Source organism: Bradyrhizobium sp. I1.14.4, assembly GCF_050435825.1.
Lineage (GTDB): Bacteria > Pseudomonadota > Alphaproteobacteria > Rhizobiales > Xanthobacteraceae > Bradyrhizobium.
On sequence record NZ_JBNDLA010000001.1, the window covers coordinates 209,527 to 266,367 of the forward strand.

52 protein-coding genes (2 of these 52 cut by a window edge) are annotated in these 56,841 nt (G+C 64.8%); 33 read left to right on the forward strand and 19 right to left on the reverse strand.

The features are described from left to right. The 5 genes from ybgF to ABIB78_RS00965 all read left to right on the forward strand — a co-directional run. Positions 1–301: the final stretch of a tol-pal system protein YbgF gene (gene ybgF / locus ABIB78_RS00945; RefSeq protein ID WP_429020391.1), read on the forward strand. 725 nt of this gene lie to the left of the window's left edge; only the last 301 of its 1,026 coding nucleotides appear in the window; the start codon falls outside the window, past its left edge; its stop codon occupies positions 299–301. 51 nt (positions 302–352) lie between these two features. Then, the gene (tilS, locus tag ABIB78_RS00950; RefSeq protein WP_429020393.1) at positions 353–1,387 is read left to right on the forward strand and encodes a tRNA lysidine(34) synthetase TilS; all 1,035 of its coding nucleotides are present in this window, start codon (positions 353–355) and stop codon (positions 1,385–1,387) included. Between the two features lie 260 nt (positions 1,388–1,647). Further along, a complete protein-coding gene (ftsH, locus tag ABIB78_RS00955; protein ID WP_076861218.1) occupies positions 1,648–3,570 on the forward strand; it encodes an ATP-dependent zinc metalloprotease FtsH in 1,923 nt (640 codons plus the stop codon). A gap of 12 nt (positions 3,571–3,582) precedes the next feature. Next, on the forward strand, positions 3,583–3,996 hold the full coding sequence (locus ABIB78_RS00960; RefSeq protein ID WP_429020395.1) for a DUF3052 domain-containing protein: 414 nt from the start codon (positions 3,583–3,585) through the stop codon (positions 3,994–3,996). A 117-nt stretch (positions 3,997–4,113) separates the two neighbouring features. Next, positions 4,114–5,310 carry an ABC transporter substrate-binding protein gene (locus ABIB78_RS00965; protein WP_429020397.1) on the forward strand — a complete coding sequence of 399 codons (1,197 nt, stop codon included), beginning with the start codon at positions 4,114–4,116 and terminating at the stop codon, positions 5,308–5,310. Positions 5,311–5,421: 111 nt separating this feature from the next. Here ABIB78_RS00965 and ABIB78_RS00970 read toward each other — a convergent pair whose 3' ends face one another. Beyond that, on the reverse strand, positions 5,422–6,924 hold the full coding sequence (locus ABIB78_RS00970) for a hypothetical protein (RefSeq protein WP_429020399.1): 1,503 nt from the start codon (positions 6,922–6,924) through the stop codon (positions 5,422–5,424). A 444-nt stretch (positions 6,925–7,368) separates the two neighbouring features. Between ABIB78_RS00970 and ABIB78_RS00975 the strand changes: the two genes are divergently transcribed. After that, positions 7,369–8,043 carry a TetR/AcrR family transcriptional regulator gene (locus ABIB78_RS00975; protein WP_429020401.1) on the forward strand — a complete coding sequence of 225 codons (675 nt, stop codon included), beginning with the start codon at positions 7,369–7,371 and terminating at the stop codon, positions 8,041–8,043. Positions 8,044–8,232: 189 nt separating this feature from the next. Next, complete coding sequence (locus ABIB78_RS00980; RefSeq protein ID WP_429020403.1) at positions 8,233–8,661, forward strand: OsmC family protein; 429 nt, start codon at positions 8,233–8,235, stop codon at positions 8,659–8,661. Between the two features lie 53 nt (positions 8,662–8,714). Here ABIB78_RS00980 and pyk read toward each other — a convergent pair whose 3' ends face one another. Both pyk and ABIB78_RS00990 read right to left on the reverse strand, forming a co-directional pair. Continuing rightward, positions 8,715–10,151 carry a pyruvate kinase gene (gene pyk / locus ABIB78_RS00985; protein ID WP_429020405.1) on the reverse strand — a complete coding sequence of 479 codons (1,437 nt, stop codon included), beginning with the start codon at positions 10,149–10,151 and terminating at the stop codon, positions 8,715–8,717. Next, positions 10,148–10,756 carry a DUF1036 domain-containing protein gene (locus ABIB78_RS00990; RefSeq protein ID WP_429020407.1) on the reverse strand — a complete coding sequence of 203 codons (609 nt, stop codon included), beginning with the start codon at positions 10,754–10,756 and terminating at the stop codon, positions 10,148–10,150. The genes pyk and ABIB78_RS00990 overlap by 4 nt, the downstream gene beginning before the upstream one ends. 197 nt (positions 10,757–10,953) lie before the next feature. On the opposite strand from ABIB78_RS00990, the gene ABIB78_RS00995 reads away from it, so the two are divergent. From ABIB78_RS00995 to ABIB78_RS01005, 3 genes are all read left to right on the forward strand, one after another. Then, positions 10,954–11,256, forward strand: coding sequence for a DUF1244 domain-containing protein (locus ABIB78_RS00995; RefSeq protein ID WP_429020409.1), 303 nt, complete (start codon positions 10,954–10,956; stop codon positions 11,254–11,256). A 174-nt stretch (positions 11,257–11,430) separates the two neighbouring features. After that, entirely contained in the window at positions 11,431–11,703 is a 273-nt protein-coding gene (locus ABIB78_RS01000) for a DUF2312 domain-containing protein (protein WP_029085502.1), read from the forward strand. A gap of 135 nt (positions 11,704–11,838) precedes the next feature. Further along, positions 11,839–13,605 carry an adenylate/guanylate cyclase domain-containing protein gene (locus tag ABIB78_RS01005; protein WP_429020411.1) on the forward strand — a complete coding sequence of 589 codons (1,767 nt, stop codon included), beginning with the start codon at positions 11,839–11,841 and terminating at the stop codon, positions 13,603–13,605. A 32-nt stretch (positions 13,606–13,637) separates the two neighbouring features. Here the strand turns inward: ABIB78_RS01005 and ABIB78_RS01010 are convergent, their stop codons facing one another. From ABIB78_RS01010 to ABIB78_RS01020, 3 genes are all read right to left on the reverse strand, one after another. Continuing rightward, the gene (locus ABIB78_RS01010; RefSeq protein WP_429020413.1) at positions 13,638–15,227 is read right to left on the reverse strand and encodes a DUF882 domain-containing protein; all 1,590 of its coding nucleotides are present in this window, start codon (positions 15,225–15,227) and stop codon (positions 13,638–13,640) included. Positions 15,228–15,492: 265 nt separating this feature from the next. Then, positions 15,493–17,781, reverse strand: a complete 2,289-nt coding sequence (locus ABIB78_RS01015; RefSeq protein WP_429020415.1) for a L,D-transpeptidase family protein — start codon at positions 17,779–17,781, stop codon at positions 15,493–15,495. Between the two features lie 306 nt (positions 17,782–18,087). Next, positions 18,088–19,578 (reverse strand): sigma-54-dependent transcriptional regulator, encoded by a 1,491-nt coding sequence (locus tag ABIB78_RS01020; RefSeq protein WP_429020417.1) that lies wholly within the window; start codon positions 19,576–19,578, stop codon positions 18,088–18,090. Positions 19,579–19,720: 142 nt separating this feature from the next. On the opposite strand from ABIB78_RS01020, the gene ABIB78_RS01025 reads away from it, so the two are divergent. The 10 genes from ABIB78_RS01025 to ABIB78_RS01070 all read left to right on the forward strand — a co-directional run bounded on the left by ABIB78_RS01025 (position 19,721) and on the right by ABIB78_RS01070 (position 28,862). Continuing rightward, on the forward strand, positions 19,721–21,637 hold the full coding sequence (locus tag ABIB78_RS01025; RefSeq protein WP_429020419.1) for a M3 family oligoendopeptidase: 1,917 nt from the start codon (positions 19,721–19,723) through the stop codon (positions 21,635–21,637). A 273-nt stretch (positions 21,638–21,910) separates the two neighbouring features. Then, complete coding sequence (locus ABIB78_RS01030; RefSeq protein WP_229167891.1) at positions 21,911–22,063, forward strand: aa3-type cytochrome c oxidase subunit IV; 153 nt, start codon at positions 21,911–21,913, stop codon at positions 22,061–22,063. A gap of 141 nt (positions 22,064–22,204) precedes the next feature. Further along, entirely contained in the window at positions 22,205–23,329 is a 1,125-nt protein-coding gene (locus ABIB78_RS01035; RefSeq protein ID WP_429020421.1) for a Re/Si-specific NAD(P)(+) transhydrogenase subunit alpha, read from the forward strand. A gap of 11 nt (positions 23,330–23,340) precedes the next feature. Further along, entirely contained in the window at positions 23,341–23,658 is a 318-nt protein-coding gene (locus ABIB78_RS01040; RefSeq protein WP_016841609.1) for a proton-translocating transhydrogenase family protein, read from the forward strand. A 43-nt stretch (positions 23,659–23,701) separates the two neighbouring features. Continuing rightward, entirely contained in the window at positions 23,702–25,099 is a 1,398-nt protein-coding gene (locus tag ABIB78_RS01045; RefSeq protein WP_429020425.1) for an NAD(P)(+) transhydrogenase (Re/Si-specific) subunit beta, read from the forward strand. A gap of 11 nt (positions 25,100–25,110) precedes the next feature. Beyond that, positions 25,111–25,275 carry a hypothetical protein gene (locus ABIB78_RS01050; RefSeq protein ID WP_429020427.1) on the forward strand — a complete coding sequence of 55 codons (165 nt, stop codon included), beginning with the start codon at positions 25,111–25,113 and terminating at the stop codon, positions 25,273–25,275. A 15-nt stretch (positions 25,276–25,290) separates the two neighbouring features. Further along, complete coding sequence (locus ABIB78_RS01055; protein WP_429020429.1) at positions 25,291–26,109, forward strand: alpha/beta hydrolase; 819 nt, start codon at positions 25,291–25,293, stop codon at positions 26,107–26,109. 55 nt (positions 26,110–26,164) lie between these two features. Continuing rightward, positions 26,165–27,262 carry a calcium:proton antiporter gene (locus ABIB78_RS01060; protein ID WP_429020431.1) on the forward strand — a complete coding sequence of 366 codons (1,098 nt, stop codon included), beginning with the start codon at positions 26,165–26,167 and terminating at the stop codon, positions 27,260–27,262. A 101-nt stretch (positions 27,263–27,363) separates the two neighbouring features. Beyond that, the gene (locus tag ABIB78_RS01065; protein WP_429021496.1) at positions 27,364–27,648 is read left to right on the forward strand and encodes a cupin domain-containing protein; all 285 of its coding nucleotides are present in this window, start codon (positions 27,364–27,366) and stop codon (positions 27,646–27,648) included. Positions 27,649–27,938: 290 nt separating this feature from the next. Then, positions 27,939–28,862, forward strand: a complete 924-nt coding sequence (locus tag ABIB78_RS01070; RefSeq protein ID WP_429020433.1) for a hypothetical protein — start codon at positions 27,939–27,941, stop codon at positions 28,860–28,862. A 39-nt stretch (positions 28,863–28,901) separates the two neighbouring features. On the opposite strand, the gene ABIB78_RS01075 is transcribed toward ABIB78_RS01070, so the two are convergent. Both ABIB78_RS01075 and rpsU read right to left on the reverse strand, forming a co-directional pair. Next, on the reverse strand, positions 28,902–29,561 hold the full coding sequence (locus tag ABIB78_RS01075; RefSeq protein WP_429020435.1) for a tetratricopeptide repeat protein: 660 nt from the start codon (positions 29,559–29,561) through the stop codon (positions 28,902–28,904). 113 nt (positions 29,562–29,674) lie between these two features. Beyond that, positions 29,675–29,971 (reverse strand): 30S ribosomal protein S21, encoded by a 297-nt coding sequence (gene rpsU / locus ABIB78_RS01080; protein WP_021078544.1) that lies wholly within the window; start codon positions 29,969–29,971, stop codon positions 29,675–29,677. 263 nt (positions 29,972–30,234) lie between these two features. On the opposite strand from rpsU, the gene aqpZ reads away from it, so the two are divergent. Continuing rightward, complete coding sequence (gene aqpZ, locus ABIB78_RS01085; RefSeq protein WP_429020437.1) at positions 30,235–30,957, forward strand: aquaporin Z; 723 nt, start codon at positions 30,235–30,237, stop codon at positions 30,955–30,957. 78 nt (positions 30,958–31,035) lie between these two features. On the opposite strand, the gene ABIB78_RS01090 is transcribed toward aqpZ, so the two are convergent. After that, a complete protein-coding gene (locus tag ABIB78_RS01090; RefSeq protein WP_429020439.1) occupies positions 31,036–32,139 on the reverse strand; it encodes a 5-(carboxyamino)imidazole ribonucleotide synthase in 1,104 nt (367 codons plus the stop codon). Then, on the reverse strand, positions 32,136–32,624 hold the full coding sequence (purE, locus tag ABIB78_RS01095; protein WP_429020441.1) for a 5-(carboxyamino)imidazole ribonucleotide mutase: 489 nt from the start codon (positions 32,622–32,624) through the stop codon (positions 32,136–32,138). The genes ABIB78_RS01090 and purE overlap by 4 nt, the downstream gene beginning before the upstream one ends. Before the next feature lie 317 nt (positions 32,625–32,941). On the opposite strand from purE, the gene ABIB78_RS01100 reads away from it, so the two are divergent. Beyond that, positions 32,942–33,472 (forward strand): GGDEF domain-containing protein, encoded by a 531-nt coding sequence (locus ABIB78_RS01100; RefSeq protein ID WP_429020443.1) that lies wholly within the window; start codon positions 32,942–32,944, stop codon positions 33,470–33,472. A 111-nt stretch (positions 33,473–33,583) separates the two neighbouring features. Here the strand turns inward: ABIB78_RS01100 and ABIB78_RS01105 are convergent, their stop codons facing one another. From ABIB78_RS01105 to ABIB78_RS01115, 3 genes are all read right to left on the reverse strand, one after another. Continuing rightward, positions 33,584–33,835: a hypothetical protein gene (locus ABIB78_RS01105; RefSeq protein ID WP_050422668.1), complete on the reverse strand. Its 252-nt coding sequence runs from the start codon at positions 33,833–33,835 to the stop codon at positions 33,584–33,586. Between the two features lie 18 nt (positions 33,836–33,853). Further along, positions 33,854–34,063, reverse strand: coding sequence for a hypothetical protein (locus ABIB78_RS01110; protein WP_429020445.1), 210 nt, complete (start codon positions 34,061–34,063; stop codon positions 33,854–33,856). 187 nt (positions 34,064–34,250) lie between these two features. Further along, positions 34,251–34,457: a YdcH family protein gene (locus ABIB78_RS01115; protein WP_024583705.1), complete on the reverse strand. Its 207-nt coding sequence runs from the start codon at positions 34,455–34,457 to the stop codon at positions 34,251–34,253. A gap of 241 nt (positions 34,458–34,698) precedes the next feature. On the opposite strand from ABIB78_RS01115, the gene ABIB78_RS01120 reads away from it, so the two are divergent. Beyond that, positions 34,699–34,884 (forward strand): YdcH family protein, encoded by a 186-nt coding sequence (locus tag ABIB78_RS01120; protein ID WP_050422666.1) that lies wholly within the window; start codon positions 34,699–34,701, stop codon positions 34,882–34,884. A gap of 91 nt (positions 34,885–34,975) precedes the next feature. On the opposite strand, the gene ABIB78_RS01125 is transcribed toward ABIB78_RS01120, so the two are convergent. Then, positions 34,976–36,079, reverse strand: a complete 1,104-nt coding sequence (locus ABIB78_RS01125; RefSeq protein WP_429020448.1) for an NAD(P)/FAD-dependent oxidoreductase — start codon at positions 36,077–36,079, stop codon at positions 34,976–34,978. A gap of 286 nt (positions 36,080–36,365) precedes the next feature. Between ABIB78_RS01125 and ABIB78_RS01130 the strand changes: the two genes are divergently transcribed. The 3 genes from ABIB78_RS01130 (at position 36,366) to ABIB78_RS01140 (ending at position 42,463) form a co-directional block, all read left to right on the forward strand. Next, positions 36,366–39,053, forward strand: coding sequence for a sensor domain-containing protein (locus tag ABIB78_RS01130; RefSeq protein ID WP_429020450.1), 2,688 nt, complete (start codon positions 36,366–36,368; stop codon positions 39,051–39,053). Between the two features lie 354 nt (positions 39,054–39,407). Continuing rightward, positions 39,408–40,931, forward strand: a complete 1,524-nt coding sequence (locus tag ABIB78_RS01135; protein WP_429020452.1) for an ABC-F family ATP-binding cassette domain-containing protein — start codon at positions 39,408–39,410, stop codon at positions 40,929–40,931. A gap of 65 nt (positions 40,932–40,996) precedes the next feature. Next, on the forward strand, positions 40,997–42,463 hold the full coding sequence (locus ABIB78_RS01140) for a glycerol-3-phosphate dehydrogenase (RefSeq protein WP_429020454.1): 1,467 nt from the start codon (positions 40,997–40,999) through the stop codon (positions 42,461–42,463). A 7-nt stretch (positions 42,464–42,470) separates the two neighbouring features. Here the strand turns inward: ABIB78_RS01140 and ABIB78_RS01145 are convergent, their stop codons facing one another. Continuing rightward, positions 42,471–43,700, reverse strand: a complete 1,230-nt coding sequence (locus ABIB78_RS01145; protein WP_429021499.1) for a tetratricopeptide repeat protein — start codon at positions 43,698–43,700, stop codon at positions 42,471–42,473. A gap of 232 nt (positions 43,701–43,932) precedes the next feature. Between ABIB78_RS01145 and ABIB78_RS01150 the strand changes: the two genes are divergently transcribed. The 3 genes from ABIB78_RS01150 to ABIB78_RS01160 are packed head-to-tail and all read left to right on the forward strand — an operon-like array spanning position 43,933 to position 46,822. Continuing rightward, a complete protein-coding gene (locus ABIB78_RS01150; RefSeq protein ID WP_429020456.1) occupies positions 43,933–45,096 on the forward strand; it encodes an ABC transporter ATP-binding protein in 1,164 nt (387 codons plus the stop codon). Then, positions 45,093–46,007 (forward strand): ABC transporter permease, encoded by a 915-nt coding sequence (locus ABIB78_RS01155; protein WP_429020458.1) that lies wholly within the window; start codon positions 45,093–45,095, stop codon positions 46,005–46,007. Before ABIB78_RS01150 ends, ABIB78_RS01155 begins: the two co-directional genes overlap by 4 nt. After that, a complete protein-coding gene (locus tag ABIB78_RS01160; protein WP_429020460.1) occupies positions 46,007–46,822 on the forward strand; it encodes an ABC transporter permease in 816 nt (271 codons plus the stop codon). The genes ABIB78_RS01155 and ABIB78_RS01160 overlap by 1 nt, the downstream gene beginning before the upstream one ends. A gap of 67 nt (positions 46,823–46,889) precedes the next feature. Here the strand turns inward: ABIB78_RS01160 and ABIB78_RS01165 are convergent, their stop codons facing one another. From ABIB78_RS01165 to ABIB78_RS01180, 4 genes are all read right to left on the reverse strand, one after another. Further along, positions 46,890–47,741: a carbohydrate ABC transporter permease gene (locus ABIB78_RS01165; RefSeq protein WP_429020462.1), complete on the reverse strand. Its 852-nt coding sequence runs from the start codon at positions 47,739–47,741 to the stop codon at positions 46,890–46,892. Further along, on the reverse strand, positions 47,738–48,607 hold the full coding sequence (locus ABIB78_RS01170) for a carbohydrate ABC transporter permease (protein ID WP_429020464.1): 870 nt from the start codon (positions 48,605–48,607) through the stop codon (positions 47,738–47,740). The genes ABIB78_RS01165 and ABIB78_RS01170 overlap by 4 nt, the downstream gene beginning before the upstream one ends. Positions 48,608–48,805: 198 nt before the next feature. Beyond that, positions 48,806–50,191 (reverse strand): ABC transporter substrate-binding protein, encoded by a 1,386-nt coding sequence (locus ABIB78_RS01175; RefSeq protein WP_429020466.1) that lies wholly within the window; start codon positions 50,189–50,191, stop codon positions 48,806–48,808. A gap of 161 nt (positions 50,192–50,352) precedes the next feature. Beyond that, positions 50,353–52,314 (reverse strand): AsmA family protein, encoded by a 1,962-nt coding sequence (locus ABIB78_RS01180; protein WP_429020467.1) that lies wholly within the window; start codon positions 52,312–52,314, stop codon positions 50,353–50,355. A gap of 243 nt (positions 52,315–52,557) precedes the next feature. On the opposite strand from ABIB78_RS01180, the gene ABIB78_RS01185 reads away from it, so the two are divergent. The 4 genes from ABIB78_RS01185 to ABIB78_RS01200 form a co-directional block, all read left to right on the forward strand. Continuing rightward, entirely contained in the window at positions 52,558–53,265 is a 708-nt protein-coding gene (locus tag ABIB78_RS01185) for a CoA transferase subunit A (RefSeq protein ID WP_429020469.1), read from the forward strand. A gap of 78 nt (positions 53,266–53,343) precedes the next feature. Continuing rightward, complete coding sequence (locus ABIB78_RS01190) at positions 53,344–53,994, forward strand: 3-oxoacid CoA-transferase subunit B (protein WP_429020471.1); 651 nt, start codon at positions 53,344–53,346, stop codon at positions 53,992–53,994. Between the two features lies 1 nt (position 53,995). After that, positions 53,996–54,640 (forward strand): GNAT family N-acetyltransferase, encoded by a 645-nt coding sequence (locus tag ABIB78_RS01195; protein WP_429020473.1) that lies wholly within the window; start codon positions 53,996–53,998, stop codon positions 54,638–54,640. A gap of 1,249 nt (positions 54,641–55,889) precedes the next feature. Further along, a protein-coding gene (locus ABIB78_RS01200; protein ID WP_429020475.1) for a vWA domain-containing protein crosses the window boundary here: on the forward strand, positions 55,890–56,841 show its 5' portion. 740 nt of this gene lie beyond the right edge of the window; the window shows 952 of its 1,692 coding nt (coding positions 1–952); it begins with the start codon at positions 55,890–55,892; its stop codon lies beyond the right edge, outside the window.

Below are 56,841 nucleotides of genomic sequence, written 5' to 3' on the forward strand. Positions count from 1 at the left end.
CTTTGCCCAGAAGTATCCGGGCGATCCCTTGGTGGCGGACTCGCAATACTGGCTCGGTGAAAGCTATTTCCAGCGCCAGCAATATCGCGACGCTGCGGAAACCTTCCTCGGCGTGACCACCAAGTTCGACAAGTCCGCGAAGGCGCCAGACGCGCTGCTGCGGCTCGGCCAGTCGCTGGCGGCGCTGAAGGAAAAGGAAGCCGCCTGTGCCGCATTCGGCGAGATCACGCGGAAGTACCCGCGCGCGTCCGGCGGGGTTAAAGCTGCGGTTGACCGCGAGCAGAAGCGCGTGAAGTGCTAAACCAGCAAGGGAAGGCCGCTTCCGGCCTTTCCGCGACATGCCGGTTTTGCGATGCCTGACGACCAATCCGCTATCCCGGCGAGGGACGCCAAGCGCCTGTTCGCGGGCCTCGCGCGTGCGCCAGCGATCGTGCTTGCGGTGTCCGGCGGTCCCGATTCGGTTGCGCTGATGTGGCTGGCCGCGCGCTGGCGCCGCGCGCTCGCGCAAGGACCGCGGCTGGTGGCGGTCACGGTTGATCACGGCCTGCGTCCAGAAGCGGCCCGAGAGGCGCGCGACGTCAAGCGGCTGGCGCGAGGCCTCGACCTACCGCACCAGACGCTGCGCTGGAGCGGGCCCAAGCCCGCGACCGGCGTGCCGGCGGCTGCACGCGAGGCGCGCTACCGTCTGCTCGCGCAAGCCGCGCGCAAGCACCACGCAACGCATATCCTGACCGCGCACACCCGTGACGATCAGGCCGAGACGCTGTTGATGCGGATGCTGCGTGGCAGCGGCATCGCCGGCCTCGCTGCGATGGCGCGCGAGGCCGAGCGCGACGGCGTTATGCTGACGCGACCGTTGCTCGACATCTCCAAGGCGCAGTTGATCGCGACGCTGAAGAAGGCGCACATCGGCTTTGCCGACGATCCGACCAACCGCGATCCGTCCTTCACGCGGCCACGGCTGCGCGCATTAATGCCGATGCTGGCAGGAGAGGGCGGCGACGCGCGGAACCTGGCGCGGCTTGCGGCTCGGATCGCGCGAGCCAACACCGCGCTGGAGGTGCTGGTCGACGGCGCCGAGCGCTATCTTGCGTTGAAAGATGAGGATAACCCTCGCACCGGCTTCGACGCTGCGCTGTTCGCGATGATGCCCGAGGAAATCCGCCTCCGCCTCCTCAAGCGCGCTATCGACCGCATTGGACACGAGGGACCGGCCGAGCTCGGCAAGGTCGAGACCCTGCTCGCCGCAGTGGATGAGGCCATCGATGAGGCCTTGGGACAACGCGAATCCAAGCTGAAACAGACGCTTGCCGGAGCCGTCATCAGCGTCGCCTCCGGCCGTATCAGGATCAGCCCGGCGCCGCCCCGCCGGGCACGTTCCCGCTGAGCCGGGTTCGATTGTTTCAATCGCTGTCATAATCCGGCAAGGTGGCTTAACCACCCCGGAAAAACACCGGATTCAGCGCCATTTTTTGACCGGGAATAGCGCTAGGATGCGGTAAATAGTCGTGCGTGGTTCCCTTGGCATCGACCCCAGCGGCACCTAGATTGTAAAGGCATCGACGGGATGGATTCCCTGGGGATTCCCACAGAGCCTGCCCAAGGATTAGAGAGAGGCCGCGATCCGCGCGACCACGAAGGAAGACCATGAACGCCAATCTGCGGAATTTCGCCCTCTGGGTCATCATTGTCCTGCTGTTGCTGGCGTTGTTCACGCTTTTCCAAAATCCCGGCCAGCGCTCGTCGTCTTCGGACATCTCGTTCTCGCAGCTTCTCACGGAAGTCGATCAGGGCCATGTCCGCGACGTCGTGATCCAGGGGCCCGAGATTCACGGCACCTTCAACAATGGCACGAGCTTCCAGACCTACGCGCCGAGCGATCCGTCGCTCGTGAAGCGCCTCTATGACGCCAAGGTGCAGATCACCGCGAAGGCGCCCGGCGACAACGTGCCGTGGTTCGTCTCGCTGCTCGTCTCCTGGTTGCCGTTCATCGCGCTGATCGGCGTCTGGATCTTCCTGTCGCGGCAGATGCAGGGCGGCGCCGGCAAGGCGATGGGCTTCGGCAAGTCGCGCGCCAAGATGCTGACCGAGGCGCACGGCCGCGTCACCTTCGAGGACGTCGCGGGTGTCGACGAGGCCAAGCAGGATCTGCAGGAGATCGTCGAATTCCTCCGCGACCCCGGCAAATTCCAGCGGCTCGGCGGACGCATTCCGCGCGGCGTGCTGCTGGTCGGCCCTCCCGGCACCGGCAAGACGCTGATCGCGCGCGCGGTCGCGGGCGAAGCCAACGTGCCGTTCTTCACCATCTCCGGTTCTGACTTCGTCGAGATGTTCGTCGGCGTCGGCGCGAGCCGCGTCCGCGACATGTTCGAGCAGGCCAAGAAGAACGCGCCGTGCATCATCTTCATCGACGAGATCGATGCGGTCGGCCGTCATCGCGGCGCCGGTCTCGGCGGCGGCAATGACGAGCGTGAGCAGACGCTGAACCAGTTGCTGGTCGAGATGGACGGCTTCGAGGCCAATGAAGGCGTGATCCTGATCGCGGCGACCAACCGTCCCGACGTGCTCGATCCCGCGCTGCTGCGTCCCGGCCGCTTCGACCGCCAGGTGGTGGTGCCGAATCCGGACGTCGTCGGCCGCGAGCAGATCCTCAAGGTCCACGTCCGCAAGGTGCCGCTGGCGCCGGATATCAACCTCAAGACCATCGCGCGCGGCACGCCGGGCTTCTCGGGTGCCGACCTGATGAACCTCGTCAACGAGGCTGCACTGACCGCCGCCCGCCGCAACAAGCGGATGGTGACGCAGGCCGAGTTCGAAGAGGCCAAGGACAAGGTGATGATGGGCGCCGAGCGCAAGTCGCTCGTCATGACCGAGGAAGAGAAGTTGCTGACGGCCTATCACGAGGGCGGCCACGCCATCGTCGGCCTCAACGTCGTCGCGACCGATCCGATCCACAAAGCGACCATCATCCCGCGCGGCCGTGCGCTGGGCATGGTGATGCAGCTGCCGGAGCGCGACAAGCTCTCGATGTCGCTGGAGCAGATGACCTCGCGCCTCGCGATCATGATGGGTGGCCGCGTCGCGGAAGAGCTGATCTTCGGCCGCGAGAAGGTGACCTCGGGTGCCGCCTCCGACATCGAGCAGGCAACTCGCCTTGCCCGCATGATGGTGACACGCTGGGGTCTTTCGGAAGAGCTCGGCACGGTCTCCTATGGCGAGAACCAGGACGAGGTGTTCCTGGGCATGTCGGTCTCGCGCACTCAGAATGCGTCCGAGGCCACCGTCCAGAAGATCGACTCCGAGATCAAGCGCCTGGTCGAGGAAGGCTACAAGGAAGCGACCCGCATCCTCACCGAGAAGCACGACGATCTCGAAACGCTCGCCAAGGGCCTGCTCGAGTTCGAGACGCTGACCGGCGACGAGATCACCGACCTGCTGAAGGGCAAGAAGCCCAACCGCGAGTCGGTGCTGGAGCCGTCGACGCCGCGCGCATCCGCCGTGCCGCCGGCCGGCAAGCCGCGCCCGCGCCCCGATCCGGACACCGGCTTGGAGCCGCAGCCGCAGGCGTAAGCCTCGCCTGCCATGGCCGGCTATTCCGGCAAACCGATTGTGCAAAAGCTCGGCCTCAAGCCGGGCTTTTGTATTTTTGTCGACGGGTTGTCCGTTCCCTACCGCGACATCGTCGGCGAACTGCCCGCCGATGTGCAGCTCGCGAAGACCGCGCGGGCGCCGCTCGATGTCGTGCATCTGTTCGCCGCCGAGGCCAGGGGGCTCGGCGCCAAGCTGCGGCGCTACCGGGAGGCGATCGCGCCCGACGGCATGATCTGGGTGTCGTGGCCCAAGAAGAGCTCAGGCGTCGCGACCGATCTGGACGACAGGGTCGTACGCGAAACCGGGCTCGCGAACGGCCTGGTCGACATCAAGGTCTGTGCCGTCGATGCGGTGAGGTCGGGGCTGAAATTCGTGATCCCGGTCAAGGAGCGCGGCAACCGCTGAAATCGTCGCGGCGAAATATGCTTGGTCTCCGTTGGGGCGCCGTGGCATCCTTAAGGCCAAGCCGTCAAACGGCACGGCCGCGCATCTCAACAACGCGGCAAGAAAAAGGGGAGGCCGATGCGCAAGGTATTCGGCGCGCTTGGCGCCATTTCATTCCTGCTGCTGCCCACCGCTCCATTCGCCGCCGAGATGCGCGGCGTCACAGCAACCGAAATCAGGATCGGCCAGACCATGCCCCATAGCGGGCCGGTGTCGGCGTTCGGCGCGCTGGGCAAGGGCGAGGCCGGCTATTTCAGGATGCTGAACGAGCGCGGCGGCATCAATGGCCGCAAGATCAATTTCATCTCCCTGGACGATTCCTACGCGCCGCCGAAGACGGTGGAGCAGACGCGCCGCCTCGTCGAGAGCGACGAGGTCGCGCTGATCTTCTCCTCGATCGGCACCGCGCACAACACCGCGATCGCAAAGTACCTGCAGAGCAAGAACATCCCGCAGCTGTTCCTGGCCTCCGGCGCCTCGAAATTCGGCGACATCACGCAATTCCCGCAAGCGACGATGGGCGTGCAGGCGCCGTTCCGCTACGAGGCGCGGCTCTATGCGCGCTATGCGCTGGCGAAGAATCCAAACGCGACATTCGCGGTGATCTCGCAGAACGACGATTACGGCCGCGACTATCTTGCCGGCCTCAAGGACGTGCTCGGCGGGAAGTATGATTCTCTCGTCACCGTTGCGACCTACGAGATCACCGATCCAACCATCGACTCGCAGATCGTCAAGCTGAAGGCGACCAATGCCGACGTCTTCGTGATCGCGGCGACGCCGAAATTCGCGGCGCAGTCGATCCGCAAGGCCTATGAAATCGGCTGGCGGCCGATGACGTTCCTCTCCAACACCGCGGTGTGGATTTCGACCGTGATGCAGCCGGCCGGCGTCGAGGCCGGCACCGGCATTATCTCCACGGCCTATGTAAAGGATCCGGATGATCCGACCTGGAAGGACGATCCCGGCATGAAGGGCTGGCGCGATTTCATGACCAGATACGTGCCCGAGGGCGATCAGCACGACACCAACTATGTCAATGCCTACAACAGCGCAATGGCGCTGGAGGCTGTTCTGAAGGCCTGCGGCGACGATCTGTCGACCGACATCCTGCGGCAGGCGTTCGCGATCAAGGATCTGGAATTGCCGATGCTGCTGCCTGGCATCAAGGTCAATACGTCCCCCGCCGACCACGTGCCGGTCGATCAGATGCAGCTGATGCGCTTCAACGGCAAGATCTGGGACCGCTTCGGCGAGCTTCAGACGGGAAATTGAGCTGGATCGACGGCCACCAGCGGGGCCGTGCATCCTTCGAGGCTCGCTCCGCTCGCACCTCAGGATGACGGGATAAGCAGCGCGCGATACAGGAGAACGTTACAGGGTAGACTAATTCGATTTCTCTGCTGCCGGGAGCGCGCCGGCCTTCGTCTCGTCCGATCGCACGTGGATGACGGCGATGTCGTCCTTGTACAGCCGCTTCCAGCCCTTGAGATGATCCAGCGCGTTTCCGGCCGGCGAGTCCGAGCTCAGCAGCGTGGCGTCGATCCGGTATTTGTCGAGCAGGCCCAGCAGCTGGCCGACGTCGCGGGCATCGAGAGCGGCGTAATAGTCGAGCACGAATTGCTCGCCATAGAGCTCGGCGCGGCCGTCGATGAACACCTTCATGTCGCGGCTCACCATGTAGCCGCCGAACGGCGCGGTGCTGAAGACGCGCTGCGCCTTGTGCTGCTGAAGGACGTCGACCGCGGCAACGGGCGAGAACGCCGGCAGGAATTTGAACTGATGCTGCGCGACGAAGCTCGTCGTCGTAACCCACGCGCCGATCACCATCGCGATGGCAGCCAGGATCGTGACGACGGGGACCGGGCGGGTTTCGCCGCAGCGGGAGGCGGTGACGCCTGCCATTCCCCATTGTTCGGCGATCGGCTTGGCGAGCACGAGCGGCGCGATGAACGCGAACACCTCGATGTTGCGGATATGGCTGAGCGCCATCCAGATCAGCGCGAGCAGCAGCAGGATCCGCGGCACCGACAGGGTCAGCCCGCGATAGCAGATGAGGCCGATCAGTCCGAGCAGCGTGGCTTCGAAGAAGCTGGGCTTGCTGAAATCCGCCGGCATCCACTCCCCGATCAGCGTCAGCAGCTTGCCGAGACTGAGGATCTTGGTCGCACCCAGCGGGCTATTCCAGCCGTAGGGCGTCACGCAGCTGGCGGCCAGCGCAGCGAGGCCGAACAACCCCCATCGCACGACGAGCCGACCGCGGCGGCCGGGCTCCACGCTCCAGACGGCCTCCAGTCCGATCGGTCCGATCAACGCCAGGCCGAGCACGAAGCCGCCATGCAGATTGGCCCACAGCGTCATCAGCGGCAGCAGCCACCATGACGGAGCGGCGCGGCGATCCGCGGCCGCCATCAGGCCGCCGATGAACGCCAGCAGCACCGGCAGCGCCAGCACATGCGGCCGCGCGAAGAAATGGATCGTCGACAACAGCAGCGCAAGCGCCGCGATCAGGATCGCACGCGCCGGATCGAAATACGGCCTCAACAGATTCAGGAAGACCGCGACCGTCGCGCCGATCGCGATCGACGTCAGGATCACCGGTCCTGCCCAGTCGCCGCCGTACACGAGGGCATACACCACCTGCGACAGCCACGAGCTCGAAATCCAGGGTTCACCGAAACGGGTGAACGAGAAAACATCGGTGGTCGGCATCGTGCCGTGTTCGAGAATCCACTGTCCGACCCTGATCTGCCACATCGAGTCGGAATCGCGCAGCAGGATCTCGCCGGCCGAGAGATAAAACAGATAGGCGCCCACGGCGGCGCACAGCGGCACCAGTCCTCGCGCCGCGCTGCGGCTGCTCACGCTGCTGGTGATCGAGAGTGACATGGGCTTTCTTGGTTCGGCCGGGGACATCCAGAGGCAACGCCACGCGTGACGCTGGGCGCACTCGACCACGGCGTCCGATAAATTCGGGTAAATGCGGTCGCGGAATTGGGGGGCCGTGCGAGAACCAGATGCCACGATTTCGAGCGATTTTCTTAGCTCGCAATTCACCATGGCGGCCCGGATCCGATCATGCGGATTTGCTGGCAGCTGGCGCTGTGTGACCGATTCCAACAGGTCGGTGCTTCCTTGGGCCCCAGGGGCGGTCGGTTCAATCGGAGGTGGAACGCGGCCGTCGCAAAATCCTTACAATTCCAGCTTGTCATTCAGTCTGAATAGTTGTTCACTTCTTCAGGCGATTGCGGGATCAATCGTTCAAAACATTGAAGACGCGTGTATTCTGCCGGTGGGCGCCGGCTGGGGCGCACGGTGGGGGGACGGAACGCCATGGTCTACCGGCGAACTCATCAGGTCGTGAAACGGCTGGCTGCCCGGCGCAGCGCGATCCTGTCGGCTGCGCGGGACGCGGCGGCGGCTGGCGGCATGGCTGCCGTCCAGATCGCACCCGTCGCGGTGCGGGCCAATGTCGCGGCCGGGACGGTCTATCGCTATTTCCCGTCCAAGGCCGAACTGATCTCGGAATTGATCACGGAAGTCTCGCAGGACGAGTTGTCCGCGATCAGGCGCGCCGCTGATGCCGCGCCGGGACCGTCATCGGCGCTGGCCGCTGCGGTGACCACGATTGCCGTCCACGTGCTGTCACAGCGCAAGCTCGCCTGGGGCATCCTGGCCGAGCCGGTCGATGTCGACGTCACCGCCTCGCGCCTCGCCAGCCGCCGCGATATTTCCGGCGAGCTTGCCATGCGCATCGATGCCGCCGTGCGTGCCGGCCATCTGCCGGCGCAGGATACGGCGCTGGCCGCCACCGCCTTGCTCGGCGCGCTGCACGAAGCGCTGCTCGGCCCGCTGGCGCCGGCCAATCTCGACGATCCGATCAAGCTGCGCGATGCGGTGCAGACCGTGACGCTGCTTGCGCTGCGCGCGGTCGGCGTGATGGACGCACGTGCCCGTGGGCTTGTGGTGCAGGCCACGACCCCGGCAAAGGCGCTGGTCGGCGCCTAGCGCTTCGGTTCTGATCGAACCGAAGCGCTAGATTTCTATTTTGACGCGTTTTCTTCACGCGAACCGGTGTCCACTTCGCTCGAAAACGCTCCAGAGGCCAAGGTAGGGCCAGGGCACGCGGCGAACGCTTCTGTCGCATTGGCGTTGTAGCTTTGTGGGCTGGGTTCAACCAACCTGATGGAGCAACGCATGACGACGACCCATGGCTCGGCCAAATGGCAGGGCGGCATCAAGGACGGCAAGGGCGCGATCTCGACCAAGAGCGGTGCGCTCTCGGACTACCCCTACGGCTTCGCCAGCCGCTTCGAGGGCAAGCCCGGCTCGAACCCCGAAGAGTTGATCGGCGCGGCACATGCCGCCTGCTTCACGATGGCGCTGTCGCTGATCCTCGGCGAAGCCAAGCTCACCGCGGAGCACATGGAGACCAGGGCCGACGTGACCTTGGAGAAGGTCGGCGACGGCTTTGCCATCACCTCGGTGCTCTTGACGCTGTCGGCGAAGATTCCGGGCGCCGATAACGCGACATTCCAGGAATTGGCCGGCAAGGCCAAGGCGGGATGTCCGGTGTCGAAATTGCTCAACACCAAGATCACGCTCGACGCATCGTTGCAGGGCTGATGGTCTGGAGCGCAGCGTTCGGGCCACGCTGATGCGTGGCCCGGCGCGGCGGGTTAAGGCTGTGCGTCGCCGTTCGGGCCGACCGAAGCGATGCGCAGCATGTTGGTGGTGCCGGGCGCACCGAGCGGCACGCCGGCGACGATGATGACGCGCTGGCCGGCCTTGGCAAAGCCGTCCCGGAATCCGATCGAGCCGGCCCGATCGACCACGTCGTCGAGATCGTGCGCGTCCTCGGCAACCACGCAATGCACGCCCCACACCACCGACAGCTTTCGCCCGGTGACGAGATTCGGCGTGATCGCGACCACCGGCACCTTCGGGCGTTCGCGTGCCACCCGGATCGCGGTCGAGCCGGATGAGGTCCAGCAGATGATCGCCGACAGGTCGAGCGTCTCGGCGATCTGCCGCGCGGCATCGGCAATGGCGTCGCCCACGGTCGGCTCGGGATCGACGCGTTGCGCGTTGATCATGCTGCGATAGGTCGGGTCGCGCTCCACTTCCTCGCCGATGCGGTTCATGGTCGAGACCGCCTCCACCGGGAATTTGCCGGCGGCGGATTCCGCCGACAGCATGATGGCGTCGGCGCCCTCGTAGACGGCGGTGGCGACGTCGGAGACTTCGGCGCGCGTCGGCACCGGCGCCTGGATCATCGACTCCAGCATCTGGGTTGCGACCACCACCGGCCTGCCGGCGCGGCGCGCCATGCGGATCATCTGCTTCTGCAGGCTCGGCACCCGCTCCAGCGGCAGCTCGACCCCGAGATCGCCGCGCGCCACCATCAGCGCGTCCGACGCATCGATGATGTCGGCGAGGCGGTCGATCGCCTGCGGCTTCTCGATCTTGGCCATCACGGCGGCGCGGCCGCGAATCATCTTCTTGGCCTCGAGCACGTCCTCGGCACGCTGCACGAAGGACAGCGCGACCCAGTCGATCCCCTCCGGCAGCGCCGCTTCGAGGTCGGCGCGGTCCTTCGGGGTCATCGCGGAGACCGGCAGATCGGTGTCGGGCAGGCTGACGCCCTTGCGGTCCGACATCTTGCCGCCGATCACCACGCGCGTGACCGCGCGGTCGTGCGAGGTCTCCTCGGCGATCAGCCGCACCTTGCCGTCGTCGAGCAACAGCGCATGGCCCGGGCGGAGCGCGGCGAGGATCTCCGGATGCGGAAGTTGGACGCGGCTGTTGTCGCCCGGCGTCTTGTCGGAATCCAGAATGAAGCTCTGGCCGTTCTTGAGCTGGGTCGACCCTTCCGCGAAGGCGCCAAGCCGCAGCTTCGGCCCTTGCAGGTCGACCAGGATGCCGATCGGCCGGCCGTAGCTCGATTCGACATTGCGGATGGTCTTGACCAGCTCCCGCATCTTGTCGTGCGGGGTATGGCTCATGTTGATGCGGAAGACGTCGGCGCCCGCCTCGAACAGCTTGCGGATCATCGCGCTGTCTGAAGAGGCCGGGCCGAGCGTTGCGAGGATCTTGATTCGACGCAGTCGTCTCATGGTTTGTTTCCGGGCGTTGCGGCTGGTGGCAGACCAGACGCGCCCGGAGGCGCTCCGCCCGGCGGCGGGTTGGGCAGGCCCGGCATCGCTCCGGGGCTTCCTGGGCCCACGCCGCCCGGCATTCCCGGTACTTTCTGCGGCTGTTGTTCGTTGGCTTCGGTCAGTTGGACGGTCCATGCACGCTGCTCGCCGGTGTCGACCTCGAAGAAGCCGGTGCGGTCGAAACCGCGCGCTAGGCAATTCTCGGTGCCCTTGATGGTGAATTCCTTGTCGCGCGAGCACATGAAGGCCTGGCCGGACCATTCGCCGCCGCGATCGTAGTCGAGACCGTAGATGTAGTAGTAGCGCGCCACAAGATTGCCGCGCAGCAGGGTCTCGCAGGTCCGCGACGACACGTTCCACCAGCCTTCCGTGGTCCAGCCCTCGGCGTCCTTGTAGCCGAGCGCGATCCCGACGCGGCTCGAAGTGTTGTTGCAGAGCCGGAAATCGGCGGCCGCCGGGCTCGTCCACAGGCATGCCGCGACAAGCGCCAGCACCGGCGGGATGCCGGCCAAGATCAGGCGGATGGTGCGGGGAGCTGAGGCGAGAGAATCTGTTGGGCTCATGCGGCGAAGCTATATCAAATCATTGAGGATTTCGCGTGCCCGGCAGGCACTGTCAACGGGCGGGCGCCCATCTCCCACGCTGTGGGACCATGGCAAGTGTAGCCGAACTGGTCCGTCTTGCGCGCGGATATGGCAAAATCTGTGACAATTCCCACCTGATATCAATATGGTGAGCGCCATACAGCGGGATCACGATAATGAGTATTGACGACAAAACCAGAACGGAACTTGAGGCGGCGGTCTTCCGGCGCCTCGTCGATCATCTGCGCAACCGGACCGATGTGCAGAACATCGAGCTGATGAACCTTGCCGGCTTCTGCCGCAACTGCCTGTCCAACTGGATGAAGGAAGAGGCCGATGCCAAGGGCCTTGCGGTGAGCAAGGACGAGAGCCGCGAGGCGGTCTATGGCATGCCCTACGAGGAATGGAAGGCGAAGTATCAGGGCAGCGCGACGCCGGAGCAGCTTGCGGCGATGAAGAAGGCCCAAAGCGGGCATTAAATCTCAGCCTCTGTGACATCAGTTCCGTGGCTGCTCGTATCTCCTGTGGGTGCGCTGTGGATGAGCGCGATGTTTCCTTGACGGAACGCGCTCCAAAATCGAGGGTCGCCCGCAGCAAGCGGTGCGCGTGGCGCGTATTCGCGCGACCATTCAACGCCATTTCAGGAGTACGCGATGGCCACCACGTCTGCCGCCGTTCAGGATGAGCCCGCAACGCGATTTGCCAAGGACCAGCTCAAGTCCATCATCGAGCGCATCGAGCGGCTGGAAGAAGAAAAGAAGACCATCTCGGACGACATCCGCGACGTCTATGCCGAGGCCAAGGGCAACGGTTTCGACGTCAAGGCGCTGCGCACCATCGTGCGCCTGCGCAAGCAGGATGCCAACGAGCGCCAGGAGCAGGAGACCATCCTGGAGACCTATATGCAGGCGCTCGGGATGCTCTGAGGCGGCAGGAGTCCGGACTGGCGCGCCGCCCGTCGAGGCGCCCGCCCAAGGCTCCAGTCGAACCTCCTATGGAGGCTTGGGTGGCATCCCGGGATTTGCTAGACTGTCCGTGAGGTAATCGGGCAGATCGTTCAAATGGACGTGCCAGGACCAGAGCGCCGGCTCGCTGCGGTCCTCGCCGCCGACATGGTCGGCTATAGCCGCCTCATGGAGGCTGACGAGACGGGCACCCTTGCGCGCCTCAAGACCCATCGGATCGAACTGATCGATCCGGCCATCGGCAAGAATCGCGGCCGCATCATCAAGACCACCGGCGACGGCATGCTGGTCGAATTCCACAGCGTCGTCGATGCGGTGCTGTGCGCGGCCGAGGTCCAGCGCCGGATGGCCAAACGCAACACCGACGTCGCGCCGGCGCGGTGGATGCAGTTTCGCATCGGCATCAATCTTGGCGATGTGATCGTTGACGGTGCCGACATCTTCGGTGACGGCGTCAACGTTGCGTCCCGCCTGGAGGTGCTGGCCGAACCCGGCGGCATCTGCATTTCGGGCGCGGTCCGCGATCAGGTCGGCGATCGGCTCGAGGGGCTGAGCTTCGAGGATCTCGGCGATCAGACCGTCAAGAACATCGCGCGCCCAATCCGGGTCTTCCGCGTCCATCTCGAATCGGATTCCGGGAGCGCTCTCGAGCAGGTGAGGAGTGCGACAGCGACGCCCGTGGTCGCCAAGAAGCCCTCCATTGCGGTGCTGCCGCTCGTCAACATGAGCGGCGATCCCGAGCAGGAATTCTTCGCCGACGGGCTCACCGAGGACATCATCACCGAGCTGTCGCGCTTCCACGATTTGCTCGTGATCTCGCGCAACTCGACCTTCGTGTACAAGGGCAAGGCCGTGAAGGTGCAGGACGTCGCGAAGGAATTCGCCGTCGACTATGTGCTGGAAGGCAGCGTGCGGAAAGCGGGCGGCCGGATTCGCGTCACAGTGCAGCTGATCGATGCCGTGGCCGACCGGCACGTCTGGGCCGAGCGCTACGACCGCGAGCTTGCCGATATCTTCGCTATCCAGGACGAGATGACGCGTGCGATCGTGGCGACGCTGCCGGGTCGTGTCGAGGCCGCCGCTCATGACCGCGTCAAGCGCAAGCCGACCGACAACATGGCGGCCTATGAGTGCGTGCTCGCCGCCAAGGTGCTGCATCACCGCTCGGCACGGGACGACAATGCCGAAGCGCAGCGCCTGCTCGAGCGGGCCATCGTGCTCGATCCGAACTACGCCCATGCCCACGCCTGGCGGGCCTGCGTGCTTGGCCAGACCTGGGTTTATAATTGGTGCGCCGACCGCGACGCGACCATGGCGCAGGTAGCCGCCGAGCTCGAGATCGCGCTCAAGCTCGACGACAATGACAGCGATGTGCACCGGATTCTCGCCGCGCTGAACCTCAACCGCGACGACCACGACAAGGCGGCCTTCCACCAGGAGCGCGCGCTCGCGCTCAACCCGAATTACGACCTTGTCGTGGTGCAGCAGGGCGAACTGCTGACCTGGCTCGGACGGCCGGAGGAGGGCATCGACTGGATCAAGCGGGCGATGCGCCTCAATCCGTTCCATCCGGAGCGCTTCTGGAGCCATCTCGGCCGGGCCTGCTATTGCGCCGAGAAATACGCCGAGGCGGCCGAGGCGTTCTCACGAATCTCGCGGCCCGATCACACCCATCACGCCTTCCTCGCCGCGACCTTGGCGCAGATGGGCGACGCGGTGGCGGCCTCAGCCCATGCCGCCGAGGTGCTGAAGCGCGAGCCCACGTTCACGGTCGCCGCGCATCTGACAACCCAGCGCTACAAGCGCGAGCCCGACCGGGCGCGCTACGAGGCCGGTCTGCTCAAGGCCGGGCTGCCGGCGTAACCGGCCGATAAAGCGATCTTGTCGGCAGAGGCTCAGCGCAGCGAGGCGGTGCGCAGCACGAAGGACTGGGTCGTCAGGAGGGCGGTCGACGAGCCCGAGAAGCGATCGCAGGTCATGCCCATCATCGGATCTTCCGAGAAGGTCATCGCGACGGAGGCCTGCGGCTTCACGAAATGAGCCCGCATCATGGTCATATCGGTGTCGCCAAGCACCGTGGTCAGCATGCTGCTGCTCGCACTCGGCGCCAGCATCACCACGCGCATCCAGACATCGTTGCCCTTGGCGGCCGAGATCCGCGCGGACGTGGTGATCACGCCTTGGCCGGGTGCGCCCTTCGCAACGACGGTGTTGATTTCGGTGCTCGGGGCCGCGGCGTTGCGGGTCGGGCGCACATTGCGCGGGATCGGCGCCGTCGCCGCGACGATGTTGGCGCGATCGACCGGCGATCCAGTCGGCACGTAGGCGAGCGCCTTGCTGAAGTTTTCGGTCGCGCTGGCGGTGGTCTGCGGATCTGCGGCGCCAACCGCTTCACGAGCCTTCAGCGCGGCGATCTGCGCCGCCGATGCCTGCTTCGGCGTCGCCGTCTCGTCACCCCAGAAGCCGCGGGCATTGATGATGTCGGCGGGCGATTCCGGCTTCGGCTCGCTGTTTTCGGCCGTCTGCACCGCCGGCTTGGGCTTCGGCATCGGGACGAGATCTGCGTCGGCGGCGGCGAGCTGGATGGCGGCGGCGAACTGCGGCTTGGCGCGCGGCATCGGAATGGGATCGGCGGATTTGGCGGGTGCGGCGGCCGCAACCACGGTGTTGGCGGCAGGCTTGTCGTTCACGGCAGCCGCGCCTTCGTCTTCATCGTCACTCGACTTGCCGCCCCCGAACAGCTTCGCGAACAGAGTCGGCTTGCTGATGGTCGCGGCATCGTCGCCATTGCCGCGGCGCTCGATGTCGGCCTTGGCAAGTTCATAGCCCTTCAGCGGCGTGCCGTCGGTCGGGACATGGACGGTGCGTCCATCGGGGAACACCCTGACCAGCTGCTCGCGGGTCATCCGCGGCCAGTGGCGAATGCCGCCGGTGTCGAGATGCACGAACGGCGAGCCCGAGGTCGGGTAGAAGCCGACGCCGCCGCGCTGCAGGCGGAGGCCGGCGTAGCGGATCTGCTCGAGCGGCACGCCCGGAATGAAGAAGTCCATTGCATGGCCCAGCATGTGCTGGCTGTGGCGCGCAACGCCCGAGGAGCGGCGGCGGAGCATGGCGTTGGTGGCGGGGGCGCGATAGGCGGAGATGATCTGGATCGGCTGCTTGCCGCCGACATCGTTATAGACTTCCCAGAGGATGTCGAACAGGTGACGGTCCATCACCGTCTCATCCTGGCTGCGCCAGTCGCGCAGGAAGTGGTTGAGCTGCTTCAGCGCGCCTTCGTCGTAGCGGCCGTCGCGCTTGAAGGTGATGGTGAGGTCTTCGCCGGAATGGGTGTGGTGGAAGGAGAGGGTGCGGGTCTGGTTCAGCGCAGTCGCATCATGCACCGATCCGGCGCCCGCCAACAGCAATAGCGCAGTCAGGCCGACTTGGGATCCGGCCTTAGGCAGCGACAGCAGATTGCAGCGGCGTGCGAAGACAGCCAGCACTTAAGAGCCCACCCAGTCGACGAGCGTTCGGTCGGCATCTTCGCAGACCCCCTGCGGAAGACGGTGAACGCTTTCTTAAAGCGGGAGGGTTAACCGAGGTTTACCGACCCGCCCCCAAGTTGGGCTTAACTAACTGGGGGAGTGTGGCAAAAGATAGCCCAGCTTCCCGACCGAGACAGGAAATGGTTAACGTAAACGATCTCGCTTTTTAAGCGAGATCGTTGATTTTGCTTCAAAATCTATCGCAATCTGGCGGCGGGGCGGATTAGCGGGTGATCACCCGGCGCTGCTGCTGGGCCTGACCGCGGCGGACTGGCTGCGGCTCCGGCTGTCCGAATCCCCCGAACAGGCGCTCGAAGAAGTTCGGTCCGGAAGAACCAAAGCCGCTGTTGTCGCCGGCGACGTTGACGCCCGGGGGCAGGCTGCTGCTCGGCGGCCGCGAATAGCTCGGCTGGGCATGCGCCACCACCGTTTCGAGATCCTTGCCGCGGCTGTTCTTGAGCAGCGACAGCATGGTGGCGTCGCGACCGTAGATGTCCCTGCGGATCTGCAGCTTGCCGGCATCGTCCACGAACGCGGTCTGGTAGGTGATGTTGACCGGAATCGGCGTCGGGAATTTCAGATCGACTTCGCTCGAGCCGTACATGCTGCGGATCCGCTCCGGCGTGTAGTGCTGGTTCGGCTCGGTGATGTTGAGCAGCACGGAAGCGTACTGATCCGGATTCTGCACGCGCATGCAGCCGTGGCTGAAGGCGCGCTCGTCCTTGGCGAACAGGTACTTGTCCGGCGTGTCGTGCTGATAAACCAGGAACTTGTTCGGGAAATTGAAGCGGATGCGGCCAAGCGCGTTGGCTTCACCCGGCGGCTGCGAGACGTGGATCGTGCCGTCGCGATTGCGCTCGAGCTTGAGGCCCATGCGCTGCAGCACCGTCGGATCCTGCTGCAGGGCCGGCAGATATTCGTTGTAGATGATCGACGGCGGCACATTCCAGGTCGGGTTGACCGTGATGTATTTCATCGTCTCGGTCAAAAGCGGCGTGGCATGCTGGCCGGGCTTGCCAGTGACGACCCGCGTGGTCCAGACCGGCGCGCCGTTCTGCATCACCCTCAGCGTATAGTCGGGGATGTTGAGGATCACATAGGCATTGCCGACACTGCCGGCGCCGAGCTGGCGCGGCAGCCAGCGCCAGCGCTCCATGTTGACGATCACGGTGTCGATCTGCCGGTCGCGCTTCGGATTGTTCAGCGCCTTGACCGTGCGCTCGTCGAGAACGCCTGATGGCTTGAGATCGACGCCGTTCTGGAATCTCTCCACCGCGCGCGCAACCGTCGCGTCATACTTCGTGCTGTCGGCATTCTCGGTGATGCCGAGCTTGCTGCGCAGGTCCGGCACGCGCGGATCGTCCATCTCGACCGCGGCCTGCTTCTTGCGCGCCGGCACGTATTTCAGCGCAGGGCCGTCCGCAATCGTGATCACCGGGCCGTCGCCCTGGCCACGCAGCTCGGCGAGCTTCTTCTTCAACTCCTTGTAGAGCTTCTGCGGCGGGTTATAGCCGTCGAGCGCGGCGGATGCGTCCTTGGCGGAAGTCACATTCGTGAACACTTCGGCCGGATCGATCGGGTGCTCTGGATAGAGAATATCAGCCGACACCTGCGACCAGTGCATGCGGCCGCTTTGGGCCTGGCGTGCATAGTCCAGCATGCTGGCCGCGAGCTTCAGCTCGGCGTCGGCCAACGCATCTGCGGTAGCAGCCGCCGCGAAATCCGGCACCGGATAATCGGCAGCATCGAGGCCGTCGGCGGCGGCATCCTTCAGGCGGGCGATGACGCCCTTGCCGGTGTCGGTCAGCTTGCCGGCCTTGATGAAAACCGGCGCGTATTCGCGCGCCGAATAGAATTTCTCGGCGGCTGCGCGCTCGTTCTTGCGATCGAAGGTACGCAGCGACTTGCTGGCGAGCAGTTCACGCAGCTTGTCGGCAACCGGCTGATCCTCGGCGGCAACATTGCTCGCGGCCTTCGCGGGCTCCGTGGCCGGAGCAGCGGCCGTGGCGGGCGCCGGAGCTGCGGCGGGCGCCGTGGCCGTTGCCGGCGCGGCGCCTGCGGCAGGCGCAGTTGCGGTGGCGGCCGCAGGCGGAGCGACCGCGGTATCGGTCTTCGGCGCATCTGTGGGCTTCGTCGCCGGCGCAGTCGCGACATCGGCGGGCTTCGGTTCGACGGCCTTTGCCGTCGTGCTCGGCTCTGCCGGCTTCGCGTCGACCGGCGTTGTGTCGACAGGCTTCGCCTCGGTCGCCTGCACGTCGGTCGGCTTCGCATCCACGGGCTTGGCTGCGTCAGGCAGCGCGGCGGTGGTGTCGGCCTTGAAATCGTTTGCGGTGGGCGGCGGCACGTTGGCCGGTTCGGGGCGCGGGATCGCAGCGTCGATCGCGAGTTCCGACGCACTGGAGCGAGGCGTGTCCTGCGCGAAGGCCGAGGTCGCGGACACCGTGAGGAAGGTCGCCGCGACAGCCATCAATACGCGGTCAAATCCTCGACGGTGGTTCGAACAGTCACGCATTTTCACACCCCCTGGGTGGAACTGCCCCTCGGATTCTGGAACAGTTCAAATCGGTATTCGGTTTCATAGCTTGCGCGAAAGCGCCGGCCACTCGATCGACTCGCACGTCTGCACGCAACGAACGCAGACGTTACATTTGCCCCTCTTATGCAGCCAGCGCCATACGGGGCAACTCACGACAAACTGACCTCGAAGCAGCTGATTTCGCTCGGGCCGTGCGTTTTTGCCACGCGGCACAGCCTTTGTCTGTCACCGCCACGACACGGTTCAAAAGGTTCCCTGGATTGGCCTTGTCGGCCTCAAGGCCTAACTGGCGTCGCTCGTGCGAGTGCCCGCCGCGGCTTCGTCGAGTTTGCGGTAGAGGGTCGAGCGGCCGATCTTGAGGCGGCGCGCGACCTCCGACATCTGTCCGCGATAATGCGAAATCGCGAAGCGGATGATCTCGTTCTCGAGATCTTCTAGCGGGCGGACCTCGCCCGCGGCATTGAGCATCGAGAGACTGCCGGCGGTGGTGAGGGCGGCAGTTGGCGGTATTTCATTACCGTAGATCATGGCAGGTGCCGTGGAGGGCGACACCACCAGCGGCTCGCCCTGCAGGGATTTGCCTTCCGGCACCGGATGCGAGGCCCCTTGCGGGAAGTCCGCCAGCCCGAGCTGGTCGCCATCGCTCATCACCACGGCGCGATACACCGTGTTCTCGAGCTGGCGGATGTTACCCGGCCAATCGAGCTGGGCGAGATGCGCCATTGCATCGCCGCTGATGCCGGTGATGTTGCGGTTCTCCTCGGCGCAGAACCGCGCCAGGAAATGCCGCAACAGGTGCGGAATGTCCTCGCGGCGCTGCCGCAGCGCTGGAATGGTCAGCGGCAGAACGTGCAGGCGATAGAACAGATCCTCGCGGAACTGGCCGGCCTTCACGAGATCAAGCAGCTTGCGGTTGGTCGCCGAGATGATGCGGACATCGACCTTGACCGGCTTGCGGCCGCCGACCGGCTCGACAGTGCCTTCCTGCAGTGCGCGCAACAGCTTCACCTGCGTGGCCAGCGGCAATTCGCCGACCTCGTCGAGGAACAGGGTGCCGCCATGGGCCTCCACGAACTTGCCCTGGTGGCGCTCGGTGGCGCCGGTGAAGGCGCCCTTCTCGTGGCCGAACAGGATCGATTCGACGAGATTGTCCGGGATCGCGCCGCAGTTCACCGCGACGAACGGCTTGGCCTTGCGCTCGCTGCTGCCGTGGATGGCGCGCGCGAACAGTTCCTTGCCGACGCCGGACTCGCCCTCGATCAGCACTGGGATCGTCGAGGATGCCGCCTTCTGTGCGGTGCGCAGCACCCCGGCCATGGCCTCGCTGCGGGTGATGATGTCGGAGAAGGTCAGCCGGCCCTCGCGGCTGTGGCGGATGCGCTGCAATTCGCCCTTCAGCGCCGACGCGTTGAGGGCGTTGCGCAGGGAAACCTGCAGCCGCTCGAAGCCGACCGGCTTGACGACGAAATCCTGGGCACCGGCGCGCATCGCCGACACGACATTGTCGATGCCGCCATGCGCGGTCTGCACGACGACCGGGACGTTCAAACCAGCTTCACGAATCTTTGCGAGGACTCCGAGACCGTCGAGGCCCGGCATCACAAGGTCGAGCACGACGGCATCGATCGCCTGCGTCTCGGATGCGGTGAGGGCCGCTATCGCCGCGTCGCCACTGTCCACGACGAGGGGCTCATAGCCGCACTTCTGCACCATGTTTTCAACCAAACGACGCTGTACTGCGTCATCATCGGCGATCAAAATGGTGGCAGCCATGGTTTTCCCCGCACGCTACGATTATTTGTCTCGAATCGGGGCACTGTCGCCGATGCCGATTAACGCACTCTTAAACGTTGCAAACCCGCTCTCATTCCACCGCCGCCGACATCTTTCCGACTGAAGTAAGGTTTCGAACAAGATGACCTCGCGCTCTAAAACTGCTTCCAACAAGTCTGCTCTCAGCAAGGCCGCTCTCCGCAAGGAAGCCGCGCTGCGCAAGACGGCCGCGCAACGCAAACCGGCTGGAGCCGGCCCGGCGGCAAAAAAGGCAGCCAACAAGACCGGTCAGCTTCCGGTATGGAATCTGGCAGATCTCTACTCAGGTATCGACGCGCCAGAGGTTGCACGCGATTTGCAGAAAATGGATGCAGATTGCGTCGCGTTTGAGACCGACTACAAGGGCAAGCTTGCCGAAAATACCGGCAGGGAGGGCGGCGGAAAGTGGCTTGCCGAGGCGGTCCGTCGCTACGAGGCGATCGACGATCTGGCTGGCCGTCTCGGCTCTTATGCCGGTCTCGTCCATGCCGGCGACAGCGTCGATCCCGCAATCTCGAAATTCTACGGCGATGTCTCCGAGCGGCTGACTGCGGCATCGGTGCACCTCCTGTTTTTCTCGCTCGAGCTCAATCGCGTTGACGATGATGTGATCGAGCGCGCGATGGCCGAACCCGAGCTCGGCCATTACCGGCCTTGGATCGAGGATCTGCGCAAGGACAAGCCGTACCAGCTCGAGGATCGCGTCGAGCAGCTGTTCCACGAAAAGGCGCAGAGCGGCTACGCGGCCTGGAACCGGCTGTTCGACCAGACCATCTCCGGCCTGCGCTTCAAGGTCGCGGGCAAGGAGCTCGCGATCGAGCCGACGCTGAACCTGTTGCAGGACAAGGCGGGGGACCGGCGCAAGTCTGCGGCGCAGGCGCTTGCCAAGACCTTCAAGGACAATGAGCGCACCTTCGCGCTGATCACCAATACGCTCGCCAAGGACAAGGAAATCTCCGACCGCTGGCGCGGTTTCCAGGATGTCGCGGATTCCCGCCATCTCAACAACCGCGTCGAGCGCGAGGTGGTCGACGCGCTGGTCGCCTCGGTGCGCGCGGCCTATCCGAAGCTGTCGCATCGCTATTACGCGCTGAAGGCCGGCTGGTTCAAAAAGAAGAAGCTGCCGCATTGGGACCGCAATGCGCCGCTGCCGTTCGCGGCGACCGGCACGATCGCCTGGCCCGAGGCGCGCAACATGGTGCTGTCGGCCTATAAGGGCTTCTCGCCAAGAATGGCCGAGATCGCGGAGCGTTTCTTCAGCGATCGCTGGATCGATGCGCCGGTCCGTCCCGGCAAGGCGCCCGGTGCGTTCTCGCATCCGACCACGCCGTCGGCGCATCCCTATGTGCTGATGAACTATCAGGGCAAGCCGCGCGACGTGATGACGCTGGCGCATGAGCTCGGCCACGGCGTCCATCAGGTGCTGGCGGCGAAGAACGGCGCGCTGATGGCGCCGACGCCGCTGACGCTCGCGGAAACCGCGAGCGTGTTCGGCGAGATGCTGACCTTCAAGCGGCTGTTGTCCCAGACCAAGAACGCCAAGCAGCGCCAGGCGCTGCTCGCGGGCAAGGTCGAGGACATGATCAACACCGTGGTGCGGCAGATCGCGTTCTACTCATTCGAGCGCGCGGTTCATACCGAGCGCAAGAACGGCGAGCTCACCGCCGAGCGGATCGGCCAGCTCTGGCTCAGCGTGCAGGGCGAAAGCCTCGGACCGGCGATCGAGATCAAGCCGGGCTACGAGACGTTCTGGATGTACATTCCGCACTTCATCCACTCGCCGTTCTACGTCTATGCCTATGCCTTCGGCGATTGCCTGGTGAACTCGCTCTATGCGGTCTACGAGCACGCGTCCGAGGGCTTTGCCGAACGCTATCTCGACATGCTCGCCGCGGGCGGCACCAAGCACTACTCCGAACTGCTGCGGCCGTTCGGGCTCGACGCCAAGGACCCGAAATTCTGGGACGGCGGCCTGTCCGTCATCGCCGGCATGATCGACGAGCTGGAGACGATGGGCTGACGCCCATCGGGCCTTCCGCCGCAGGGATTGGCTGGCCGGGCTGCAGCGCGGTCCCAACGCAGCTTCGTTCGGCGTTTTGCGCCGCACGGCATAACCTTGTGTGCGCGTTTTGGAGGATCAATCCTGCCCAAGGCGCGGCGGCGGGCCGCCGCTGGACCGCCCGGATCCGGAACGATTTGCGTTCCAAATCAGCCGATCGAGACCGCGCCGTTGCCCTGCCAACCCGTTTGCGGTAATGGCTCGCGGAACGCGAATTTCTGACTGGGGACAGCGATGGCAGATCATAGCGAAGTGGCCTATACGACCGCCGACGGCAACGACTACGTGGCACATGAGCAGACCTATGAAGGGTTTATCATGCTGGTCAAATACGGCACCATCAGCGTCGCCATCCTCCTCGCCCTGATGGCCTATTTCCTGGTCTGATCTCTGATCGGCTAGTGGCCTCGCCGTCCCGCGGCGGTGCCGGAATTCCTGTCGAGCCCGGTAGCAAATACCGGGTATCCAATCTGGCAAAAATAACGCTAGTTTGAAGACGCGTGCGCCGCGCGCGCCGCCGGAGGGCCCATGAAGATCGCCGTTGCCAAGGAAATCGATCCGTCCGAGCCGCGGGTTGCGGTTTCGCCCGATACGATCAAGAAGTTCAAGGCGCTCGGCGCCGAGGTCGCGGTCGAGCCGGGTGCGGGCGTCAAGTCGGGCTTGCCCGATTCGGAGCTCACCGCAGCGGGCGCAACCGTCAGCGCCGACGCGCTGAAGGACGCCGACATCATCATCAAGGTGAAGCGGCCCGAGGCCTCCGAACTGTCCAGATACAAGCGCGGCGCGCTGGTCATCGCGATCATGGATCCCTACGGCAACGAGGCCGCGCTGAAGGCGATGGCCGATGCCGGCGTGTCTGGCTTCGCGATGGAATTGATGCCGCGCATCACCCGCGCCCAGGTGATGGACGTGCTGTCCTCGCAGGCCAACCTTGCCGGCTACCGGGCGGTGATCGAGGGCGCCGAGGCCTTCGGCCGCGCCTTCCCGATGATGATGACCGCCGCCGGCACCATTCCGGCCGCGAAGGTGTTCGTGATGGGGGTCGGCGTCGCCGGCCTGCAGGCGATCGCGACCGCGCGGCGGTTGGGCGCCGTCGTGACCGCGACCGACGTGCGGCCCGCCACCAAGGAGCAGGTGGAATCGCTCGGCGCGAAATTCCTCGCCGTCGAGGACGAGGAGTTCAAGAACGCCCAGACCGCCGGCGGCTACGCCAAGGAAATGTCCAAGGAGTATCAGGCCAAGCAGGCCGCGCTCACCGCCGAGCACATCAAGAAGCAGGACATCGTGATCACGACCGCGCTGATCCCGGGCCGTCCGGCGCCGAAGCTGGTCACCGGCGAGATGGTGAAATCGATGAAGCCCGGCTCGGTGCTGGTCGATCTCGCGGTCGAGCGTGGCGGCAACGTCGAGGGCGCCAGGCCCGGCGAGGTGGTCGAGACCGACGGCATCAAGATCGTCGGCTACACCAACGTAGCCGGCCGTGTCGCGGCCTCGGCCTCGAGCCTGTATGCGCGCAATCTGTTCTCGTTCATCGAGACGATGGTCGACAAGGCCAGCAAGGCGCTCGCGGTCAACTGGGACGACGAGCTGGTGAAGGCCACCGCGCTGACCAAGGACGGTGCCGTCATCCATCCCAACTTCCAGCCGAAGTAAGGAGAGAAGCCATGGAGCATCTCGCGCAGGCCGTCGATCCGTTCGTGTTCCGGCTGTCGATTTTCGTGCTCGCCGTGTTCGTCGGCTATTTCGTGGTGTGGTCGGTGACCCCGGCGCTGCATACGCCGCTGATGAGCGTGACCAATGCGATCTCCTCGGTGATCGTGGTCGGCGCGCTGCTTGCGGTCGGCGTCGGCATGGTCTCGAGCGGCTCGGGTTGGGCCCGCGGCTTCGGCTTCGTCGCGCTGATCTTCGCCTGCGTGAATATCTTCGGCGGCTTCCTGGTCACCCAGCGCATGCTGGCGATGTACAAGAAGAAAGCAAAGTGAGCGGCAACCACCTCGGGGTGATGAGGGATTTGGGGGACCTGAGATGAGCGCCAATCTGTCTGCAGTATTCTATCTCGTCGCCGGCGTCCTGTTCATCCTGGCGCTGCGCGGCCTGTCGAGCCCGGCTTCGTCGCGCCAGGGCAACATGTTCGGCATGATCGGCATGGCGATCGCGGTCGGCACCACGCTGGCGAGCCATCCGCCGGCCGACGGCGTCGCCTGGCTGCTGGTCATCGTCGCGATCGCGATCGGCGGCAGCATCGGCGCGGTGATCGCGCGCCGGGTGCCGATGACCTCGATGCCCGAGCTCGTCGCCGCGTTCCATTCGCTGGTCGGCATGGCCGCGGTGCTGGTCGCCGCCGGCGCGTTCTATGCGCCCGAGGCGTTCGACATCGGCACGCCCGGCAACATCCATCCGCAGAGCTTGGTCGAGATGTCGCTCGGCGTCGCGATCGGCGCGCTGACCTTCACCGGCTCGGTGATCGCGTTCCTCAAGCTCTCGGCCCGGATGAGCGGTGCGCCGATCATCCTGCCGTTCCGCCACATCATCAACATCGTGCTGGCGCTGGCGTTGGTGTTCTTCATCGTCGGCCTCGTGATGTCGGGCAGCGCGCTCGACTTCTGGCTGATCACGATCATCGCGCTGGCGCTCGGCGTGCTGATGATCATCCCGATCGGCGGCGCCGACATGCCGGTCGTGATCTCGATGCTGAACTCCTACTCCGGCTGGGCCGCAGCCGGCATCGGCTTCACACTCGGCAACTCCGCGCTGATCATCACCGGCGCGCTGGTCGGCTCGTCCGGTGCGATCCTGTCCTACATCATGTGCCACGCGATGAACCGCTCGTTCATCTCGGTGATCCTCGGCGGTTTCGGCGGCGAGACGGCGGTGGCCAGTGGCGGCAGCGGCGAGCAGAAGCCGGCCAAGCTCGGCTCGGCGGATGACGCCGCCTTCATCATGAAGAACGCCTCCAAGGTCATCATCGTGCCCGGCTACGGCATGGCGGTGGCGCAGGCCCAGCACGCGCTGCGCGAGATGGGCGACATCCTGAAGAAGGAAGGCGTCGAGGTGAAATACGCCATTCACCCGGTGGCCGGCCGCATGCCCGGCCATATGAACGTGCTGCTGGCCGAAGCCAACGTGCCCTATGACGAGGTGTTCGAGCTCGAGGACATCAACTCGGAGTTCGCCCAGGCTGACATCGCCTTCGTGATCGGCGCCAACGACGTCACCAACCCGGCCGCGGAAGAGGACAAGACCTCGCCGATCTACGGCATGCCGGTGCTGCAGGTCTGGAAGGCCGGCACCGTGATGTTCATCAAGCGCTCGCTGGCATCAGGCTATGCCGGCATCGACAATCCGCTGTTCTATCGCGACAACACCATGATGTTGCTCGGCGACGCCAAGAAGGTGACCGAGAACATCGTCAAGGCGATGTAAGGCGGGCGGCGATGGCCCTGAACCGGGACTGGCATCGACTGCATCGCATGTCGCCCCGGGCCACGCGCGAGCAGCGCATCAAATGGCATGTCGCGCATGCGTGTGCGTGCCGGCCGGTCCTCGACAACATCAAGTCCGAGGTCGAGAAGCTGCTCAAGCCCCGCGGCAAGACATAGAAGCGGCCACCGGTGATGGCGCTGGCACTCGCAATCCTGAAATGGCTCGTGATCGCTGCGGTCGTCGTCTATCTCGGCGGGCTCGTGGCGCTGTACGTCAAGCAGCGCGAACTGCTGTTTCCGATCCCGCCGGTCGGGCGGACGGCGCCCGCCGCCGCCGGTCTTCCCGAAGCGGAAGAGCATGTCCTGACCACCGACGACGGCGAGAAGGTCATCGTCTGGCATGTACCGGCGAAGCCGGGCCGACCGGTCGTGCTGTTCTTTCCCGGCAATGGCGATTTCCTTGCCGGCCGCGTGGCCCGCTTCAAGGGCATCACGGCCGACGGCGCCGGGCTGGTGGCGCTGTCCTACCGGGGTTACGCAGGCTCGAGCGGATCTCCGAGCGAGCATGGGCTGCTGCAGGACGCTGCGGCGGCTTACGCGTTCACCACCGCGCGATACCGGGTCGAGCAGATTGTGGCCTGGGGATTCTCCCTCGGCACCGGCGTTGCGGTCGCGCTCGCCGCCGAGCATCCGGTCGGCAAGCTGATCCTGGAGGCGCCGTACACGTCGACGGCTGACATTGCCGGCGCGCACTTCTGGTATGTGCCGGTCAGCCTGCTGATGCGGGATCAATTCCGCTCCGACCAGCGAATCATCAGCGTCACGGTGCCGATCCTGATCATGCATGGCACCGGCGATCCGGTGATCCCGATCCGTTTCGGCGAGCGCCTGTTCGGCCTCGCCCATCAGCCTAAGCAACTCGTGCGCCTACCCGGCGGCGGGCACGACAATCTCGACGATTTCGGTGCGATAGTGACGGCGCGGCAATTTATCGACGCCGCAAGAGGCTGACGGCAGCGATTGTCTGTCGCATAATCGTGCCAGTCGAATTGAGAGGTCTGACCATATGAGCGCACACGGACCGATGCCGCGGTCGGCCTGGCTGTATCCCGTTCTGGCGATGCTGATGTTCGGCGCGGTCACGGTCACTGGCTACGGATTCGCGCCATCGGCCGGAGGCTGGGGGTTCGCGGCCGTCCTGCTGGTGATCCTGTTCGGCACGGTGTTTGCGGCCGTCCACCATGCAGAGATGATCGCCGAGCGGATCGGCGAGCCGTTCGGCACGCTGCTCCTGACGCTGGCCGTGACGATCATCGAGGTCGCGCTGATCTCGACCATCATGCTGGGCGACACGCCGGCGCCGACTTTGGCGCGCGACACCGTGTTTGCGGTGGTGATGATCGTCTGCAACGGCCTGGTCGGGCTCTGCATCTTCATCGGCGGCATCCGCTACCGTGAGCAGGATTTTCAGATCACCGGCGCCAACCTTTACCTCAGCGTGCTGTTCGTGCTCGCGACCATCACACTCGACATGCCGAATTTCACGCTCACTGCGCCGGGCCCGATCTATTCCACGGCCCAGCTTGCCGTGATCAGCGTCGTGACCCTGTTGCTCTATGCGGTGTTCCTCTACACCCAGACCATCCGCCACCGCGATTACTTCGTCAGCGGCGCCAATGAGGCGGCGGCGCATGGCGAGGTGATGTCGGACCGCATGACGGCGATCAGTGTTGCCCTGCTGCTGGTTTCGCTGCTGGCGGTAGTGCTGCTGGCCAAGAAATTCTCGCTGGTGGTCGATGTCGTCACCGTCAAGATCGGTGCGCCGCCGGCCTTTGCCGGCCTGGTGGTGGCCGCCCTGATCTTGTTGCCGGAGAGCGTTGCCGCGGTGTCGGCGGCGCGCAAGAACGACCTGCAGAAGAGCATCAATCTCGCGCTGGGCTCCTCGATCGCCACCATCGGGCTCACGGTTCCGGCGGTGGCCGTTGCCGCCTATGCGCTCGACAAGCAGCTCGTGCTCGGCCTCAGCAACCAGCATATGCTGATCCTGCTGCTCACCTTCATGGTCAGCATGCTCACCTTCGGAACCGGCCGCACCAACATCCTGTTCGGGCTCGTGCACATGGTGGTGTTCGCCGTGTTTGTATTCATGGTTTTCGTGCCGTAGAGCATGATCCGGAAAAGTGGAGACCGGTTTCCGTCGCGCCAATGCGGAACGCGTTGGCGCGGAGATCACCGCAAACAAAAAGCTTGGAGAAAAATGTGACAATGCTCAGCGCCAAATCGGATGTCCAGGTGGATACGGCGGAGGTTCGCGTGACCGAATGGCGGCTCGCGCCGGGCAGCGCCACCGGCCACCACACCCACGAGATGGACTACGTCATCGTTCCGATCACGGCAGGCGAGATGACGATTGTGGCGCCGAACGGCGGGCGCTCGAAGGCGCAGCTCGAGGCCGGCAAGTCCTATTTCCGCAAGGCCGGGGTCCAGCACGACGTGCTTAACGAGACGGCCAGCGAGATCGTGTTCCTCGAGGTCGAACTCAAGCCCTGACGCGGCGCAAGAACCCTCCAAGGAACCCTGCGCGCCCCGAATGGCAGGTCCGAGTCTTCGCGGCTGTGGACATTCATAACTCGTTAACGGCTGCACGCTGATCTAGAAGGTGGATGCGGCTTACGCAGGGGCGCCTCCGGCTGAAACCAAAGCGACACCAAAGGTGACGTCGGAACGGGGGTTTGCCACCGATCCGTCGCAGTTGATCCCTGAATGTGCCTCAAAGTTCCAGCATGAAATACCGGGGTGGGGAGTGGCAGGTCATGCTGAGTTACCTGAAGAAATTTGTGATGGACATCTTACCCTCGGTGGCAGCGACCATCATCGGGGCGTACATCGTTAATCACTACATCGTGGCCAGGCCGGAAGCTCCGGCAGCCGCAGCCGTGACCGCCGCCGTCGATCCCAAGGCCGTCGATCCCAAGGCCGTCGATCCCAAGGCAGATCCGAAAGCCGCCAAGCCCGCCGAAAAGTCCACCGTCGTCAGCAGCCTCCCCGAAGCCGGCGTGAAGGCGAAGGGCATGTCCGAGCGCACGCTCATTGAGCGGTCGGCGTCCGAGAAGGCCGCCGTCACCGAGAAGCCCATCGAGAAATCCGCCGACCCCAAATCTGCTGATTCAAAGGCCGATGCACCGGCTGATACCGCCAGCATCCCCGCCGACACGCGCCATCATCCAGCGGCGCTGAAGGCGGTCGCGAAGGTCACGCCGGCCGCACCGCAGCCGGCCGCGCCTGCGACATCAGCCGCCCCGACCGAGGCCGCGGTGGCTCCGGAGGAAAACCGCGACGCCAACGATCTCGCGCGGGCCGCCATCGAGCGGCTGCGCAAGGAGCGTCCGCAGGAGGCCGCGCGTTCCCAGGACGCAGCGCGTTCCCAGGATGCCACCCGCACCAACGACCTCGCCCGTCTGCCAGATCAGCAGCGTTCGGCAGCCGCGTCGGCGATCCGGCCCTTGCCGCCGCCGATCATGGTGTCGAACCCGTCCACCGACAATGTCGATCAATCCTCTCAGCAGCAGCGTCCGCCCTACGCCGCCAGCGCCCAGGATTCGAACCGGCTGACGCCGCCGGCCGACATCCCGGTCCCGGTGGTGCAGGCACCGCTCGACCTCCGCGCCGAGGCGGTCATGGCGCCGAAGAATGAGCGCACGTCGGTGACCGACGACATGTTCTCCGGCATGAAGTCGATGTTCCACGCCGTCCTGCCCAAGTAAGTCCTGCCCAAGTAAGTCCTGCCGAAGTAAGCCGAGAGATTATCCGCCGGTGCGCGCCAGCCCGCTTCGCGCGCTCCCGTCGTTTGGCCGCAGCGCGAGCGCGCGATTGTAGGACGCCGCAGCCTTGGCCTTGTCGCCAAGCCGCTCATAGGCCTGACCGCGCGCGCTCCACGCCGCAACGCTGTTGGGATCGGCCTGCACGGCCTCGTCGAGGTCGGTGGCGGCTTGCTTGGCATTGTCGAGCGCGAGGTAGCTGGTGGCACGGCCGATCAGCGGCTCCGCCTTCTGTGGCGACAGCCCACTGGCCGCCGTGAAATCATCGATCGCCTGTTGATGCTGTCCGCGAGCCTGATAGATCAGGGCGCGGCCGTAAAGTGCCTGGGTGTTGTAAGGGTCGGCCGCCAGGGCCTGTTCGAACTCCGCCATCGCCTCGTCGAGCTTGCCGAAGCGCGCCAGCGCCTGAGCACGCGTGGTGTGATCCCTGGCGCTGTTGACGTCCTGCGGCGTGATGGTGTCGGGAGCCGGCTTGTCGGCAGTGGCAGCCGGTTTCGGCTTGTCGTCCGAGCCCCATGAACCGAGGTCGAAGGAGCAGCCCCCGAGCGGCAGGCCGAGAACCACTGCAATGATGACGAGTTGCTGCGCGCAACGGCGGTGCGCGGGTTCTGGAACGAGGCGGCGGGGTGCCGGGTCAGCCATCATGCAAAATGCTCTTGCCGGTCGTTTTGCACGGGTACCCCGCAACGCGGCTTGCTTCAAAACGACAACGCGGGCCCGTGGCCCGCGCTGTTAGACTTCCATATCGGCAAAACGGTTCAGCGAGGGCCGCGACCAGCGCCTGCACCACCAGGACGGCCGCCGCGGTCACCACCGGGGCCAGCGCCGAACACCGGCTTCGGCTTCATCGGCAGCAGACCTTCGCGCTGCAGCTTCTTGCGCGCCAGCTTGCGTGCGCGACGCACGGCTTCGGCCTTTTCGCGGGCCTTCTTCTCGGAAGGCTTTTCGTAGTGACCGCGGAGCTTCATCTCGCGGAAAATGCCCTCGCGCTGCATCTTCTTCTTCAGCGCCTTCAGGGCTTGGTCGACATTGTTATCGCGGACGAGAACCTGCACGCGGCATCCTCTTTTGAATTGATCGGTTCGGAATTCTGGCGAGGTGAAGGAGCGGCAAAAGGCCTGCCTCTTAACCCTAGGCGGGCGCATGTATCAGACAAACGCGCAGATGTCCACCGGTCGAGTGACTTTCGGGCCTAGTAAAGCCACGAAATAGGGCGAAAATGCCATTGTGCGGCCCTGATTTGGGTGGTTTGGCGCCCAGATGAGGGCCGCTCCCGGCGTTTGGATGACCCGGGCATTGGAAATAGGGGAGATGCCACATGGATATGAAGAAATACGGTGCCGAAGCCATCGGTACGTTCTGGCTCACATTCGCTGGCTGCGGCAGCGCAGTGATTGCGGCCGGCTTTCCGCAGGTCGGGATCGGGCTGGTCGGCGTGTCGTTGGCTTTCGGGCTGAGCGTGGTGACGATGGCCTATGCGATCGGCCATATCTCGGGGTGCCACCTCAACCCGGCCGTGACGGTCGGGCTCGCCGCGGGCGGGCGTTTCCCGGGCGGCCAGGTGCTGCCCTACATCATCGCGCAGGTCGTGGGCGCAATCGTTGCGGCTTGGCTGCTCTATGTGATCGCCAGCGGTGCGCCCGGCTTCGATGTCAGCAAGGGCTTCGCCTCCAACGGCTATGACGCGCACTCACCGGGCCAGTACAGCATGGTGGTGTGCTTCATCACCGAGGTGGTGATGACCATGATGTTCCTCTTCATCATCATGGGATCGACCCACGGCAAGGCGCCTGCCGGCTTCGCGCCGCTCGCGATCGGTCTCGCGCTGGTGATGATCCATCTCGTCAGCATTCCCGTCACCAACACCTCGGTGAACCCGGCGCGCAGCACCGGTCCGGCATTGTTCGTCGGCGGCTGGGCGCTGGCACAGCTCTGGCTGTTCTGGGTTGCGCCCCTGATCGGCGGTGCGCTCGGCGGCGTGATCTATCGCTGGCTCAGCGACGAGCCGACCGGTGTCGTCGCCGGCGTCAAGACGGCGTGATCGGCCAATGGGATCGTGGTTGCCACGATCCCATTTCGATCGATGGGTCGAAGGCGGCTGCGGCCGCCTGTGTAGAATTTATCGTTTGCGGGGCGGCGTCACTTCGGTGACGTGCCCCATCTTGCGGCCGGGGCGCGGCGTGCCCTTGCCGTACAGATGCACGGTGGCGCCGGGAACGGTGAGCCACTGCTCGTAGCTCAGGATGTCGTCGCCGATCAGGTTGGTCATGGTGACCTCGCCGTGGCGCACCGGCTTGCCGAGCGGCCAGCCGGCAATCGCGCGGATGTGCTGTTCGAACTGTGAGATCGAGGCACCGTCGAGCGTCCAGTGACCGGAATTGTGCACGCGCGGTGCGATCTCGTTGACCAGCACGGTCGCCGCGCCATTGCCTGCCACCACGAACATCTCCACCGCGAGAACGCCGACATAGTCGAGCGCCGAGGCGATCTTTTCGGCGATCGCCCGTGCCTGCGCAGCAACCTCCGCGGGGATCGCTGCCGGTGCGCGGGAGATTTTTAGAATGTGGTCGCGATGCTCGTTCTCGGTGACGTCGAAGCACTCGACTTCGCCGGACGCGGAGCGGGCCGCGATCACCGAGATCTCGCGTTCGAACGGCACGAAGGCCTCGACGATGGCCGACTTGGTGCCGAGGTCCTGCCAGACCTGCTCGATGTCGTCGCCTGCGCGGATGATGGCCTGGCCCTTGCCGTCATAGCCGAACCGGCGGGTCTTGATCACAGCAGGCAGACCGATCCGCTCGATCGCGGTGCGCAGCGTGGCGACCGAGGAGACGTCGGCATAATCGGCGGTGCCGACGCCGAGCCTGCTGACGAAATCCTTCTCGATGAGGCGGTCCTGCGTGGTCTCGAGGATCTTGTACGCGGGCAGCACCGGGCGGCGTGCGGCGAGCACCATCGCGGTCGCGGCCGGCACGTTCTCGAATTCATAGGTGACGACGTCGACGTCGTTGGCGAACAGTTCGAGCGCCTCGACGTCGGCATATTCCGCGCAGGTCGCGTTCTGCACCACGTCGAAGGCAGGCGAATCCGGATCCGGTGAAAACACCTGGCAACGGAGCCCGAGCCGCGCCGCCGCCATCGCCAGCATCCGGCCCAATTGTCCGCCGCCGAGGATTCCAATGGTGTCGCCCGGCTTCAGCTTCACGAGGTTCGAAGCCGTCACGCCATGCCCTCCGGCTGGTCCTTGACCGCGTCGGTCTGCTGCTTACGCCAGGCGGCAAGACGGGCCGACAAAGCCGGATCGTTGAGCGCGAGCACGCTCGCCGCGAGCAACGCGGCATTGATCGCGCCGGGCTTGCCGATCGCGAGCGTCCCGACCGGGATGCCGGCCGGCATCTGCACGATCGAATAGAGCGAATCGACGCCGGACAGCGCCTTCGATTCAACGGGAACCCCGAACACCGGAAGCTCGGTCAGCGCGGCCGTCATGCCCGGCAAATGGGCGGCACCGCCGGCGCCGGCAATGATCACCTTGTGGCCGGCCGCCTTGGCGCCCTTGGCAAAGGCATAGAGCCGATCGGGGGTGCGGTGGGCCGAAACAATGCGCGTTTCGCAGGCAATACCGAGCGCAGCCAGGGTCTCGGCGGCATGGCGCATGGTCTCCCAGTCGGACTGGCTTCCCATGATGATGGCGATCGGAGCGGTCATCTCTTCAATTCTGTGCAGGAATCCAAAAGCATAGGCCGGATTATAGGGGCGGCCCGGGCGTCATCCAAGGCGTGGCAAGGGAGTTAGAATGGACTATCCTGTCTTGGTGAATCCCGGCAAGCCTTCATAAGCAGGCCTCAACAAGGATGCGCATGAAGAAGAAGACGACGGCGGACGCCTCCGGGGCGGCAAAACGACGGAAAGGCGCGCCCGCCGCGCGCAAATCCGCACCCGGCAGGACTGGAATCAAAGGGGCTGGAACCAAAGCTTCCACGCGAGGCGCGGTCGCATCCGGCGACAAATCCACGATCCGCAGGTTGCGGGCACAGCTGGCGCGGGCCCAGGCCAGGATCGAGGAGCTGCAGGCCTCCGCCGAGACCGACTTCCTGCTCAACATCCCGAACCGGCGCGGCTTCGAACGCGAGCTCGTCCGTTCGCTCTCCTTCATCAAGCGCTATCAGGCCTCCGGCGCGCTGATCGTGCTCGACGTCGACCGCCTCAAGCCGATCAACGATGCCTTCGGGCACGCCGCGGGCGACGAGGTGCTGAAGACGATCGTTGCTGCGATATCGGACCAGGTACGCGCCTCCGACGTGATCGGCCGTCTCGGTGGCGACGAGTTTGCCGTGCTGCTGTGGAATCTCAGCGAGATCGATGCCCGCGCCAAGGCGGCTACGCTGGAAGATGCGATTGACCGCCTGACCTTCGTGTTCCGTGACAGCCACGTCTCCGCGGGCGCCTCCGCGGGCGTTGCGATCCTCACCGCGCATTCGGATATCGATCGCGTTCTCGATGAGGCCGACCGTGCGATGTATGTGCGCAAAGCGCAACGGCGCCATGAAACCTAGCGAATCCTGGCGCCTTTCCGTTCCGATTGAATCGCACGGGTCCAGATTTTTGTTTTGACGCGCCTTCGTCACGCGAGCCGGTATCCACGTCGCTCGAAAACGCTTCGATGATCAGAGCGCGCTCAGGTCCTCAGGCACATTGCCATAGGCCCGCAGCAGCTTGGCATCGCCGAATTCGCCGATCGCGGGATCGCCGGTGCGGCTGAACGCGACGGCGCCGATGCTGCCCGGCATCCGTGACATCGTCTCCGCACGGCGCAGCGCGATCGCCGAGCTCTGGCATTCCTCGGCACTGCCGGCGACCGGCGTGCCGTCGTCGTCCTGCATGAAGGGCAGTGCTACGTAATAGGTCACATCCGCCATTGCTGTGCTCCCGGAAGATCAGGCGGCGTCGCTCGCCGCCTGGGTTCGCGCCGGCACGCAGCCGGCAGTGATCGCGGCCTGCAATTCCTCGAGCTCGGCTTCCAGATATTCGTTGGCCATGATCAGCGCCTTGATGGTGCTGCGCAGGTTGCCATCGCACATCGCGATCGCCTGATCGCAGGCCTTCTCGTAACGGCTGTTGTCGGGCAGGAACGGCGGTGCGGACATGGCGAAACTCCCTTTCATGGCTGGCGGCTGGATCGGCATGTTCTTATTTTGTTCTTTTGGAGTCAAGCGCCGAAAATCACGCTCACGCCCATTGCCGCGAACGTGAAGCCAGCGAGGCGCTGTGGATGACGGGGAAAACCCGCCGTCGGACCTGAACCAGCGGGCCGCCGAACCGCAAAGGCGCGCGTCAGGCGATGATGTCGGGCGTGATCTGATCTTCGATGAAGGCGATGCGGTCGCGCAATTGCAGCTTCCGCTTCTTCAAGCGTTGCAGCATCAAGAGATCCGGCGCCGGCGACTGATGCAGCGCGTCGATCGCGGCATCGAGGTCGCGGTGCTCTTGTTGCAGACGCGCAAGCTCGGCGAGGAGTTCGCGCTCATCCTGATCGTTCATGGTTGTGTATTGACTTGATAAGCACGATGAGGTTGTTGCGGCCGAAGCAGCCGCTCGCCGGAATATCCTCCCGGAGCGCGCGCCGCGCAAGCCGGACCGGTTCCATAGTCACGATTGGTTACAGATAAACCGAAACGCGGGCGTGCGGCATTTTGCGTCCCCCATCGACAGCGCCGTCGACTTGTGTACACTCAACGGTCCGGATCGAACCTGAGGTTTAACGCACCGAGGAGAGTTCGCAATGGCGATACAGGCCCATCTCGTCGAGCTGGAGCGTAAGCACAAAATACTCGAGAACGAACTGCACGAAGCACTCGTTCACCCCTCCGTAGATGACCTGCATATTTGCGAGCTGAAGCGCCGCAAGTTGATGGTCAAGGATCAAATCGAGCGGTTGAGACTTTCCGCCGACGACACGGTCCACTAAGTCAGTCCCCGCAAATTAGCGAACAATCTGGCCTTTCACCGAGGGATGAACGCCGCAGCGCGCATTCCTCGGGAGGCTATGCTGCATTTGCTCAGAGCCCCGCCAGCTCGCCGACATGGTCGGCGACCGCGAGCGACGACGTCAATCCGGGCGATTCGATCCCAAACAGGTTGATCAGGCCGGCGATGCCGTGATCGGCCGGCCCCTGGATCAGGAAATCCTGCGTCGCCACCGCCGGCGGCACGATCTTGGGCCGGATTCCCGAATAGCTCGGCATCAGCGCACCATCCGGCAGGGTCGGCCAGTATTTCCGGATCGCCGGATAGAACCGCTCGGCCCGCGTCGGGTCGACGGCGTAATCGATGTGATCGATCCATTCGACGTCGGGGCCGAACCTCGCCTGTCCGGCCATGTCGAGCGTCAGGTGCACGCCGAGCCCGCCGGGCTCCGGAACCGGATAGATCAGCCGCGAGAATGGCGCCCTGGCGCTGCAGCTGAAGTAATTCCCCTTGGCCAAATAGGCCGTTGGAATCAATTCGATCGGCATGCCCTCGACGTTGCGCGCGACCACGGTTGCGCCGAGGCCGGCGGCATTGACCAGGAGATCGCAGGCAAGCGTCATTGGCGCCGCGCCGCCGGCTTCGATCTCGAACCCGTTGGCGGTGGCCCTGGCGTGGAGCAGCGGCGTATGGAAGGCGAATGCCGCTCCGGCCGCCTCGGCGTCGCCGCGCAGCGCCAGCATATAGGCATGGCTGTCGATGATCCCGGTGGAGGGCGACAGCAGCGCCGCGTCGCAGTTCAGCGCCGGCTCCAGCGCGCGCGCCGCGTCGCCGGACAGCAGCTGCATGTCGCCGACGCCATTGGCCTCGGCGTGGGCTCGGATCGACTGCAGTTTCTCGGTCTCCCTGGCCGTGGTGGCCACGATCAGCTTGCCGCAATTCTTGTGCGGAATGCCGTGCTCGCCGCAGTAACGGTAGAGCGCCCGCTTGCCGCTGACGCACATCCGCGCCATCAGGCTGCCGGCGCGGTAGTAAATGCCGGCATGGATCACCTCGCTGTTTCGCGACGAGGTTACCGTGCCGATCCCTTCGGCCTCTTCGATCACAATCACTTCGCGGCCGGCCTGTGCCAGCCGGCGCGCCACGGCGAGGCCGATCACCCCCGCCCCGACGATCACGCAATCAACCCTGTCCATCTCGTCCTTCAGGTCCGAAAATTTCCGCGCAGCCAACGGCTTGCCGCCGCCAGCATCGTTCAGCCGATCCGATCGTTTTGGGCAAGTGCTTATTAGGCAAGTGCTTATTAGGCAAAGTGCTTGGGCCATCTCGACTAGTTGGGGTGCCACGTTCCGTTAGTGGAGCATTAATCATGTCAGGGCAATTGCCGTAAATTAAGTCGCATTTTCCGGTTGCATCCCTACGCGTTTACCCGATCCAAACCGCCGGAGCCGGACACTCGCCCCGGAAATCCGCGGGTGATCGATGGCTGGCAGGAAGTGGCAGGCGGGCAGGAAGAATTTGATTCCGGCAAAGGCCGCGCTTTGCCTGATCGCTGCCGCCGTACCGTACGGTGCAGCCCGGGCCGCCTCCAGTGCGTTCGCGCCGTCGACCTATCTGGGTGACCTCGATCCCGGCGTGGTCTGGGAACTCCTGATCGGCAGCGTGGTGGTCGCGTCGTTTCTCGGTGCGGTCGGACTGTGGATCCTCTCGGCCCTGCGCAAGGCCAAGCGCGCGCAACTACGGCGCAACGCCTTCGTGTCATCGGCCCTCAACCATCTGAACCAGGGCGTGGTGATGACCGATGCGCACGAGCGCATCGTGTTTTGCAACGACCGGTATCTCGACATCTACGGCCTGTCGCGCGCCGATATCAGGCGCAACATGACTGGTGTCGAACTGCTTGAACTGCGCCGCAACCGCGGCATGCTCGACGTCAGCGCCGAGGATTTCTTTGCCAAGGCCGCGGCGCCCGAAGGGCTGGTCACCGAGCTGCCCGGCGGCAGGTCGGTGCTGGTGAAGTATTTTCCGCTGCCAAACGGCGGCTCGGTCGCGACCCATCTCGATTGCACCGACCAGCGCAAGCTGTCGCGCAAGCTCGCCTCGACCACGCAATTCCTGGAATCGGTGCTCGATAACGTCCCGGTCTGCGTCGCGGCCAAGAACATCGAGGACGGCCGCTACATCTTCGCCAACCGCGCGTTCGAGCGCTTCTCGCGTTTCTCGCGCGATCACATCGTGGGCAAGCGCGCCGAGGAGATCTTCCGGCCCGAGACCGCCGTCAGCATCGACACCGCCGACCGCGCGGCGCTGAATGCGCTGGAAGGCTATCACCGCAGCGAATTCTTCGTCGAACGCGGTTCGGACAAGCGCATCCTCGCCTCCAACCGGGTGATCGCCCGCAACGAGGCCGGCGAGCCGGAATTCCTGATCGCGCTGTTCGAGGACGTCACCGACCGCCGCGCGCTGTCGCGCGAGCTCGAGAACAACAAGAAATTCCTCGAACTCGTGGTCGACAACATCCCGGTGTCGCTGATTGTGCAGCGCGTCAGCGACGGCCAATACCTGCTGGCCAACCGCAGCGCCGAGACGATCCTCAATCGGCGCCGCGAGGACGCCGCCGGCCTCACCGCTTCCGACATCTTCAATGCGCGCGAAGCCAAGCTGATCATCGCCCGCGACGAGGCCGCGATCAGGAAGCGCAGCATGATCGCCGAGGAGCACCCGATCTCGACCAAGGACGGCCTGCGGCTGTTCCTGACCCGCCGCATGACCGTGCTCGACGACATTGGCGAGCCGCAATATCTGATCAAGACCCATGAGGACGTCACCGACCGGCGCCAGACCGAGTCGCGGATGGCGCACATGGCCTATCATGACGGCCTGACCGATCTGCCGAACCGCGCGGCCTTCCTGCAGGCGCTGACCCAGATGATCGAAGCCTGCGACGGCACCGACGAGGAGTTCGCCGTGCTCTGCGTCGACCTTGACGGGCTGAAGGAGATCAACGACGTCTACGGCCATGCGATGGGCGACAAGGTGCTGATCGAGGTCGCGCAGCGTCTGCAGACCGTGGCACGCGGCGGCGTGGTCGCGCGGCTGTCGGGCGACGAATTCGGCCTCATCATCGACGGCAAGCAGCCGGTTGCCGGCATTGCGCTGGCCGAGCAGGCCGCCGAGGCGCTCGGGCAGGATTTCGCGATCGACGGCAAGTCGGTGCGTACCGGCCTCACTACCGGCATCGCGGTATTCCCGCACAATGGATCCGACGCGGCCTCGCTGCTGGCCAATTCCGGCGCGGCGCTGTTCCGTGCCAAGGCCAAGTCGCGCGGCACGATCTCGATCTTCGAGCCGGAGATGGACCAGCAGATCCGCGATCGCCGCGTGCTGCACCAGGAGCTGTCGGTCGCGATCAAGAACGGCGAATTGTCGCTCTACTACCAGCCGCAGGCGGCTGCGGGCGGGAGTGTTGCGGGCAGCCAGGTCATTGGCTTCGAGGCGCTGGCGCGCTGGCACCATCCGGTGCGCGGCTTCGTGCCGCCCGGCGATTTCATTCCGCTCGCGGAAGAAAGCGGCCTGATCGTCGAGATGGGCGAATGGATTTTGCGGGAAGCCTGCCGGGAGGCAGCCTCCTGGGCGGTCCCGATGCAGATCGCAGTCAACCTGTCGCCGGCGCAATTCACCCATGGCGACCTCGTCGGGCGCGTGCATTCGATCCTGCTCGAGACCGGGCTCACGCCCGACCGCCTCGAGCTCGAAATCACCGAGGGTGTGCTGATCGAGGATTTCGACCGCGGCCTGTCGCTGCTGCGGCGGCTGAAGGCGCTCGGCGTCCGCATCTCGATGGATGATTTCGGCAGCGGCTATTCCTCGCTGAGCTATCTGCAGGCGTTTCCGTTCGACAAGATCAAGATCGACCGCGCCTTCGTCATCAATCTCGGCCGCAATCCGCAATCGGCCGCGATCGTGCGCGCGGTCATCGGTCTCGGCCACGGCCTTGAAATGTCGATCGTCGCCGAAGGTGTCGAGACCGAGGCGCAACTCGGCTTCCTCTCCGAAGAAGGCTGCGACGCGGTGCAGGGCTACCTGATCGGCCGTCCGGCCCCGATCGGTCAATTTGCCGCGCTGGTCGGCGGCGACCGTGTTGCCGAATCCGTACGCAAGGCCGGCTAAGCGGGCCTGAACCGTCGGACCGGCCCGGCCGGCGGCGCTTGCCATCCGTTACACGTCCGGTTACATCTCGATCCACCACAACATTTGAGCCGAGAAAGGAGGGCTGCGTCGTGGCGACATTTATTGATCACCACTTCAGGCGTGGCCCCGTCAACGCCCTGCAAATGCGTTTGCAGGGCTGACCGGAAACTCGCGTAAAATCTTGTCCTGGTCTGCCCTTCGTGGCCATGCGGCGTCGAACGTTTGAACGTTTGCGCATGCATTTGAATCCCTCGCCGCGCCTCCACACGCACATCCGACGATGGCTGCACGCCTCGGGATGTCGTGATTGCCGGCAAGACCAGAGAATTGATCGTGACCCTCCTCAATGTACGCAATCTCGGCGTGACGCTGAACGCGCCGTTGTTCTCCGGACTGAATTTTGTCGTCAATGCCGGCGATCGGATCGGCCTGGTGGCCGCCAACGGCCGTGGCAAATCCACGCTGCTGCGCTGTATCGCTGATACGATGGAGCCCAATGAAGGCGACATCACCCGTTCGCGCGGGCTGACCGTCGGCCATGTCGAGCAGGATCCGCCCGCGAGGCTGCTCGATACGGCGTTCCATGCCGCCGTGCTCGAGGCGCTCCCCGGCGAGCAACGCGCCCGCGAGGGCTGGCGGGTCGACGTCGCCTTGCAATCGCTCGAAGTGCCTGACGAACTATGGGCGAGACCGCTGAAGCAACTGAGCGGCGGCTGGCTACGACTTGCGGTGCTTGCCCGCGTGCTGGTGACCGAGCCCGATGTGTTGCTGCTCGATGAGCCGACCAACCATCTCGACCTCGCGAAGATCAGCCGGCTTGAGGGCTGGCTGAACGGGCTGCCGCGCGAGATGCCGGTCGTGATCGCAAGCCACGATCGCGCCTTTCTCGATGCGACCACCAATCGGACGCTGTTCCTGCGCCCGGAGCGGTCGCAGCTGTTCTCGCTGCCCTACACGGCGGCGCACGCGGCGCTCGACGAATTCGACGCCTCGGACGAGCGGCGCTATCAGCGCGACATGAAAACCGTCAGGCAGCTGCGGCAGCAGGCCGCGAAACTCAACAACCTCGGAATCAATTCCGGCAGCGACCTGCTGCTGTCGAAGACCAAGCAATTGAAGCAACGCGCCGAAAAGCTGGAGGAGACAGCGAAGCCGGCGCATGTGGACCGCTCGGCCGGAACGATCAGGCTTGCCAACCGCGACACCCATGCCAAGGTTCTGGTCAGGCTGAACAACGCCGCGATCGCCACACCCGACGGCAGGCCATTGTTCAGGACTGGCTCGCAGTTCATCTGCAAGGGCGACCGGATCGCGCTGCTCGGGCCGAATGGCGCGGGCAAAACCCGGTTCGTCGCGGCGTTGCGGCTGGCGATCGAGAACCCGGAAGCGGCAGCCGCCGAGATCCGGGCCACCGAGTCGGTGGTGCTTGGCTATTGCGACCAGGCGTTGGCCGATCTCGCAGATAGCGACACGCCGATGCGCATGCTCACGCGCCGCTTCGAGGTCGGCGATCAGCGTGCGCGCGGATTGCTGGCCGGTGCCGGCCTCTCGATCGAGATGCAGGGCCGTCCGATCGGGCGGCTGTCGGGCGGGCAGAAGGCCCGTCTCGGCATGCTCGTGCTGCGGCTTACGCTGCCGAACTTCTATCTGCTCGATGAGCCGACCAACCACCTCGATATCGAGGGCCAGGAGGCGCTGGAGGAAGACCTGATGGAGCAGCAGGCCAGCTGCCTGCTGGTGTCGCACGACCGCCAGTTCGTGCGGACAGTGGCCAACCGGTTCTGGGTGATCGAAGGCAAGAAGTTGATCGAGGTCGATGGGGCCGAACACTTCTTTGCATCGGCCGGTGCAAGCTAGACTCGGCCAGCATTTTTTCTCCGAACACGTATTCCGTTCGCACGGAAATGCGATAGGCGTTGTGCATGGCAGACTATGACGTCGCGATCATCGGCGGTGGCTTGAACGGCACGAGCATCGCCCGTGACGCGGCCGGCCGTGGCCTGCGCGTGATCCTGCTGGAGCAGGGCGATCTCGGTTCCGGCGCGTCGCAGGCGTCGCCGCGGCTGGTCCACGGCGATCTGGCCGGGTTGGAACGGCGGCAATTCTTCCGCGTCCGCACGGCGCTCAGGGAGCGCGACGTCTGGCTACGCATCGCGCCGCATCTGGTGCGGCCGGCGCGCTTCGCGATCCCGGCGCATGCCGAGGAACGGCCGCCGTGGCAATTGCGCTCGTTGCTGCTGCTCTACGAGCGGTTGGCTTTGCGCAGCGGCCTGCCGCGCTCGACGACACTCGACATCACCCACCATCCGGTCGGCAATGCGCTGAAGCGGCCGTTCGGAACCGCGTTCGAATACTCCGACTGCGTCGTCGACGATTCCCGGCTCGTCGTGCTGAGCGCGGTCGACGCCGCTGCGCGCGGCGCCGATATCCGCACCGGCGCGCGCGTGACCCGGGCCGAGCGTGGCGAGACCTGGCGGCTGGTCGCGATCGACCGCGGCTATCGGCGGGTGATCACCGCGCGATCGCTGGTCAACGCGACCGGCGCATGGACGGCCTCGGTCGCCGACACTGTGTTGCGAGTGCCTGCGCCGCAACTCGCGACGGTGCAGATCAGCCAGATCGTGGTGCGCCGCCTGTTCGACTGCGACAACGTCTATGCGTTCCAGAACTCCGATGGACAACTGATCTTCGCCAGTCCCTACGAGCGCGACTTCACCCTGATCGGCAGCGTCGGTCATGCCTTCAAGGGTGATCCGGCTATTGTCGCGATGGGGGTGCGTGAGGTGGCCTATCTCTGCGACGCGGCCAATCGCTATTTTCGCGAGCAGATCGCGCCGGCGGACGTGCTGCGAACGATTTCCGGCGCCAATTCCGTCGTCACGTCCGCGCGCCGGCGCATGAGCGATGGCGCTGCGTCGCTCGATTCTGGGCGTGGCAAGGCGCCGCTGCTCACGATCTTCGGCGGCGACGTAACTATGTCACGGCGCCGCGCCGAGCGGGCCGTCTCGGAGTTCACGCGGTTCTATCCGATGAGGCCGCGCTGGACCGCAACAGTGCCGCTGCCGGGTGGCGAATTTGCGTGGCAGCGCTTTGAAACCGAGGTTGACATCGCGCGCGATCGCTGGCGCTTCCTCAGCGAGGAGCAGGCGCGGCGGCTGGTGGCCGCCTACGGGCTGAATGTCAAAGACGTTCTGGGGGCCGCCAGCGAGAAGGCCGATCTCGGCCCGGCCTTCGGTGCCGAACTGACCGGCGCCGAGGTGCGCTACCTCATGCGCAAGGAGTGGGCGCGCTTTCCCGAAGATGTCCTGTGGCGCCGCTCCAAGCTCGGGCTGACCATGCCGCAACCCGAGCGCGATGCGCTGGCGGCGTTCATGGCGAAGGTGGATTGAGGTTCAGCTATTGCCGTGAGGCCTCCTGCGACCAGGCGAGGTCGCGCCGCGACGGACGGCGATGCAGCCGCTCCGAGATCAGGCGCATCGCTTGCCGGCCTTCTCCGGCACGCAGGCAGGCGACGATGAAGGTGTCCTCCCACAATTCGCGTTGGGCATGGCTGCCGCCGATCCGCACCAGCTCGGGCATCAGCGGCGCCAGGATGCGCACGGCGCGGTCATGATCGCCGGCCGCGAAGGCCGCGATGCCCCGGCCGAGCCCGATGGCGGCAGGGCCGGGCGCCAGTCTACCGTCGGCATCGCGCGCCGCCATCTCGGCCAGCCGCGCCTCCAGCGCATCGTTGCTCGTCGTGGCTGCGACCAGCGCATGATGCACATCGGCGAAATGCGCGCCGGCTTTCGGGAAATAGCCGTCGCCGTAGGCAGCGACATCCTTCCAGTGTGACTCGAGACCCGTCTTGCCGGCGACCGACAGCCGCCACAGCAGCGAAGCTGTGTCGGTGTAGATATTGAGCGGCGGATAGGGCCGGCCCGCCGGCTTGATGTGCTGCTCGTAAATGGCAAGCGCGCTGTCGGCGTCGCCTTCCTCGATCGCGATCAGGGCGAGGTGCCAGGCGAGATGTCCTTGCAGGAAGCTGGTGCGATCATTCGCCGGGAGCCACGCGGAGAGGAAGCTGCGGCCTTCCGACCCGTCGCCCTGCTCGAACAGCGCATGCGCCACTGCGTGTGCTGCGCCGGCGTTCTCCGGCTTCAGCGCATAGCCGCGCTCTGTGATGGCGCGGCCGGAGACGACCTCGCCGGCCTCGGTCTTCGACCAGCCGAGATAGGTGAGGAACCACCAGTCGTCGCCATAGTCGCGGGCGTAACGTTCGCAGATGGCGAGCCGCGCGGCGTCATGGTCGGCTCGGCCGGAGAAGGCATAAAGGCCGAAGGCGCCGAGCAACAGCGACAGCACCTGCGCATCGCGCGGATATTCCGTGAGGTGCTGTTCGGCTGCCGTCATCGCTTTCTTGGGCTGGCCCTCGATCACGGACGCGATGATCTCGATGTGCTGGCGCTCGCGCGGGCTTGCCGCCGCGGCCAGCTGCCGCGCATCGGCCGCCTTGGCGCGGCCCTTGGCGCCTTCCATATTGAGCTGGTGTACGCGGGCGCGGCCGATATGGGCCATCGCGAAGTCGGGATCTTCGACGATCGCCGCCTCGAACGCGGCATCGGCGCCGTGCAGCGCTGCCAGCATGCGATCGACGCCGTCGACATAATATGCGGCTGCGCGGTCCGACGTGGTGGTCAGCGGCAGGCCGTAGCGGTCGTGAATCATCGGTTGTCCTCCCGAGTTTGGCCATGAAGTCTAGCAGAGGCGCGGAAGCCGACAATATTGCGGGAGATGTCCGTGAGGCGGTTGAGCCGGTGGCGATCCGCCGCTAGCTTGCCGCCAGGATCAGAGCTTTGGGGAATCAGGGCTTGCGGACGTGACATCAGGCGAAGCGAGTGCGGAGGCGGCAAAGCCGTTGCCTGAACCGGCCGTCTCGGACGTGCCGCTGCTGCGGATCGAGGGCGTTGCCAAGTCGTTCGGCAATTTCCGCGCGGTCGACAAGCTCTCGCTCGATGTCCGCGCAGGCGAGTTTTTCGCGCTGCTCGGTCCGAGCGGCTGCGGCAAGACCACGCTGCTGCGCCTGCTCGCGGGCTTCGAGACGCCGGACGAGGGCCGCATCCTGCTCGGCGGCAACGACATCGCCCAGGTGCTGCCGCACGAGCGGCCCGTCAACATGATGTTCCAGAACTATGCGCTGTTCCCTCATCTGTCGGTGCGCGACAACATCGCCTTCGGCCTCAAGCGCGCCGGCATGGCACGCGGCGATATCGCAACCCGCGTTGCCGAGATGGTGGCCCTCGTCAAGCTCGAAGGGCTCGAGAAGCGCAAGCCCGACCAGCTCTCCGGCGGACAGCGGCAACGCGTGGCGCTGGCGCGCTCGCTGGCGCGCCGGCCGCAGGTGCTGCTGCTCGACGAACCGCTCGCCGCGCTCGACAAGAAGCTGCGCGAGGGCACGCAGGCCGAGCTGATGGAGCTGCAGCGCAGGCTCGGCATGACTTTCATCATCGTCACCCACGACCAGGAGGAGGCGATGACGATGGCCGGCCGGATCGGGGTGATGGATGCCGGCCGTCTGGTCCAGGTCGCGACCCCGCGCAACCTCTACGAGGCGCCGGCCTCGCGCTGGATCGCCGAGTTCGTCGGCGACATCAACTTGTTCAACGGCCAGGTCGTCTCTCGCGACCATAGCCGCCTGACGGTCTCGACCACTGACGCAGGCACGCTTGCGGTCAGCGAGCTGTGGCCGCCGGTGACGAAGGATGTCGTCAGCGTCGCGATCCGCCCCGAGAAGGTGAAGCTGTCGCGTCGCGCGCCGGCCTCGGATGGGGGCGCATCGCAGCCGATCAACCGGTTAAAGGGCGTCGTCATCGACGTCAACTATCTCGGCGGCGTCACGAGCTACAGGGTGAAGCTGGAGTCCGGGGCGGTGGTGCGTTCGTCGATGGCCAACACCGCGCGGCTCGATGTCGATGCCTATCTCGCCGGCCAGCGCGTGGTGGCTTGGTTCACCGCCGACGACTGCATGGTGCTGGAGCAATGAGCGCGCGCCGCATCTTCGCGCGGCCGGCGCGGCTGGCCGCGATCGCGCCCTATCTCTGGATGGTGCTGTTCTTCCTGGTGCCGTTCGGCTTCGTGCTGAAGATCAGCCTGTCGCAGACCGCGATCGCGCAGCCGCCTTATACGCCGGTGTTCGATTTCAGCGAGGGCCGCGCAGCGCTGGCCGCCGCTTTTGCGCAATTGTCGTTCGACAATTTCAAGCTGCTGCTTCAGGACAATCTGTACATCTTGTCCTATCTGCGAAGCCTCGTCGTGGCGGTGACCGCGACGCTGATCCTGCTCCTGATCGGCTACCCCATTGCCTACGGCATGGCGCGGTTGCCGCAGCGCTGGCAAAGCGTGGCGATGATGCTGGTGATCGTGCCGTTCTGGACCTCGTTCCTGATCCGCATCTATGCCTGGATCAACATCCTGCAGCATGACGGCCTGCTCAACCAGGTGCTCCTGGCGCTGCATGTCGTATCAGTGCCGGTGGTCTGGCTGTCGACCGACAGCGCGATGTATCTCGGCATCGTCTATTCCTATCTGCCGTTCATGATCCTGCCGCTCTATGCGACGCTCTCCAAGATGGATGCGTCGCTGCTGGAGGCCGCGGGCGATCTCGGCGCCTCGCCGCTGCAGACATTCTGGCTGGTGACATTCCCGTTGTCGCTGCCGGGTGTCGGCGCCGGCGCGCTGCTCTGCTTCATTCCGATCGTCGGCGAGTTCGTGATCCCTGATTTGCTCGCCGGCTCCGATACGCTGATGATCGGGCAGACGCTGTGGCTCGAGTTCTTCACCAACAAGGACTGGCCGGTGGCATCCGCCGCCGCGATGGCGCTGTTGCTGCTGCTGGTGCCGCCACTCGTGCTCTACGACCGCCTGCAGCGCCGCCAGCTCGAGAGTAACCGCTGATGGCGGGCACCGTCACCAGGCTGACGCGTTTCAACATGACGTCGCTGGCGCTCGGGCTGGCGTTCCTCTATCTGCCGATCGTCATCCTAGTGATCTACTCCTTCAACGCCTCGCGGCTGGTGACGGTGTGGGGCGGCTGGTCGCTGCGCTGGTACCACGAGTTCTTCAACGACCGCGCCATGCTCGAGGCGGCCTGGATGAGCCTCTCGGTCGCCGCGGTGTCGGCGACGCTGGCGACACTGCTGGGCACGCTGGCGGCGGTCGGGTTGGCACGCGGCGAGCGCTTCCGGGGGCGGGCGCTGTTCTCCGGCATGCTGTATTCGCCGCTTGTCATGCCGGAGGTGATCTCCGGCCTGTCGCTGCTGCTGCTGTTCGTGGCGCTGAATGCCGAACGCGGCTTCTGGACGGTGACGATCGCCCACACTACGCTGACGATGTGCTTCGTCACCGTCGTGGTGCAGTCGCGCCTGACCGCGCAAGACCATAGCCTGGAGGAGGCTGCGATGGATCTCGGCTGCGATCCGGTGCGCGCGTTCGTTTTGGTGACGCTGCCGCTGATCGTGCCGGCGGTCGTCGCCGGCTGGATGCTGGCCTTCACGCTGTCGCTCGACGACGTCGTGATCGCGAGCTTCACCACCGGACCCGGCTCGGCGACATTGCCGATCCGGATCTATTCCGAGGTCCGGCTCGGCGTGAAACCCGAGATCAACGCGATCAGCACGCTGGTGATCGCGCTGATCGCCGTGATCATCGTGGTTGCCTCGTTCGCCTCGAAATTGTCGAACGCGCGCGGCGAGAGCGCCGCGCCGATCTAGATCCTTGTTTTGACGCGTTTTCTTTACGCGAACCGGCGTCCACTTCGCTCGAAAACGCTCTGAGCCGTCACGACTTGACGGCGCCGGCGGTCAGCCCGCCGACCATGTAGCGCTTGAAGGCGTAATAGACCGCGGCCGGCGGCAGCGCGTAGATGAAGCCGGTGGTCATTAACAGCTCCCAAGGCGAGTCGTCGGCGGCAAGGAAGTTGCCGAGCGCGACCGGCAGCGTGATGTCGGTGTCCTTCGACAGCAGCAGGAACGCGTAGAGATATTCATTCCAGGCGAGCAGGATCGCGTAGGTGCCGACCGCGACCAGCGAGGGCATCATCAGCGGCACATAGACCAGGCGGAACAGCTGCAGCGTGGTGGCGCCGTCCATGGTCGCGGCCTCGTCGAGCTCGACCGGCAACTTGTCGGAGGCCTGTTTCAGTACCCAGATCGCGTAGGGCGCGGCGATCGTCACCATCGCGAGAATCAGCGACCAGTGATTGTTGAGGAGGCCGTAGTTGCCCATGGTGCGATACATCGGCACGGCGAGGAACGCGGCCGGAATGAAATAGGTGAACAGCGCCAGGTTCATGACTGCGCGGCCGCCCGGCACGCGCAGCCGCGAGATCGAGAACGCGGCGGCGGTGGCGACGAACAGCGTCAGCGCGCCGACGGCGAGCGCGATCACGGTCGAATTCCAGAACTGGATCCAGAAGTCGCGCAGGAAGTAATGCTGCTGGTTAAACACGATCGAGAAATTGTGGAACGTCGGATGCGCCGGCCACAGCTTGCCGGAGAACGCGTCCTCCTTCGGCGAGATCGCGAACACGAACATGTGGTAGATCGGGATCATGGTCCAGATGAAGACCGGGATGCCGATCAGGAGCAGCTTGGCTTCGGTGCCGACTTCGCGGAGGGTGGGCAGCTTCATCGCGACAACCGTTTCATCATGTAATAGACCAGCGGCAGCACGAACGGCATCGCGCAGACGATCGAGGCCATCGCCAGCGAGAGCTGGTCGAGCCTGAGATAGCGGATGCCGAGGGTCGACAGCACGTGGGTGAGGTCGGCGGGCCCGCCGCCGGTCAGCAGATAGACGCTGTTGAAGTCGCCGAGCGTCCAGATCATCGAAAGCAGCGTGCAGGTGATGTAGAGCGTCTGCATCGACGGCCACGTGATGAAACGGAATTTCTGCCACCAGCTCGCGCCGTCGACATCGGCCGCCTCGAACAGATCGTTGGAGATGGCGAGCCGGCCGGTCAGCAGGATCAATGTCCAGAACGGCAGCGACTTCCAGATGTGCACGCCGATCGCCATCGCGAGCGCGACGGCGGGATCGTTCAACCAGTTCGGACCGTCGTCGCCGGTGAGCTTGAAGATGACCTGGTTGACCACGCCCCATTCGGGATTGAGCATGAACCGCACCGACAGGATCGTCGGGATCGACGGCACCGCCCAGGGCAGGATGAAGATGACGGACAGCCACCTGATCCATGGGCGCTGCTGGGCGAAGAAGCCGGACAGGAACAGCGCAATCAGCATCTTGATGTTGATGCCGATGACCAGGAAGATCAGCGTGTTGACCGCCGCGCGCGCGAAGATCGGGTCATTGTAGAGCGCGACATAGCTCGACGGGTGCCGCGCCAGCCACAGCCCGTAGCAGACCGGGTAGATCACGAAGGCGAGGAACACGAGCAGATAGGGGGCGAGCAGCACGATGCCCCAGACCTGCGGCGGCGACAACCGTGCCGACAGCGGCGGCGAAGGGGCATCGGATGCGGAGAGCGTGATCGCCATTCGTCTACTCTTTTGAGCGGGGTGTCGCCCGCGCCTACGCTGTCGTCCTTGCGAAAGCAGGGACCCATAACCACCGGCCTTCGTTGTCGCACGAAAGCCGATGACCAGCATGGTTCAAAACGACTGCCGCGGCGTATGGGTCCCTGCTTTCGCAGGGACGACAGATACAGATGTTCGCGGCGGTCAGCATCGTTTACGTTACCCCGCGACCTGCTTGATGCGGGCGATCAGTTCATCGACGGCCTTGTCCACCGGCACCTTCTCGCTGACGACGCGGTTCATGGCCTTGGCCCAGACGTTCTCGTTGTTCAGGATGGTGAACTTCCAGTTCTTGGTAAAGTCGAACGGCGCGGTGCCGCCGGTGAACTGATTCCAGACCGCCTTGCGATGCCGGTCGGCCTGCCAGAACGGGCTTGCCTGGCTCGCCTTGGTCACCGGGAACCAGCGGCCGAGCGCGCCCTCGACGTAGGGCCGCACGTTGTCTTCCTGCATCAGGAACGCGATGAACTGCTTGCCTTCCGCCTTGTTCTTGGCATTGGCAAAGATCAAGCCGGTCTTGACGTCGGAGCGGTACTTGATCGTCGATCCGTCCGGTGCCTTTGGAAACGACGCCGTGATGATGTCGTGCTCATAGGCCTGCTTGCCGGCGGCGCGCTGCGCGTCGGTCAGCGCCGGGTTGGTCGAATCCTCGAACCACTTCGCCGCGATCGAGATCGTGAAATTGTGTGTCATCACGATCGTCTTGTTGTGGAAGGCGACGTTGTTGTCCGGGTCCTTCCAGGTCGTCGAGGAGGGCGGCGTGCAGCCCTTGATGTAGGTGTCGGTGTAGTCCTTCAGCGCGTGGATTAACCCGTCGCGCACCTTGGGATCGTCGACCAGGAGCTTGCCGTCGTCGTCGACCAGCTTGACGTGATAGGCGTCCATGAAGGTGTAGAACGACTGGAACGAGTCGGTGGATTCCACGCCCATCGGCTGGCCGACGCCATAGATGCGCTGGCCGGTCGCCTTGCGGATCGCCGGCTGCACCTTGTCGCACCAGAACGTCCAGTAATCTTCCCACTTGGTCGGGATGTCGGCGGCCTTGAAGCCGGCCTTCTCCAGCATGTCGCCCCAGATCTGGACGTGCATGCTCTGCTGCTTCAGCGGGAAGCCGTAATAGGACTTCTTCTTGGTGACGTCATTGTAGAGCAGGGCGGCTTCCAGCGTGTTCGGCGCGAAAGCGTCCTTCATCGGCAGCATGATGTCGGAGAGGTCTTCGAGCTTGCCCTCGAACGCCCACTTGCCCTGGGCCTGCACATCGTAAGTGTCGGAATAGGCGACGTCGGGCACGGTGCCGGAATCCAGCGCGGCGACCGTCTTCGGAATCATATCCTGGATCGCGTATTGCGACAGTTCGACCTTGATGCCGGTCTTGGCTTCGAATTTCTTGATCGTCTCGAGCAGCGCATCATCTTCGGATTTGTAAAATCCCTTGCCCCACCAGACGGTGATCGTCTTGCCCTGCGCCAGAGCGGGGGCAGTTGCGGCGAACAGGCCGACCGCGGCGACCGCAATTGATAGCGCACCGATAACCTTGGATCTCACGTTGTTCTCCCTCATGACGCCGGCTTTTTTAACCGGTTGGATAAAACACTAGCGCATGCCCGTGACCTGATAAAGATGTCGCATCGACGACTTCTGTAGGGGGTTGGCGGCGAGAGCGTGGATCAGTCCTGGCGCATCGATGCGGAAAGTGAATGGATCGATCAGTTCGACTTCGCATTGTCGGCGGACGTCGCCGGTCCGTTGCCGGTCGCACCGGTCGCAGCATCCGCCGCCGGCTGCCGCGCGCTGCCGCCGGTGAAGCGCTCGATCACCGAGCGCACCGCGTCGCGGGTCTTGCGATCCTTCACCGCGTCGAGCAGCGGTGCGGATGCGGGCGAGCGGCGGATCAGGCTTTCTGGATCGGGGAAGATCAGGGGATCGTCCCACGGGCCCTGGATCACGAAGGGCAGATCGAACGCGTTGCCGCCGGCGGATGCCGAGGTCAGGCTGGCGACACCCTTGAGATCGTATTCGCGCGACGGCACCGAGGCGGTGCCGGTCAGCGTGATCTTCGCCGCGGGGCTCTCGACATGAATGTCGTCAGCGGTCGCGACGCCGTCGGCGAATTTCACCGAGATGCTGAGATTGTCGTAGGGCGTCGAGCCGGAGCGGAAGTTGCCGCCGCCCGACAGCGGCCGTTTTTCCAGCCGCCGCAGCAGCTGCTCGACATTGAAGCCCGCGATCGCGCCGTCATGCCCGTTCAGCGTCGCGGTGCCGTCCAGTGATGAAGCGAGCCCGAACGGGCTCGAGCCGGACGCCATCAGCGCGACGTTGAGGTTGCCGCGGCCGGACAGCTTCGTGATGCCGAACAATTCGCTGGCGCAGGCCTGCAAATCGACATCGGTGAACTGGAATTGCGCCCTGACGTCGGCGACAGCATCCGAGCGCGCGATCGCGAACGAGCCCTTGGCGATGCCGCCATACATCTGCGCCTCGCCGACGCTGAGCGCGAGCGCGCCGCCGCGCAAATTGGCGCCGAACGCGGTGCGGCCGAGCTTGGATGGGCCGACCGTCACCTTGGCGGCGGACAGGCGCATGTCGAGATCGGTCGATGACAGCGAGGACAGGTCGAACAGCTGCCTGTTCCAGTCGCGCTGGCCACTGGCCAGCAGGCGGAATGTCGAGATGTAGGGCGTGAAATCGAGATTGCCGGCGGCAAGCGTCGCCTGCAGCGTCTGCCGGCCGTTATTGGCGTAGGTCATCACGCCCTCGGCGACATTGCCGTCGAGTTCGACATTGACATTGGTAAGCGCGACCGAGCCGCCGACCACATTGGCGCGGGCCTTCAACGCGAAGCGGCCGAAGCCGCCACCGCCGCCGGGCGGCGCCTGTCCCATCCAGCGCAATGCGTTGCGCAAGGACGGGCTGTCCATGGTGGCGACGCCTTCCATCATCAGGCTGGTGCGGTTGGCGACGGTTCCGTCGAATGCAACCTTCAGCGGCGCGCTGGCGAGCCGTGCCTTGAGGCCGGAACGGTCGCCCGACAGCAGCGCCACGAAATCGCTGGCGCTGATCGAGCCGTCGATGCGCTCACCGCGCCAGTCGAACTGGCCGGTTGCGGCAAAGGAACGCGAGATCGACGGCCAGGCCAGCGACAGGTCGATATCGCCGAGTTGTTCGGAGATATGGTTGATGCCGTCCTCGTAATTCAGCTCGCCGTCCTGGATCCGGATCTCGGAGAATGACACCTGATTCTCGGCGCCGGGCGTCATCGCCTTGGCGATGGTCTCGACGAACGGCGTCCAGTTGCTCTCGCCGGCTCCGCCGCGGACCACATGGATATGCGGACGCAGCATCATGACGTCGGCGATCTCGTACCGCCGCAGCAGCAGCGGCAGCAGACGCAGATTGGCGGTCAGCACATCGACCTGCAAGGCGGGGTCGGTGGTATCGGTGCCCTTCAGCCCGACATTATGAAAGGAGACATAGCTGCCCGGAAAGACCGAGACGTCGATCGGGCCGTTGACGACGAGTTCGAGCCCGGTCACCGCGCGAATCTGCGCTTCCACCGCGCGCTGCAGCGCGTCCCGGTTGAGGAACCACGACGTTCCGACCAGCCCGACCAGCGCCAGGCCGAAAAGCGCCGCGATCGGCATCCCCAGGCGCTTAATTCCTTGGGCCATCGTCAATGACATATCCGGGTCGGGTTGAGGTTTGTCGGGTCGTCGTCGAACACAGCGGGCGCTCGCCGGAGGCCCCTGCCAACCCACGCAACTTGAAGGGTTTTCTTGACGCTTTCAAGGCCATGTTGATGTCGCAGGCCGCCGCCCGTCGTCGCACGGGGCCGTGATTGACGCATTGCGAAGATTTCGCCTAATAATCCGCAGGTCACAGCCGTTCCGCGCCCTCCATCAGGTATTCATTGCATGAACAAGGTTTATCCCGACGCCAAATCGGCCCTCGATGGTCTCCTCAAGGACGGCATGATGATCATGTCGGGCGGCTTCGGCCTCTGCGGCATCGCCGAGACCCTGTCGGACGCGATCCGCGAATCCGGCGTGAAGGGCCTGACGGTCATCTCCAACAATGCCGGCGTCGACGGCATCGGCCTGAGCCGGCTGCTGGAGACGCGCCAGATCAAGAAGATGATCTCGTCCTATGTCGGCGAGAACAAGCTGTTCGCCCAGCAATATCTCGCCGGCGAGCTCGAGCTCGAGTTCAACCCGCAGGGCACGCTGGCCGAGCGCATCCGCGCCGGCGGCGCCGGAATCCCGGCCTTTTACACCAAGACCGGCGTCGGCACGCTGATCGCCGAAGGCAAGGAAGTGAAGGAATTCGACGGCGAGAAGTACATCATGGAACGTGGACTGTTCGCCGACGTCGCCATCGTCCATGCCTGGAAGGGCGATACCGCCGGCAACCTGGTCTACCGCAAGACCGCGCGCAACTTTAACCCGATGATGGCCACCGCCGCGAAGGTCACCGTCGCCGAGGTCGAGCATCTGGTGCCGGCTGGCGAGATCGACCCGGACCACATCCACACCCCCGGTATCTTCGTCAAACGCATCGTCGAGGTCGGGACCGGCAAGAAGCGGATCGAGTTCCGCAACACCCGTCCGCGGCCCGCCGCTTAACGCATGATCCGGAAAACCGGGCACCGGTTTTCCGTCAAGATCATCCGCAACTAAGACATAACTCTTCAGGAGAGCCTCATGGCCTGGACCCGTGAACAGATGGCCGCCCGCGCCGCCAAGGAGTTGCGCGACGGCTATTACGTCAATCTCGGCATCGGCATCCCGACGCTGGTTTCGAACTACATTCCTGAAGGCATCGACGTCAGCCTGCAGAGCGAGAACGGCATGCTCGGCATGGGCCCGTTCCCCTATGAGGACGAGGTCGACGCCGACCTCATCAACGCCGGCAAGCAGACCGTGAGCGAGCTGCCCTCGACCAGCTATTTCTCCTCGGCCGAGTCCTTCGGCATGGTGCGGGGCGGCCATATCGACCTGTCGATCCTCGGCGCCATGCAGGTGGCGCAGAACGGCGACCTCGCCAACTGGATGATCCCCGGCAAGATGGTGAAGGGCATGGGCGGCGCCATGGACCTCGTCGCCGGCGTCAAGCGCGTCGTTGTCGTGATGGAGCATTCCGCCAAGGACGGCCCCAAGCTGTTGAAGCAGTGCAATCTGCCGCTGACCGGCGAGCGCGTGGTCGACATGATCGTCACCGATCTTGCGGTGTTCACCATCGACAAGCACGGCAAGGACGGCATGGCGCTGATCGAACTCGCCGATGGCGTCACGCTCGACGAGGTCAAGGCCAAGACCGAGGCGGAATTCCGCGTCGCGCTTACGAACACCTGAGATGATCGGCGCGGGACGATCTTCGATCCGTCCCGCACGATCCGACGACGCCGGCTTCATCGCCCGTAGTGTCCTGGCTGCGCAGCGCGGCCCGCGGCCGCGCGGCTGGTTCGACATCGCCCTCGACCGGCCGGAGGGGGAATGCCTGGCGTTCATGACGCGGCTTGCCGTGGCGCGGGTGCGGTCATGGTACCATTTCGCTCATTTCCTGATCGCTGAAGTCGATGGCGTGCCGGCTGCCGCGCTGTGCGCTATGCCCGCATCCGGAACGGTCGTTGCTGCCCGCGCGGCGATCGAGCAGGTTGCGGCGGAGACCAGCGCGGATGCCGACGGCATCGTCGCGCGCGGCGCCTATGCCCGCAATTGCTGGGTTCAGGGCGGCGAGGGCGACTGGCTGATCGAGCACGTCGCAACCGAAGCGGCCCATCGCGGTGGCGGTCTGGTCCAGGCCCTGATCCGCCGCGCGCTCGCTGACGGCAAGGCCGCAGGCTACGCGCAGGCATCGGTCTCGTTCCTGATCGGCAACGAAGCCGCCGAGCGCTGCTACGCCAAGGCCGGCTTTGCCTTCGCCGAGGAGAAGCGCGACGCCACGTTCGAGGCACTGATCGGCGCGCCGGGTTTTCGCAGATTTGCGCGGGTGATGTGAGGCATACACCACTGTCGTCCCTGCGAAAGCAGGGATCCATACTCCGCGGCTTGTATAGTGGACTCGTCGTCCCAGCATTGCGTAGCAATCAGCATTGGTGGTTATGGGTCCCTGCTTTCGCAGGGACGACACGGAGTGTGTGGCGCGGCTTGTGAATCATGTGTGCGCATTCTCGCGACACGATTGTCCGAGCTTTGCTCTTCGTTCCGCCCTCTCTTGAACAGAGGGCGCAGGGAAAGCCGGGTGCCGATCGCACCCATGGGTCCCGCGTAGTAAAAACGCGGGAGGTAGGACCACAGGTGTAACCGGAAACAACCCGGCCTTCCCTGCGCGATGGGTTACGGCTTATACGTGCTCTCCCCGGCGAGACTGGGCTTTTTTGTCACCGCCTTCCCTGAGAAGCGTTAGCTTCTTTAGGAGAGGACACCTGCCACTAGGGCGTCAGGCCTGCACGACTTCACCGTCCGCCTTGCGTGCTCTCGTCAGTCACACGCTCGGCGTCCACCGCATCCCACACCGCGTTCGTGACGACCGCGAAGCGCCCCTCGATCGGGTGAGACGGGCGAACCATACACTGAGTTGCGCTTCTGATAAATAGAAATATTTTGGCGCGAGGTGATTGACAGGTTTTGCTGTGTTGCCCGCCGGGCAGTCACACAGCACGTCACATTCATCACCCCGGGGCAAAGCTGCCGACAATTTGAGCACGCTGCCCGGCTAATCCGTTTCCGGCGCGTGAGATTTCACTGTCTATATGCCGGATCATTGACGTGGAAAGCGATCGATCCCTCTCGTTGCCAAGAGAAATGACATTGCGTGACGGGCTCGATGCCGCCGACATCTTCGATGCCGTGGGCTGAATGGAAGGAGGCAACGATGTTCGCCGTCTCGCAACATGCGCGTCGATCAGCGCGTGCGGCCAAAATCCGCCGCCGAATCTGTGATGATGCTCACATCGCCGAGCTAGCAGCACAGCTCTCGATAAAATCTAATCATCTGCGTGTCGCGATAGCCCAAACGCATGTCGCATTAGGCCAAACGTCCAGATGCAAGTTGCTTTGATTGATGACATTTTGGCGTTTCGTTGCGTGCCCGCCGAAATTGTGTCGCCTCAGCATCCGGCCAACAAAAAACAAAATCCGGATCGAAGTAGGGCGTGGCTGAGGCAGGGCACGGGTGATCTCACGACACACCGCGCCGTCGCAGCCGTCTTTGCCCTCCGATTGTCTCCATCATCGAGGACTGATCCGTGATTAAGTTTTTTCGCCGCTTGTTCGTTGCCGGCCTGCTGTCGCTTGGCCCGGCTCTGCTCGCTCCGCCCGCCGCGCAGGCCCAGGCGCAAGGGACCGACACCATCCTCGTGCTCGATGCGTCCGGCTCGATGTGGGGCCTGGTCGACGGGCAGAGCAAGATCTCCGCAGCACGACAGGCGGTCGATGCCATCCTGTCGAAATGGAATCTCGCCGATCGTCTCGGCGTGATGGTCTATGGCCATCGCTCGAAGGGTGACTGCAAGGACATCGAGCTGATGGTCCCGGTGAGCAAGTTCGATCCGGCGCGGATCAAGGCCGCGGTCGACGGCATCAATCCGAAGGGCAAGACACCGATTGCGGATTCGCTGCGCGCCGCCGCCGAGGCGCTGCACTCCACCGAGAACAAGGCCAATGTGATCCTGGTCTCCGACGGGATCGAGACCTGCGCACCGGACCCGTGTGCCGCCGCGGCCGAGCTGAAGAAGGCTGGCATCGGCTTCACCGCCCATGTCATCGGACTCGACGTCGCCGATCCCGCGGCGAAGAGCCAGCTGCAATGCATCGCGCGCGCGACCGGCGGCGTCTATCTCGATGCCGGCAACGCCTCGAGCCTGACCGGCGCATTGACCAAGGCGGTGGCGGCGACGCAGGGCACCAAGGTGGCAAGTGAGGCGCCGCAGAAGCCGGTCGCCGATCCCTATCTCGGCAAGAACATTCGCGGCGTGGCGCGGCTCGCCGAAGGGCTCGATCCGATCAGCGACGAGGATGTCAACTGGGGCGCCTACAAGCGCGCCGGCGACGAGAAGGGCGAGCATGTCAACACCTTCTACGGCGCGCCGTTCGCCGACAATATCGCGCCCGGCGACTACATCGTGGAGGTGAGCTACCGGCAGCTCAAACGCGAGTTTCCGCTCAAGGTCGAGAAGGGCAAGCCGGCGATGCTCGACG

Bases quoted from the DNA above. Each gene is read 5' to 3' on its own strand.
- aqpZ (WP_429020437.1), top strand. From the start codon at position 30,235: ATGGATATGAAGAAATACGGTGCCGAAGCCATCGGTACGTTCTGGCTC.
- ABIB78_RS00960 (WP_429020395.1), top strand. From the start codon at position 3,583: ATGGCCGGCTATTCCGGCAAACCGATTGTGCAAAAGCTCGGCCTCAAG.
- ABIB78_RS00970 (WP_429020399.1), bottom strand. From the start codon at position 6,924: ATGTCACTCTCGATCACCAGCAGCGTGAGCAGCCGCAGCGCGGCGCGA.
- ABIB78_RS01195 (WP_429020473.1), top strand. From the start codon at position 53,996: ATGATCGGCGCGGGACGATCTTCGATCCGTCCCGCACGATCCGACGAC.
- ABIB78_RS01125 (WP_429020448.1), bottom strand. From the start codon at position 36,079: ATGGACAGGGTTGATTGCGTGATCGTCGGGGCGGGGGTGATCGGCCTC.
- ABIB78_RS00990 (WP_429020407.1), bottom strand. From the start codon at position 10,756: ATGAGCCCAACAGATTCTCTCGCCTCAGCTCCCCGCACCATCCGCCTG.
- ABIB78_RS00975 (WP_429020401.1), top strand. From the start codon at position 7,369: ATGGTCTACCGGCGAACTCATCAGGTCGTGAAACGGCTGGCTGCCCGG.
- ABIB78_RS01105 (WP_050422668.1), bottom strand. From the start codon at position 33,835: ATGGCGGATGTGACCTATTACGTAGCACTGCCCTTCATGCAGGACGAC.
- ABIB78_RS01035 (WP_429020421.1), top strand. From the start codon at position 22,205: ATGAAGATCGCCGTTGCCAAGGAAATCGATCCGTCCGAGCCGCGGGTT.
- ABIB78_RS01075 (WP_429020435.1), bottom strand. From the start codon at position 29,561: ATGATGGCTGACCCGGCACCCCGCCGCCTCGTTCCAGAACCCGCGCAC.
- ABIB78_RS01155 (WP_429020458.1), top strand. From the start codon at position 45,093: ATGAGCGCGCGCCGCATCTTCGCGCGGCCGGCGCGGCTGGCCGCGATC.
- ABIB78_RS01005 (WP_429020411.1), top strand. From the start codon at position 11,839: ATGGACGTGCCAGGACCAGAGCGCCGGCTCGCTGCGGTCCTCGCCGCC.
- ABIB78_RS01025 (WP_429020419.1), top strand. From the start codon at position 19,721: ATGACCTCGCGCTCTAAAACTGCTTCCAACAAGTCTGCTCTCAGCAAG.
- ABIB78_RS01050 (WP_429020427.1), top strand. From the start codon at position 25,111: ATGGCCCTGAACCGGGACTGGCATCGACTGCATCGCATGTCGCCCCGG.
- ABIB78_RS01185 (WP_429020469.1), top strand. From the start codon at position 52,558: ATGAACAAGGTTTATCCCGACGCCAAATCGGCCCTCGATGGTCTCCTC.
- ABIB78_RS01070 (WP_429020433.1), top strand. From the start codon at position 27,939: ATGGACATCTTACCCTCGGTGGCAGCGACCATCATCGGGGCGTACATC.
- ABIB78_RS01040 (WP_016841609.1), top strand. From the start codon at position 23,341: ATGGAGCATCTCGCGCAGGCCGTCGATCCGTTCGTGTTCCGGCTGTCG.
- ABIB78_RS01165 (WP_429020462.1), bottom strand. From the start codon at position 47,741: ATGAAGCTGCCCACCCTCCGCGAAGTCGGCACCGAAGCCAAGCTGCTC.
- pyk (WP_429020405.1), bottom strand. From the start codon at position 10,151: ATGAGACGACTGCGTCGAATCAAGATCCTCGCAACGCTCGGCCCGGCC.
- ABIB78_RS01045 (WP_429020425.1), top strand. From the start codon at position 23,702: ATGAGCGCCAATCTGTCTGCAGTATTCTATCTCGTCGCCGGCGTCCTG.
- ABIB78_RS01000 (WP_029085502.1), top strand. From the start codon at position 11,431: ATGGCCACCACGTCTGCCGCCGTTCAGGATGAGCCCGCAACGCGATTT.
- ABIB78_RS01180 (WP_429020467.1), bottom strand. From the start codon at position 52,314: ATGGCCCAAGGAATTAAGCGCCTGGGGATGCCGATCGCGGCGCTTTTC.
- ABIB78_RS01120 (WP_050422666.1), top strand. From the start codon at position 34,699: ATGGCGATACAGGCCCATCTCGTCGAGCTGGAGCGTAAGCACAAAATA.
- ABIB78_RS01030 (WP_229167891.1), top strand. From the start codon at position 21,911: ATGGCAGATCATAGCGAAGTGGCCTATACGACCGCCGACGGCAACGAC.
- ABIB78_RS01015 (WP_429020415.1), bottom strand. From the start codon at position 17,781: ATGCGTGACTGTTCGAACCACCGTCGAGGATTTGACCGCGTATTGATG.
- purE (WP_429020441.1), bottom strand. From the start codon at position 32,624: ATGACCGCTCCGATCGCCATCATCATGGGAAGCCAGTCCGACTGGGAG.
- tilS (WP_429020393.1), top strand. From the start codon at position 353: ATGCCTGACGACCAATCCGCTATCCCGGCGAGGGACGCCAAGCGCCTG.
- ABIB78_RS01065 (WP_429021496.1), top strand. From the start codon at position 27,364: ATGCTCAGCGCCAAATCGGATGTCCAGGTGGATACGGCGGAGGTTCGC.
- ABIB78_RS01115 (WP_024583705.1), bottom strand. From the start codon at position 34,457: ATGAACGATCAGGATGAGCGCGAACTCCTCGCCGAGCTTGCGCGTCTG.
- ABIB78_RS00965 (WP_429020397.1), top strand. From the start codon at position 4,114: ATGCGCAAGGTATTCGGCGCGCTTGGCGCCATTTCATTCCTGCTGCTG.
- ABIB78_RS01145 (WP_429021499.1), bottom strand. From the start codon at position 43,700: ATGCTGGCAGCGCTGCACGGCGCCGATGCCGCGTTCGAGGCGGCGATC.
- ABIB78_RS00995 (WP_429020409.1), top strand. From the start codon at position 10,954: ATGAGTATTGACGACAAAACCAGAACGGAACTTGAGGCGGCGGTCTTC.
- ABIB78_RS01110 (WP_429020445.1), bottom strand. From the start codon at position 34,063: ATGTCCGCACCGCCGTTCCTGCCCGACAACAGCCGTTACGAGAAGGCC.
- ABIB78_RS01060 (WP_429020431.1), top strand. From the start codon at position 26,165: ATGAGCGCACACGGACCGATGCCGCGGTCGGCCTGGCTGTATCCCGTT.
- ABIB78_RS01130 (WP_429020450.1), top strand. From the start codon at position 36,366: ATGGCTGGCAGGAAGTGGCAGGCGGGCAGGAAGAATTTGATTCCGGCA.
- ABIB78_RS01170 (WP_429020464.1), bottom strand. From the start codon at position 48,607: ATGGCGATCACGCTCTCCGCATCCGATGCCCCTTCGCCGCCGCTGTCG.
- ABIB78_RS01140 (WP_429020454.1), top strand. From the start codon at position 40,997: ATGGCAGACTATGACGTCGCGATCATCGGCGGTGGCTTGAACGGCACG.
- ABIB78_RS01190 (WP_429020471.1), top strand. From the start codon at position 53,344: ATGGCCTGGACCCGTGAACAGATGGCCGCCCGCGCCGCCAAGGAGTTG.
- ABIB78_RS01160 (WP_429020460.1), top strand. From the start codon at position 46,007: ATGGCGGGCACCGTCACCAGGCTGACGCGTTTCAACATGACGTCGCTG.
- ABIB78_RS00980 (WP_429020403.1), top strand. From the start codon at position 8,233: ATGACGACGACCCATGGCTCGGCCAAATGGCAGGGCGGCATCAAGGAC.
- ABIB78_RS01055 (WP_429020429.1), top strand. From the start codon at position 25,291: ATGGCGCTGGCACTCGCAATCCTGAAATGGCTCGTGATCGCTGCGGTC.
- ABIB78_RS01020 (WP_429020417.1), bottom strand. From the start codon at position 19,578: ATGGCTGCCACCATTTTGATCGCCGATGATGACGCAGTACAGCGTCGT.
- ftsH (WP_076861218.1), top strand. From the start codon at position 1,648: ATGAACGCCAATCTGCGGAATTTCGCCCTCTGGGTCATCATTGTCCTG.